The sequence below is a fragment of the Streptosporangium sp. NPDC000509 genome (genome assembly GCF_042898365.1).
Taxonomy (GTDB): domain Bacteria; phylum Actinomycetota; class Actinomycetes; order Streptosporangiales; family Streptosporangiaceae; genus Streptosporangium.
Genome location: NZ_JBIAYX010000006.1, coordinates 57,414 through 115,084, shown reverse-complemented (window position 1 = coordinate 115,084; position 57,671 = coordinate 57,414). Strand labels below are relative to the sequence as shown.

Genomic DNA, 57,671 nt, shown 5'->3' with positions numbered 1-57,671 from the left:
GCGATCGCGGTGGAGTTCCACTCGACGCCGAGGACGAACGGCGGTTCGGGGGCGCACAGGCGGAAGTCGGCCACCCGGTCGAGCGCGCGGGCCGTCGCCTCACGGATCCGGGCCTGGGCGACGGCGGGCGGCAGGAGTTCGGCGGCGAACCTGTCGACGCCCTTCTTGACCGCGACGGTCTCCACGTCGCCGAGCAGCTCCCTCGCCTCCTCGCAGACGGCCTCGTCCCCGGTCACCAGGACCACCGGCACGCCGAGCGTGCCCGCGAAGGAGGCGACGAGACGGGTCTCCCCGCAGACCTCGCCGTTGAGGTAGATGTTGTGGATCTCCCTGCCCATCCAGGTGTGGTTGAGCACCCCGTGCTGGACGCCGGCCCGCGCGTGGTAGCCGACGAAGCAGGCCGCCCGGTGGCTCGCGTCGAGCCCCTGCCCCATCCGCAGCGGCTTTCCCGGACCCCGCAGGAGGGTCGCCCGCTCGTCGAGCAGGTCGATCCTGAGGTTCTTCGTCGAACCGTGGGCGTCGTTGACGCGCACGGCGGTGGCACCGGCGTCGAACGCCCCCGCGACGACCGCGTTCGCGTCGCCGGTCATCAGCTCGCAGCCGCGTTCGTAGCCCCGGCCTCCGGCGTGCATCTCCTCGGGATCGGTCAGCCCGGTGACGCCTTCCATGTCGACCGAGACGTAGACCTTCACGGCATCCCCCACGTCTCGACGCGGCGCGCCTCGTCCTCGCTCATGAAACCGATCTCCCCGTCCACGAAGTCGTGAACCTGCTTACGCCACGGTTCGGGAATCTCCGCGACCGCGGGCGGGTAGCAACGGTCCAGCCAGGCGGTGGAGGACTCGGTCGCGCGCAGGTGCCGCGCCGCCGCGGCGAAGACCGTGTCCTCGATGCCGGGCACCCTGGCGCAGCCGTACTCGATCATCTCCTGCCCGCCGTACGGGGGCGGTTGCTGCCACTTGCGGGCGACCGGGCGGCCCGCGGTGATCGTGGTACGGAGCGGACGGCGCTCGACGGCGGCCTGGATGAGCTCCTTGTACAGGCACTTGCCGCAGGTGCCGCAGGGGCCGCCCACCCCGCGCAGGCACCAGCGGAGCTGTCCGCGCAGCTCGGAGCCGAGGGCGAGCCGCATCGTGACGGCCTCGCTCACCCCGCCCACCGGGAGTACGAGGTGCAGCCCGGCGGCGGCGAACGCCCGGCCCCAGGCGCCGTGCGGGGCCCACATCAGGTTGTCGGGCGTGTACCGGTGCACGTAGCGGGCGCCCCCCAGCCAGCGCGACCCCAGCTCGTAGCCCAGGGCGAGGCCCCCCAGGTCGAGCTCGTCGGCCATCAGCAGCGCGCCCACGGCGACCGCGTGATGCTCGGGGTAGCCGGGACGGGGCTCGGCGAGGGTGAACTCCAGGTCGGAGCGGACGACGGTGAGCTCGCGGCCGGTCTTCTCCGCCAGCGAGGCCAGCACGTCGGATCGGTAGTGGGTCCACCGGTTGGGTACGCGCGGGTGGGAGACCCGCTGGAAGTGCACGAACGGCGCGTCGGGCAGCATCGCGGCCACCGCGACCGAGTCGGCCCCGCCGCTGTAGGAGATCGCGAGCCTGCCGCCGGATCGCGTCCCGGCAGTCCCGGTGGGACCCGCCTCGACGCCCCAGCCCTCGTCGATCGCCCCGGCGAGCTCCGGCGAGATCGGCCGGTCGAAGGTGACGCGGCGCCGGGTCCACGGCGCGATCACGGTCCACGCGGCGAGGGCGAGCAGGTCGGGGTGGATGTCACGCGGCGGGTGCGGCAGTTCGGCCCTGAAGGTGTTCGTGGCCAGTTTCAGTGCCTGGCCGTCGGCGCAGTGGCCGGTGACGTCGTCCTCGGGGTCCAGCCGGAACACCAGGTGCCAGGTGCCGCCGTCGGCCGTCCAGGCCACTCTCACGCGCCGCTCCCCCTCCCGACGCTCGCCGCGCCCTTCGCGCCTCCCGCGCCTCCCGCGCCTTCAGTGCCTCCCGGTGCCCCCGCGGTCCCGGAGGTCCCGGTGGCGCGGTCCACGGCCTGCCAGAGCAGCACCTCGTTCCTGAGCACGCCGTCCAGCGCGACCGCTGTCTCCTGAGCGAGCCGGTGGGCGTCGTCCCAGCGCCCGGCCCGTACCGGGTCGAGCTTGACCCCGGCCACCTTCGTCCGCAGCTCGACGACCTCCGCGCGCAGCGCGGTGACCTCCCTGGCCAGCGTCTGCACCTCCCAGAGCGCGTCCTTCACGTCCTGCCTGTGGTCGGCCCTGGAGATGTACCGAGAGTCGAACCAGCCGAGAACCGCCCGCCGCAGCGGAGCGGGCACCAGCGCACGCTTCACCAACCGCACCATAATCCGGCACGATACCGGCAATTCTTGATCACCCAGGACCGATCCCATCAAGCCCGGCCGACCTCACCGGACAGGTCAGCGGCCGGTGAACGTCGCCGTAGATCTCTCGGAGAAGGCGCGCATGCCGATCCCGGCGTCGTCGGTGGCGAACAGGCCGGAGAACTGCAGGCGCTCGATCTCCAGACCGGTGTCGAGATCGGTCTCCAGACCGCGGTCCACGGCCTGCTTGGCGGCGCGCAACGCCAGGGCCGGGCCTCCCACGAACCGGGCGGCGTAGGCGAGCGCCTCGGTGTACACGTCGTCGTCGGGGACGACCCGGTCGACCAGGCCGATGCCCAGCGCCTCGGCCGCGGACACGTGGCGCCCGGTGAAGATGAGGTCCTTCGCCCTGGCCGGACCGACCAGCCGGGGCAGCCGCTGGGTGCCTCCGGCGCCGGGGATGATGCCGAGCAGGATCTCGGGCTGGCCCAGCTTGGCCGACTCCCCGGCGATCCTGACGTCCGCGCACAGGGCGAGCTCGCAGCCGCCGCCGAGCGCGTAGCCGGTCACGGCCGCGACGACGGGCTTGCCGATCCTCGCGACGGCGGTGAAACAGTCCTGCAGGACCCGCGAGTGGACCGCCATGTCGGCGTACGACATGGCGGCCATCTCCTTGATGTCGGCGCCGGCCGCGAAGACCTTCCCCCCGTAGACGACCACGGCGTACACGTCGTCGGCGGCGTCCACCTGCCGGGCGCACTCGGCGATCTCCAGCTGGACCTGCCGGTTGAGCGCGTTCATCTTCGGCCGGTCGAGCCTGATCGTCGCGACCCCGTCGGCCGTCTCAACCCGCACGAACTCACCCATGGACGTCCTTCCGCCTGCCGGGATCCCCTGCGGTCCCCGTACCGCGATCCACCATAGGGCGCGTCTCAGTTGACGGGCATGGCCAGGTCCCTGCTCTCCCCCGCGCTCCTGGGCGGGCTCTCCGCCGCCCGCCTCGGCGGTCCGGCGACCGTCCTGCGGTAGATCGCCTCGTACGCGCGGGCCATCGCCTCCACGCCGAAGAAGCGCTCCACCCGGACGCGGCAGGCACGCGGGTCGAGCACGTCCGCCGCCTCGATCGCGGCGGGAAGCTCGGCGGGGTCGTTCCTGATGAATCCCGTGATCCCGTCCACGACCACCTCGGGCACGGCCCCCCTGCTGAGGGCGACCACGGGGGTGCCGCAGGCCATCGCCTCGATCATGACCATGCCGAACGGCTCCTCCCAGACGATCGGGAAGAGCAGGCACCTCGCCGCCGCGAGCAGCTCGTGTTTGCGCGTGGTGCCGGCCTCGCCGACGTACTCGGCGTCGGGGCCGAGCCTGGGCCTGACGTACTCGTCGAAGTAGTCGCGTTCGACCTTCTCGGTGAGCTTGCCGGCGAGCACGATGCGCCGCCCCGCCGCGCGGGCGGCGTCGATCGCGAGGTGGGCGCCCTTGTCCGCGTTGAACCGGCCCAGCCACAGCACCCAGTCCTCCTTGCGCTCCCTGAACGGGAAGACCGTGGCGTCGACCGCGTTGTGGACCACTCCCGCCCAGTTCAGATCGGGGGCGATGCGCCGCTGGGCCTCGGAGACGGCGACCATCGACACGGTGGCGCCGAGCGCCCGGTAGTACTCGCCGTACTCGCCCTCCATCTCCCCGTGACAGGTGATCATCGTCGGGGCGCCGCGCGCCGGCGCGCTCAGCGGCCCGGCGAGGGAGTGGTCGTGGACCACGTCCACGACCAGCCCGGAGGTCATCGCGTACGCCCTCGCCGCGTGCAGGATCTCCGGCAGCGGCTCGCCGATCCGCTCGGAGGGCGCCCGCCCGTAGGTGCTCAGGAAGCGCGCACGGGTCCCGGCCCTGCCCGCGCCGATCAGCGTGATGTCGTGCCCGCGCCGGGTCAGCCCGGCGACGAGGCCGGCCACCATCGACTCGATGCCCCCGTAGCCCCGGGGCGGCACGTCGTACCAGGGCGGCGCGACCATCAGGACGCGCAGGCCCTCGGACCATCCGGGAACGATTCTCGAAGAAACCACGGTCACCTCACCTGAAGAGACATGGAAGTTGAAACCGGGAGGAGGCTGGAGAAGCGATCAGCAGACCCGCCCCGCGGTGGCGGTGAGCGGGCCGCACGGCTCGTCGATCAGGGTGACCCCCTTCGGCAGCCCCGCCATGGTGGCGCCGTCGGGGCCGACCTCGATCGTGACCCTGGTGCCCGCGAGCGGAAGTCCCTGGATTCGCAGGCCCTCCAGCCCCACGGGATCCAGCCACACCCGTCTGTAGGGGATCCACGGCTCGAAGCGCAGCAGGCTCCTGACCAGCTGGATGGGGCTCGCCGCGGCCCACGCCTGCGGGGAGCAGGAGGTGGGGAAGGGCACCGGCCAGCCGAACTCGGCCCGGTCGAATCCGCAGAACAGCTCGGGCAGCCGCCAGCCGAAGACCTCGGCCGCGTCCAGCAGGCTGAGGGCGATGCGCTGGGCCTCGACCGTGAAGCCGTAGCGCATCAGCCCCGCCGCGATCAGAGCGTTGTCGTGTGGCCAGACCGAGCCGTTGTGGTAGCTCATCGGGTTGTAGGCGCCCATGGTGGTGGCGAGGGTCCGCACCCCGTACCCGGTGAACATCTCCGGCGAGAGCAGCCTCTCGGCGACATGGGGTGCCCGGCCCTCGTCGACGATGCCGGTCCACAGGCAGTGGCCCATGTTGGAGGCGAGACTGTCGATGGCGCGCCCGGCGCCGTCGAGGCCGATGGCGTAGTAGCCCCGGTCCGGCAGCCAGAAGCGCTCGTTGAAGGCGTCCCTGATGCGTTCCGCGCGTGCCCTCCACTGTTCCTCCAGGGTGCCGTCGCCCGCCGCGTGGGCGCAGTGGGCACGGGCGACGTAGGCGGCGTAGACGTAGCCCTGGACCTCGGCCAGCGCTATGGGCGGGTGCGCCGGGGTGCCGTCGGCGAAGTTGACGCCGTCGAAGGAGTCCTTCCACCCCTGGTTGATCAGCCCGTGGTCGGTCTTGCGCCGGTAGGACAGGAACGGGTCACAGGACCTGCGGATCCAGTCCAGGGCCGCGTCGACGTTCGGGGTGAGCTCCTCGACGGCCTCCTCGTACACGCCCCACCGGCGCAGCTCGCCCATGACCATCACGAACAGCGGGGTCGAGTCCACCGAGCCGTAGTAGGCGCGGCCCGCGTGCGGCGAGGCGCCGGTCCGCGTGCCGAAACGGAGCTCGTGCAGGATCTTGCCGGGCTCCTCCTCGGTCAGCGGGTCGTCGACGGTGCCCTGCAGCCTGGCCAGGCGCCTCAGGGTGCCCAGTGCCAGGCAGGGGTCCATCGGAAGGGCCATCCACGAGGTGAGCAGCGAGTCGCGGCCGAACAGGGTCATGAACCACGGCGCGCCCGCGGCGATCGTCGGCGGCTCGTCGGGCATGCCGGCGTCGAAGAGCCGCAGCGCGCCGAGATCCGCCTTGGAGCGCTCCAGAACCTGGGCGAGGATGCGGTCGGAGGTGACGACGATCGGGCTGGCGCGCTCCCAGTCGGCGCGGCGCCTGGCGGGCTCCGCGTGCTCCAGCGGGCGGTGGGTGGAGAACCACGCGGGCGACTCCTCGCCCTCCAGGATTGGGTTGACCTGCAGGCTCGCGGTCCACTCACCCCGCGCGGGTACGACGACGCGGAAGATGAGCATGCCCGGCACGGCGAACGGCTGCGGCTCGGCCACCACCCTCGTGCCACGGGAGCGGGAGGCGGAGACGATCAGCAGTCCCGTCCTGTCGGCCGTCATCTCCACGTCGGTCACGTGCCGGATCCGGCCGGCCTTCACCTCGAACAGGTCCGCCACGTCGGAGGCGACGTGGATGTCGACCACGCATCCCGCGGGCTCGGCGGACAGGTTGCGCAGGGTGAGGTCCTCGCGCAGGCCGCCCCCGACGTAGCGGTCCCTGATCACGAGCAGGCTGCTCTCGACCCGCTCGGGGCGCGGGGCCGCCCTGCAGAGGAACGTCGCGTGGTACGGCTCGGCGGGCAGGACCCTGAGCGCCTCCACGGGCACCTCGTCCACCCTCAGCTCCCAGCGCGACAACAGCCGGGTGTCGGCGTGGTAGACCCCCTGCGCCCCGCCGGGAAGGATGTCGCCGTTACGGGCGCACACGCAGAAGGAGCCGCCCTCGACCAGCGTGACCGTGGTGTCACCCAGTGCGCCCGGCTGGCCCTTCAACGTCCATGCGTCCACTGCTCTCCCCCGAGTGCGCTAGATGTCGGCTATCTACCCATCCCCAGCACAAACAAGAAAGAACTCCACAAAAGGCGCATATAGCCGTATTTTGCACTTTAAGAGGAGTTTTGCCCGAATCATCGTAACGGTGGCACCGAGAGCCGACGGCCGGCCCTGCCGCACCTCTTCCGGCCCTCTCCGGCCCCCTCCGCGCGGCTCCCCGCCGCGGTTCCCTCCGCGTGGCCCGCGGCACCGACCTCCGCGGGCCACGCGCCGCCGGGCCGCCGTACGATCAGACGCGCTCCGGGGTCACGGCGCCGGGAACCTCTGCTGGGCGCCAGGTCGAGTGGCCAAACCATACCCACCTCACCACGCGCGGCGGCCGAACGAGAGCACTTCTCGGCCATCCGTGTCGGGTACGACCGTTCAAGCGTGATTCACCCCGGATTCATGCGCGACTCATACGCCACCGTTCACCGGACCGAAACGTTCGGCGGCTCGCGCACTCGCCGGGCCAGGCCGTTCTGCGGGCCGAACGCTCACCGGACAGAACGCTCACCGCCGGACCGTTCAGCGGCCGGAGCACTCAACGGACGGAACGCTCAACGGGCCGGAACGCGAAAGACCTCCGTGGTCCTCCCCGAGAACGGGGAGGACCACGGAGGTCCCGTCACCCGGCGTGCGCCGGGTGATCACGCGGTCAGCGCAGGGTGCCGTTGGTCATGCCGACGGGCTCCTCCGGCACCGCGACCAGGCCGAGCTCCGAGTTCGAGGCCACCAGCGGGTGGTCGGGAACGACCCGGACGGTGTAGCCGAAGGGTCCGGTGCGGTCGAGGGGGACGGTCCCGGCGAAGACGGCCCTGCCGTCGTCGCCCTCGGTCTCGACGGCGAGGTCCGCATAGCAGGGGTCCGCGAGGTCGTCGTGGTCTCCGACCCTGCCGTAGGCCGCCTGGACCCGGATGTCCCCCGGCTCCAGCTCGCCGAGCGCGATGGTGGCCTTCAACTCCAGGGAGGTACCGAGCTCCGGGGTGCCGTCGCCCAGGCCGGTGGCCTCCACGTGCTCGACCCGCACGCCCGGCCAGGCCCTGCCGACCTTGAGCTTCCACGCCGCGAAGCCCTTCGCCTGCTCGTACCCCTCGCCGGAGAGGGCGCGGGCGGACTTGGCGGCCGGGGCGTAGAGGTCGACCACGTAGTCGCGGAGCATCCGTCCCGCGAGCACCTTGGGGCCGAGCGAGGCCAGGGTGTGCCGCACCATCTCCAGCCAGCGCCGGGGCAGCCCGTCGGCCCGGTCGTAGAACCGGTCGGCGACCTCGTGCTCGATCAGGTCGTACAGCGCGGCGGCCTCGAGCTCGTCGCGGCGGTCGGGGTCGGCGACGCCGTCGGCGGTGGGGATCGCCCAGCCGTTGGTGCCGTCGTACCACTCGTCCCACCAGCCGTCGCGGATGGACAGGTTGAGCCCGCCGTTGAGCGCGGCCTTCATCCCCGAGGTGCCGCACGCCTCCAGCGGACGCAGCGGGTTGTTCATCCACACGTCGCAGCCCTGGACGAGCAGCTGGCCCAGGGCCATGTCGTAGTCGGGCAGGAAGACGATGCGGTGCCGCACGTCCTCGGAGTCGGCGAACTTCACGATCTGCTGGATGAGCTTCTTGCCGCCCTCGTCGGCCGGGTGCGCCTTGCCCGCGATCACGATCTGCACCGGCCTGGCGGGGTCGAGCAGCAGCGCGCGGAGCCGGTCGGGGTCGGACAGCATCAGGGTGAGCCGCTTGTACGAGGGCACCCGGCGGGCGAAGCCGATGGTGAGCACCTCGGGGTCGAGGGCGTCGTCGATCCAGCCGAGCTCGGCCGGCGAGGCGCCCCGGTTGATCCACGACTGGCGGAGCCGCGCGCGGGCCGCGACGACCAGCTTCTCGCGCAGCCGTCCCCTGATGCCCCAGACGTCGCCGTCGGAGACCTTGGCGATGCTCTCCCAGCCCTGGGCCCGTTCGACCAGGGTGGGCAGCTCCTTGCCGGCGAGCTCCATGATCTCCCGGCCGACCCAGGTGGGGGCGTGCACGCCGTTGGTGATGGACCCGATCGGGACCTCTTCGATGTCGAAGCCCGGCCACAGGCTCTTGAACATCTCCCGGCTCACCGCGCCGTGCAGCTCGGAGACGCCGTTGACCCGCTGGGCCAGCCGCATGCCCATCGCGGCCATGTTGAACTTGCCCGGCTCCTCCTCGGCGCCCAGCGCGAGGATGCGGTCGACGGGGACCGTGGGCCACGCGTTGTCGCCGCCGAACTGGCGTCCGATCATCTCGGCGGGGAAGCGGTCGATCCCGGCGGGCACGGGGGTGTGCGTGGTGAAGACGGTCCCGGCCCGCACCGCCTCCAGGGCCTCGTCGAAGGAGAGCCTCGCCTCGGTGAGCTCGCGGATGCGCTCCAGGCCGAGGAAGCCCGCGTGACCCTCGTTGGTGTGGAACACCTCGGGCTCGGCGTGCCCGGTGACCCTGCAGTACGCGCGGATGGCGCGGACGCCGCCGACGCCGAGCAGCAGCTCCTGCAGCAGCCGGTGGTCGCCGCCTCCGCCGTACAGGCGGTCGGTGACGTCACGGGCGGCGTTGTCGTTCTCGGCCACGTCGGAGTCGAGCAGCAGCAGCGGCACCCTGCCGACCTGCAGCACCCAGACCTGGGCGTGCAGCGTGCGCTGCTCGGGAAGGCTGATCTTGATGCGTACCGGGCTGCCGTCCTCCTCCCGCAGGAGGGTGAGCGGCAGGCCGCCGGGGTCGAGGGAGGGGTAGTGCTCCAGCTGCCAGCCCTCGGGCGAGAGCGACTGGGTGAAGTAGCCGTGGCGGTACAGCAGGCCGACGGCGAGGATGGGCACGCCGAGATCGCTGGCGGCCTTGAGGTGGTCTCCGGCGAGGATGCCGAGCCCGCCCGAATACTGCGGCAGGGCGGCGGCGATGCCGTACTCGGGAGAGAAATAGGCGATGGCCTTCGGGGCCTCGGAGATGGTCTGGTACCACCGGGGTGCGGTCATGTACTCGCGGAGATCGTCGGCGGCGTCGGCGAGCCGCCTCAGGAAGCGACGGTCGGCGGCGAGCTCACGGAGCCTGTCGGCCTCGACCGCGCCCAGCAGGGCGACGGGGTCGTACCCGACGCGTCCCCAGATGGCCGGATCGACCTCACCGAACAGATCCAATGTCTCGGGGTGCCACGACCAGCGCAGATTGAGGACGAGCTCGCCGAGGGAGGCCAGCTCCGGCGGCAGGACGGTGCGGACGGTAAACCTACGGATTGCTCTCACGCTGCCAGACCCTAGTTACTCAGCGCCACGAGGGCGACCTCAACACTCACGCGTCTCCCCCTCACCGCTATCAATCCACCCCAAACACATCAAAGAGAGGTGATCGACTGTTAGGACAACTCGCGGAAGAGTAAGAGGTCCCGCACTCTATCCATCGGCAGGCATGAAGATGGACTATTGGGGCACCGGAGATACGAGCCAGAATGTACTGCCCTCGGGAAACCGGCCGTCCCAGCAGGGCGGGGTCTTGGCCTGCCACGAGACCGACCGCCCCGTGATGCTTGCACAAACGAAGATCTTTCCTTGCTGACTTCCTCGGCGGTACCGGGCGTGCCGCCGCTACCTTGAGACGCGATGATCGGACGAATTCCAATTCAGGACATCCACCCCACGGTCGACTGCGGGCGCCGCCCCGCCAAGGCCGCCGCGGGTGAGACCTTCGAGATCTCCGCGACCGTGTTCCGGGAGGGACACGACGCGGTCGCGGCAGGGGTCGTGTTCACCGGCCCCGACGGCGTGCGCGGCCCCCTGTTGCCGATGGGCGAGCTCGCCCCCGGCACCGACCGGTGGGGCGTGGAGGTGACGCTGCCCACCGAGGGTGAGTGGCGTTTCCGGGTGGAGGCGTGGGGCGATCCCCTCGCCACCTGGTTGCACGACGCGGGCATCAAGATCCCTCGGGGTCTGGACGCCGACCTGATGTGCGAGGAGGGCGCCCGGCTCTTCGACCGCGCGGCGAGAGCGGTGCGTGCCGCCGACTGCGAACCCGTGACCGGTCCAGCGACCGGCATGGTGGCGGCCGGCGGGCCGGTGAGCGGCAGGAAACCCGCGGCGAGGACGGCGAGGCGCGCCAAGGAGGCGCAGCAGCATGTCTGCGGGCACCGGGCCGCGCTCCAGGCGGTCGCGGCCAGACTGCGCGACACCGAGATCGACCCGCGCGCCCGGTTCACCGTCGCCCAGCTTCCCGAGACCGCGGCGCTGCTGCGCGCCCACCCGCTACGCGACCTGGTGACGAGGTCGGCTCCGCGCACGGTCCTGGTGCACCGCCGCAGGGCGCTGTTCGGGTCGTGGTACGAGTTCTTCCCGCGCTCCGAGGGCGCGATCATCGAGCAGGGCGTCGCCCCCAAGTCCGGGACCTTCCAGACCGCCGCCAAGCGGCTGCCCGCCGTGGCGAAGATGGGCTTCGACGTCGTCTACCTGCCACCGATCCACCCGATCGGACACAGTTTCCGCAAGGGGCGCAACAACACCCTGACCCCCGAGCCGTACGACCCGGGCTCGCCCTGGGCGATCGGCTCCGAGGAGGGTGGTCACGACGCCATCCACCCCGACCTGGGCACGTTCGAGGACTTCGACGCCTTCGTGGCCAAGACCCGCGAGCTGGGCATGGAGATCGCGATCGACCTCGCCCTGCAGTGCGCGCCCGACCACCCGTGGGTCAAGGAGCACCCGGAGTGGTTCAACATCCGCGCCGACGGCTCGATCGCGTACGCGGAGAACCCGCCGAAGAAATATCAGGACATCTACCCGCTGAACTTCGACAAGGACCCCAAGGGGATCTACGAGGAGATCAGGCGGGTCGTACGGCTCTGGATGGACCACGGGGTGCGGATCTTCCGGGTGGACAACCCGCACACCAAGCCGGTCTCCTTCTGGGAGAAGCTGCTGGCCGACATCCACGCCACCGATCCCGACGTGTTGTTCCTCGCGGAGGCGTTCACCCGCCCCGCGATGATGCGGACGCTGGCCAAGGTCGGCTTCCACCAGTCGTACACGTACTACACGTGGAAGAACTCGCGCCCGGACGTCGAGTCGTACCTGGGCGAGCTCTCCCACGAGACGTCGCACTACATGCGGCCGAACGTGTTCGTTAACACTCCGGACATTCTCCACGAATACCTTCAGCACGGGGGAGTCCCGGCATTTCATATCAGAGCGGTGCTCGCGGCGACGGCGATGCCGACGTGGGGCGTGTACGCCGGATATGAACTTGCGGAGAATGTACCGGTTCGACCGGGTAGCGAAGAATACCTAGATAGCGAGAAATATCAGTACAAACCCCGCAATTGGGTTGAGGCTGAGCGGGAAGGCCGTAGCCTGGCCCCGTTCATCACGCAACTCAATTTGTTCCGAAGAGCACACCCGGCGCTCCAGGAACTGCGTAATCTACGTTTTCACAGCGTCAACCACCCGGATGTGATCTGCTTCTCCAAGCGGTTGCCCGGCGCCTATGACACGGCCACACGACGGCACGGCCTGGGCGACGTTGTCCTCGTCGTCGTGAACCTGGATCCGCACAACACCCACGAGGCGACGGTGTCGCTGGACATGCCCGCCCTCGGTCTCGACTGGCAAGCCGAGTTCGTCGTGGACGACGAACTGTCGGGCGAGTCGTATCGCTGGCGGCAGGACAACTACGTGCGTCTCGATCCCCACATCCACCCAGCGCACGTCTTCACTCTGCGTGCAGCGGCGGCGAACCAGCGGTGAGCCGGCGGGTGCGCGTATACCGGCAGAACAGCGGGGAGTCCACTGGTGAGTCAGCTACCTGAACCGATTCCGAACACCTTCGACGAGGAAAAACCGCGCGACCCGTACTGGTTCAAGCGTGCCGTCTTCTACGAGGTTCTCATCCGGGGTTTCGCCGATTCCAACGGCGACGGCACCGGAGACATCCGCGGTCTCATCCAGAAACTGGACTACCTCCAGTGGCTCGGTGTCGACTGCCTCTGGCTGCTTCCGCTGTACGAGTCGCCGTTGCGTGACGGCGGCTACGACATCGCCGACTTCATGAAGATCCTTCCTGACTTCGGCGACCTCGGAGACTTCGTGAAACTCGTCGACGAGGCACACAAGCGCGGCATGCGGGTCATCGCCGACCTGGTGATGAACCACACCAGCGACCAGCACCCGTGGTTCCAGGCCTCCCGCCACGACCCCGAGGGGCCGTTCGGCGACTTCTACGTCTGGAACGACCACGACGAGCTCTACAAGGACGCCCGGATCATCTTCGTCGACACCGAGACGTCCAACTGGTCCCACGACCCCGTCCGCGGCCAGTACTACTGGCACCGTTTCTTCTCGCACCAGCCGGACCTCAACTACGAGAACCCGGACGTGCAGGACGCGATGCTGGAGGTGCTGCGCTTCTGGCTGGACCTGGGCATCGACGGCTTCCGGATGGACGCGATCCCGTACCTCTTCGAGCAGGACGGCACCAACTGCGAGAACCTGCCCAGGACCCATGAGTACCTCAAGCGGGTCAGGGCGGAGGTCGACCGGCTCTACCCCGACCGGGTGCTGCTCGCCGAGGCCAACCAGTGGCCCGCCGACGTGGTCGAGTACTTCGGCGACGCCGCCACCGGCGGCGACGAGTGCCACATGGCGTTCCACTTCCCGCTGATGCCGCGCATCTTCATGGCGGTGCGGCGGGAGTCGCGCTACCCCATCTCCGAGATCATGGCCCAGACGCCGAAGATCCCCGAGAACTGCCAGTGGGGCATCTTCCTGCGCAACCACGACGAGCTCACGCTCGAGATGGTGACGGACGACGAGCGCGACTACATGTACTCGGAGTACGCCAAGGACCCCCGGATGCGGGCCAACGTCGGCATCCGGCGGCGGCTCGCCCCGCTGCTGGAGAACGATCGCAACCAGATTGAGCTTTTCACGGCGTTGCTGCTCTCCCTTCCGGGATCTCCCGTGCTGTACTACGGCGATGAGATCGGGATGGGGGACAACATCTGGCTGGGCGACCGCGACGGTGTCCGTACCCCCATGCAGTGGAGCCCCGACCGCAACGCGGGATTCTCCGACTGCGACCCCGGACGCCTGTATCTCCCGGTCATCATGGACCCGATCTACGGCTACCAGGCGCTCAACGTCGAGGCGCAGCAGCGCAGCGCGGGCTCGCTGCTGCACTGGACCAAGCGGATGATCGACATCCGCAAGCGGCACCCGGTCTTCGGCCTCGGCGAGTTCACCGAGCTGAACTCGTCCAACCCGAGCGTTCTCGCCTTCGTGCGCGAGCTCGGCGACGACCGGATGCTGTGCGTCAACAACCTGTCCCGATTCCCGCAGCCGGTGGAGCTCGACCTGCGCCGCTTCGAGGGATCGGTCCCGGTGGAGACGATGGGCGGGGTTCCTTTTCCATCGGTTGGGGAGCTTCCGTATCTTTTGACGCTTCCTGGGCATGGGTTCTACTGGTTCACCCTGCCACCCGCATCCCAGGAGGCGTAAAGCCGTGTTGACGGAGCTCCTTACCGGCTGGATCACCCATCAGCGATGGTTCGCCGGTAAGGGGCGCCCGATCGACGATCTCGTCGTCGACTCGGACGTGGAACTGGCACCGCGCCTGCGCCACCTGATCATCTCCGTCCACCAGTCAGGGGGACGGGACCGCTACCAGCTGCTGCTCGGCAGCGAGGCGCCGGAGTGGGCCCGCTTCAAACCGGCCCACATCGGCGAGGGCTACTACGACGCCGCCTACGACGCCGACCTCACCGCCGCCCTGCTCGACGGCATGGCGGAAGGCCGCGACCTCGGCGCCATCTGCTTCCGCCACCTCGACGGGGTGGAGATCGACACTTCCAAGCGCAGCCTGGTCCTCGGCGCCGAGCAGTCCAACACCTCGCTGGTGTACGGCGGCACCTACATCTGCAAGCTGTTCCGCCGCCTGACCGCCGGGGTGAACCCCGAACTGGAGATCGTCACCGCCCTCGCCCTGCGCGGCAGCACGCACATCGCCAAGCCGTACGGCTGGATCGAGACCGACCTCGACGGCGAGACCACCACGCTGGCGATGACCCAGGAGTTCCTGTCCAACGCCAACGACGGCTGGGCCCTCGCCCTGGCCAGCGTCCGCGACCTGTACGGCTCCCTCGAACCCTCGGCCTCCGACGCGGGCGGCGACTTCAGCTCCGAGTCCTACCGCCTCGGCGTGACCACCGCCACGGTCCACCGGGAGATGGCCGAGGCGTTCCCGACCGACGTGATCGAGTCGCAGGAGGTCAAGCGGATGGTCGAGGAGTTCCGCCGCCGCCTGAACGTCGCGGTGGAGGAGGTGCCCGCCCTCGGCGAGCACGCCCACGTCGCGGAGGAGGCCTACCAGCGGGTCTCGGACGTGGCCGGGGAGATGCCCGTCCAGCGGGTCCACGGCGACTACCACCTCGGCCAGGTGATGCGCACCAACAACGACTGGGTCATCCTCGACTTCGAGGGCGAGCCCGGCCAGCCCATCGCCGAGCGCCGCGCCCTGTCCTCCCCGCTGCGCGACGTGGCCGGGATGCTCCGCTCCTTCGACTACGCCGCCCGCCACCTGCTCGCCGACCACCCCGACCCCGACGCCCTCCGCCCCCGCGCGGTGGAGTGGGCCGAGCTCAACCGCTCCTCCTTCCTCGCCGGCTACTCCGCCGGAGGCGGCCACCTGCGCGCCGAGGACGCCGTCCTGCTGCGCGCCCTGGAACTCGACAAGGCCGCGTACGAGGTCGTCTACGAGTCCCGCAACCGCCCGACCTGGCTGCACATCCCGATGGCCGCCTTCGAAACCGGCCATTAGACGCCCTCCCGTGGCGCGGGGAGAGCGCCGAACGGCCGCCGGTCGGTGGACCGGCGGCCGCACGAACATCTCAAGAGGTCAGGGGAGCTTACGGACCTCCACCTTCGCCTTGCGGTAGTTGTTGCCGTTGCCGTCGGGCTTGTAGTTGCCCTCCACGTTGCCCGCGATGTCCACGGCGAACCAGTGGATGTCGGAGGTCTTGTCGAGCGTGATCTGCTGGGAGCCCTCGCGCATTCCCGCGGCGAGAAGCTTGGTGGAGTTCAGCGTCGGCCGGCTGCCGTCCAGGGTGTAGTAGACGTTGGCGGGCTCGTCGACCTCGAAGGTGAACGTGGCCGACGTTTCGGACCGGTCGGTCACCTTCACCTGGGAGGCGGGTTTCTTCTTGTCATCGGCGTACTGGCGGGCCACCTCCAGGATGCCGATCTGGCCGGACGAGAACTCCATCGCCTCCTCGTGGCCCTCGGCGAACGGCGGCTGGAAGCCGACCGCCTCGAAACGCTTGGTCTGCGGGTTGTAGACGTCCGCGCCGACCTCGAAGCTCCAGCCGATGATGCCCCGGTTGTACCAGTGCTCGTCGGCGCTGTTACCGGCCGCGGAGTACAGCACGTCCGGGATCGGACCGGTGCGGCCCGGCCAGATACCGTTGCCGCGCCAGGACTGGACGCTGGAGAGGATGTGGTTGGAGGCACTCCAGAAGAAGTTCTCCGTACCGAAGTCGGGCCGCGGCAGCGTCTCACGACCCGCGGACTTGTACGAGCCCGGAGCCCACATGAAGTAGCCACCGTAGGAGTGCGTGTTCATCGCGAACTTGATGTTCGGGTACTGCTCGGTGATCCAGACCTCGTTGCGAGCCTCCGGCTCCGACAGCTCGGCCGGGCCCGCGTAGGTGCCGCTGGTGCAGCTCGTCGAGGCACCGCTGTAGCCGTCGAAGACCGAACCGACCGAGAAGTTGCGGTTCAGGTCCACACCCCAGGCGTTGCGGTTCGCGGGGTCGGCCGCGTTGACCGGGCAGTGGTTGGTCATGGTCTTGCGCTGCATGTTGTAGTCGTACACGCTGTAGTGCCCGCCGTCGGGGTTGACCGTGGGCATGATGAAGATGTCGAGGTTGTCGACCAGCTTCTTGGTCTCCCCGTCACGGGCGTAGTTGCGCAGCAGCCGCTCGGCGGTCTCCACACAGGTCAGCGGGGTCACCCATTCGCGGGCGTGCTCCTGGCAGTAGAGGAACACGCCGACCTTCGAGCCGTCGCGCTGCTTGCCGATGCGCAGCGCCTTCGTCTGGAACGGCTCGCGCGAGACGGTCGCCGGCGCCTTGAGGTTGTCGGTCAGCTTCGTCGCCACGGCCGCGGCGACAAGACCGGAACCCGCGTTGCCCCGGTAGGTGGCGGCGGTCAGCAGCGCCGACGCCGCGGCGTTGCCGTTGAGCGCGTCCACCACCGCCTTGGCGGTGCTGTTGATCGCGGAGGACTCGTTCGTGCCGAGGTTGACCACGACGTTCTTGCCGCTCACCGACACGCTCAGCGCGGCCGAGGCGGCGTCCGGCTTCACCAGCGCCACGCTGATGTCGTTGCCGCCCTCGTGCCCGTACGCCTTCGAGGTCACGTAGAACGTGCTCGCCGCGACGGTGCCGAACTGGGCCTGCGCCGCCCGGCGGTAGCCGTTCGTCTTGTGCGGCAGATCGATGATCTGCGAGATCTTCGGGAATTCCTGGGCCAGGCCGGAGATCCGGTCGGTGATCTCGGTCGGGTCCATGTAGCGGTCGACGAAGTCCACGACGTAGTGCTTCTTCGGGGGCTTGCGCTTCTCACCCAGCCACTTGGTCACCGGAACCGTGACCGAACCACCCCGGTTGCTGGTGATCGTGGCCGTGGTGGGAACCGCGGTCAGGGCCAGCGGCGAGCTGAACCGGTGGTACATGTACTGGCCGGCATCGGTGAAGCGCGACATCGTCGCGGTGCCGCCCGAGTCGGGGGCGGTGCCCTTGCCGCTGTCCCAGGCGACGGTGAGCACCGTCGCCGCGTCGATGGCACTCGACTTCACCTCGACGGAGAGGAAGTTCTGGTCGTCGAGGCTGGTGAACCACTCGGCGCGGAGCGGGGTCAGCGTGTCGACCTCCGCCGCCGCCTGGGCCTCGGCCGCGACGGCGCTCCGCCGCTGGATCAAGTTCTCGGTGAACTCCGTCTGGTCGGAGATCTTGCCGACGATGTTGAAACCGAGATCGCGGAGGTTCTGGGCCTCCTCCGGGCTCAGTACCGCGTGCATCTCGAACCCGCCGTCGACGGGCTTCTTGTACTCCGCGAGGTCGACGCCCATGGAGTTGAGCCGGTCGATGCCGGCCTCGTCGGGGACGATGACGCGCAGCAGCGCCACACCGTTCTGTTCGGTGCTGGACTGATGGTCGGGGACAACCTCGCTGACCGGCGGGGACGGCTCGGCGAGAACGGGGAACGAACCGAAGCTCAGGGCAATGGGAAGAGTGAGCACGACCGCGATACGGCCGAGTCTCCTGCCATCGAGAGAACTCCTCATGAGAGATGCCTCCAGTTGGCGCACGTCTCCGGGTAGTGGGTCATCCCGGCAGAAAGTACGCAATCGGCAAGAATCTCTACTAGAGGACGTATCTTCGTCAAGACCCCAAAAAGCAGCATTCTGCGCATTCGATAATTTTATGGTAAAATTTATATGATATTTATACATAAAGTACACGTTTTGAGATGCAGTCCCCGTAGCTCCAATCTCAAGTCTTGCCAGATATAATCTAATTTGTCGCTTTTAAGTCGATTTGGGGTATTTCTGTCCCTCGCTGCCGGCCGCGACCATCTGGAGGTAGGCTTCCTGCCCCCGACCACGAGGTGGTCCAGCAGCTTGGTCGGCCCTTCCTCGCCGGCCGGCGGCTTCCCGGACGCGGCCGGCGGTGGCCGACCGAGGTGATCGGCCGCGATATTGGCCGGCGAACCACGCCGCTATACGCGGCTTTTACCTCGCCTGTGGAACGCTCTGGGCAAAGTAAACGGCCAAGATCGAGCGGGGATCAGGTGTCATCAGGCAGTGGAGCATCGGCACGGTGGCGTCCTGGACGGATGATCGCCTCGGCTGCGGGGGTCGTCGCGATGGCGCTGGTGGCGGGGTGCTCCTCCGCCGACACCGCCGACGAGGCGCCTCCCGTCGCACGGCAGTCCGCCACCCCACCGGCGGTGCTCGACACCGCGATCGGGAAGGCACCGCCGGTCGACCCCGCGTGGCCCCGGTGGGGGCTCACCCACACGGGGGTGAGCGCCAACAACGTCACCGAGCAGTTCGAACGGGTCGTGGCCGGAACTCTCGCCAGAACCCCGATGCTGCAGAACCAGCACATCATGGGATTCGGAGCGCTCAACCCCCAGCCCCGTCCGAAGGAGTTCTACTGGGAGGACCTCGACAGTCGGACGAACCTCATGAGGCTGTCCGGCGGCACGCAGATCATGACGCTCTGCTGCGCCCCCGACTGGATGAAGGGCGGCCCCGAGGGCCCGACCACGGACGTGGGCTGGAGCGAGCACCTGGAGGACGCCCCCTATCCCAAGCACTTCGACGACTTCGCCAAGCTGTCGGCGGCCGTCGCCACCAAGTATCGCGACGTCAAGTACTTCATGGTCTGGAACGAGTTCAAGGGCTTCTGGAAGGACCACTCCAAGCCCGCGGACTTCAAGGGCTACACCGAGCTCTACAACAAGGTCTACGACGCGGTGAAGGCGGTCAGGCCCGACGCCATGGTCGGCGGCCCCTATCTCGGCTTCGACAGCAACAGGACGGGAAAGTCCGAGCTGCGGGGGCCGTGGGGGGTCGTCAACCAGAACGCCCTGGACGCCTTCGAGTACTGGTTCGAGAACAAGAAGGGCGCCGACTTCGTCGTGGTCGACGGCGCCTCGCTGACCGACGCCCACGAGATGCTGCCCGACGCGTTCGGCGCGCTGGGCAAGTTCAGCGCGGTCACCACCTGGCTGCGCGAGAGGACCGGCGACCTGCCGGTCTGGTGGTCGGAGTGGTACTTCGTTCCCGAGGACAAGACCACCTGGCCCGAGCCGATGCGGCTCGCCGTCCAGGCCGCCTCGATGATCGAGTTCGCGAAGAGCGGTGCCGCCACGGCGCTGTACTGGAATCCACAGACCAAGGAGGGCACCTGCCAGGGGTGCATGTGGGACCCGGGGACCGGCGCCGAACTCCCGACCGGCAAACTCATCGCCGACTTCGCCACCTGGTTCCCCGCCGGAGCCGAACTGGAGCCCGTCACCTCCTCCGACCCCGGCGTCCGGGTGCTCGCGCAGCCTCGGCGGCTGCTGATGGTCAACACCGTCGACGCGAAGATCACCACGACCGTGGACGGCAGGTCGTTCACCCTGCTCCCCCACGAGATCAAGTGGAGCGACCGCTAACCCTGCATGGTTGGGGATGGTGACCACGAACGAGGAGACCCGGTCGTCGAACTGCGGAGGGCTCATTCCGGCAGCCAAAAGGGAAGACACCATCGCGCGAATTCCAGAACCGCGATTCTCACAGACGGTTCGTGTCTCCCTGGGAACGGTGACCTCTTCGAGGATTTTCATCAATGTCGCGTTCCGCGCCGAAGAGATCCCTTCGTCCGCGAGGCTGTCGAGAGTCACCGGTCCGAACAGGCCACCGGGACTACGGATCCTGGTTTCACATGCTAGCTAGCATGCTAGCTAGCATGTGAAACCAGAGAGCGGGTTTCCAGTACCACCTCGGCGGCATTTCGGGTCCGCTTGGAGATCCTGCGAAGCGGATACCTTCCACGTTTCTTAAGGATTAACGGCAAAACGACACGAGGGATCCCACTAGATGACCTGGTCTGCTGGAGCCGCGACCCACTCTGCGGCCTCGGGGCTCAACGGTTCGTTCTCCGGCCCTTCGCGCTCGGGGGCGATGTACGAGTAGAAAGCGGGCTCGGGGAAGGCGTCGTCACGATGTCGAAGTCGCGCGGGACGAGCCACCGGATGGCGAGCGCTGCCGCCAGCATGAGCAGGGCCCCAGCCAGCCCGGTCACCTCCAGCGACGCGGTGAACGCCGTTTTCGCCTGGCGGGCCAGCTCCATCCCGGCTGTTCCGGCATGACGGGCGACCTCGATCGCACCTCCCAGGGAGTCGCGCGCCGCCTCGACGGCGGAGACGGAGGAGGATAGCGCCGCACGATAGACGGCGGCCGCGACGCTGCCCAGCACGGCGACGCCGAGCAGGCCGCCCAGCTCGTAGGAGGTCTCCTCGATCGCGGCGGCGCTGCCCGCTTTCTCCAGCGGCGCGCCCGCCATGATGACCGATGAGGCGATCGCCAAAGAGCCCATGCCGGAGCCGACCAGCAACAGTGACACGGCGACCCATGGGTAGACGACGGGTGCGGCGAACAGCACGCCGAACCCCAGCCCGGAGATCGCCAGACCGCCGGCCAGCACCGTGCGGGTCCCGATCCGGACGGCCAGCCAGGGCGCCAGCGGAGACAGCAGCAGCGCGCCCAGCGCGGCCGGCAGCATCCGCACGCCGGTCTCCAGGGGGGAGTAGCCCTGGACGAGCTGCATCCACTGCGCCATCAGCAACATCACCGCCCCCATCGCGATCGAGGTGCTCAGCGCCGCCAGCGTGCCCGCGCTGAACGGCCGACTGCGAAACAGGCGGATCTCAAGCAGCGGGTCGGGCCGCCTCAGGCAGCGCTGTACGAACCAGGTGAGCGTCACCGCCGCCACGGTGAGGGCGACCCACGGCCATGGCGCGACAGGTCCCTCCTTGGCGAACTGCTTGATCGAGAAGACCAGGGCGACCATCCCGGCGATCGACAGCGCGGTCGCGACCAGGTCCCAGCGACCCGGATGCGGGTTGCGCGACTCCGGAAGCAGGATCAGGCCCGCGAGCACCGCCAGGACCATCACCGGCACGTTGACCAGGAAGGCCGAATGCCAGCTGAAGTACTCCAGCAGCAGCCCACCCAGGATCGGCCCGAGCGCGCTTCCCAAGGCGGCCATCGCCGCCCAGATGCCCAGCGCGGTCGCCCGTTCCGCCGGGTCGGCGAAAAGGGTGCGGATCATCGACAGTGTGGATGGCATGATCATGGCACCGCCGACGCCGAGCAGTGCCCGCACGGCGATCACCTCGCCCGGTGAGGAAGCCCACAGCACTGCCACCGACGCCAGCCCGAAGAGTACGAAGCCGGCGAGCAGCGTCCTCTTACGCCCCCAGCGGTCGCCCAGAGCGCTCACCGTGACCAGCAGGCCCGCCAGCACCAGTGAGTAGACGTCCACCATCCACAACAGCTCGACCGAACTGGGCCGCAGTTCGGCGGAGATGGCGGGCAGGGCGACGTTGAGGATGGTCATATCCATGATCACCAACAGCAGGCTGGCCGACAGCACCGCCAGGCCGACCCATCGCCGTGGGTGGGGCGGCGCGGTGGCGGCGCCCGGTACGGGCGCGGGGAGGAGACTCATCGCGTCCCCCCGGCGAGGCCGGCGCCGTTGAAGAACGTCTCGTGCACGAGCCACTGCAGGTCCCGGCGCGCGACGCTGCCCTGGTGCAGGCTTTCCCGCACGGCCAGCAGCAGACCGTACACCGTGTTGCCGATCCATCGGGGAGGTAGGTCGGCGCGCAGGACTCCGGCTCGTTGTGCCGCCTGATAGAGCGTGACTTCCAACTCCTCCAGCGCGTCGCTGCGTTCGCGCAGTGCGGGCATGGACAGCGTCAGGTCGGCCAGGGCGAAGCTGTACTCCTCGGCGTCGTCGATCAGCCCGGTCAGCATCTCGCGCAAGGCGGTGGTGATCACGGCCGGGTCCGCCGAGCGAGCGGCCTCCCGAATGCCCGCGCTCTGCTGGGCGGCCTCCCAGCGGTTCAGCGCGTGGTGGCCGAGTGCCAGCAGTAGTTCCTCACGACCGCTGAAGTGGCGGTGCAGCGTGGCACGGCTCACCCCGGCCGCCTCGGCGAGTTCTCCCATCGAGGCGCCCGGATCCTGGTTGAGGCGCTGGATCGCTGCAGCAATGATCTGGCCATAGCCCACAGCCATCAGTCAACTCCATATCATTTGAAACATGGTTGTCTCAAATGAGAGTACAACGTTCCACGACGTTCCGCTCGCTCGCGGCTCGCAGATCAGCCGGTGGCGTGGGCCGCGTTCACGTCAACGCGCCGCATCAGGAGGAACCAGCCATGACGCGGATCTTCCGGAAGAACGTCCGGACGTCGTCGACCAGCAGGTCGGGGGCCTCCATCGCGGCGAAGTGACCGCCCCGGTCGAACTCCGACCAGTGGATCACGTTGTGCTCGCGTTCGGCGACACGCCGGATCCCGCCGTCGCCGGGGAAGACCGCGACCCCGTGCGCGATCTCCGAACGTTCGACCGGCGTCCCCCACTGTGCCGAGCCCTCCTTGTAGAGCCGGGCGGACGAGGCGGCGGTGCGGGTCAGCCAGTAGATCGTCACGTCGGTGAGCATCTGGTCACGGTCGACCGCCTCCTCGGGCAGGTCGTGCGCGGGGTCGGTCCACTCCTTGAACTTCTCCACGATCCAGGCCAGCTGGGCGGCGGGGGAATCGTGCAGGCCGAAGGCGACGGTCTGCGGCCGGGTGGCCTGGAGGATCGCGTAGCCAGAGCGGTCGTTGTCGGCGTAGAGCATCATGCGGGCCTGCTCGGTCTCGGTGAGGCCCTCCATCTCGGCCGGGTCGAAGGTCGGGAAGCCGAGCGCGCCGTTGACGTGCACGCCGACCACCCGGTCGGGGGCGACGCGGCCGAGCTCGGGGGAGACGACCGAGCCGCTGTCGCCGCCCTGGGCGCCGTAGCGCTCGTATCCGAGGCGGCTCATCAGCTCGGCCCACGCGCGGGCGACCCGGCGCAGGTCCCAGCCGGTCTCGCGGGTGGGACCGGAGAAGGCGAAGCCCGGTATGGACGGGGCGACGACGTGGAAGGCGTCGGCGGGGTCGCCGCCGTGGGCGCGGGGGTCGGTGAGCGGGCCGATCACCTTCGTGAACTCGACGATCGAGCCGGGCCAGCCGTGGGTGAGGACCAGCGGCAGCGCGTCCGGCTCGGGGGACCGCACGTGCAGGAAGTGGATGTTCTGGCCGTCGATCTCGGTGGTGAACTGCGGGTACTCGTTGAGCGCCGCCTCGTGCTTTCGCCAGTCGTACCCGCTGCGCCAGTACTCGGCCAGTTCCCGCACGTACGAGACCGGGATGCCGTACGACCAGCCGACGCCGGGCAGTTCGTCGGGCCAGAGGGTGCGCGCCAGCCGGTCGTGCAGGTCGTCGAGCGCGGACTGCGGGATATCGATGCGGAACGGAGCGATCTCCGTGGTGAACGTCATGGTGATCACGCTAGGAAAGGGTTAGGACAGGACCGGTCCTAGGAGTACGGCAATCTGGGGGCATGTTGGAGACATCGGCCCGGTTGCTCAGACTGCTCTCGCTCCTGCAGACCCACCGGGAGTGGTCGGGCGCGGAACTGGCGGAGCGGCTCGGCGTGACCACGCGGACCGTCCGCCGTGACGTCGGGCGGCTGCGCGAGCTGGGTTATCCCGTGCACGCCACCGCGGGCGCGCCCGGCTACCGGCTCGGAGCGGGCACGGACCTGCCGCCGCTCCTGTTGGACGACGACGAGGCGGTGGCGGTCGCGGTGGGCCTGCGAACGGCGGCCGGGAGCTCGGTGTCGGGGATCGAGGAGACCTCCGTGCGGGCGCTGGCCAAGCTGGAGCAGGTGCTGCCGTCCCGGCTCCGGCATCGCGTACACGCGTTGCGGTCGATGACCGTGCCGATGGGACGGGCGGGTTCGGCGGTGGACCCGGCGTCCCTGAGCGCGATCGCCGCCGCCTGCCGCGACCACGAGACCCTGCGGTTCGACTACCGCACGCACGACGGGCAGGAGAGCGTCCGCGCCGCCGAGCCCTACCGGCTCGTCCATTCGGGGCGGCACTGGTATCTGCTGGGCTGGGACACCGGCCGGGCCGGCTGGCGCACCTATCGGATCGACCGCCTGAGCCTGCGAACGCCGAACGGACCCCGGTTCGTCCCCCGCGACCCGCCCGACCCCGACCTGGCCGCCTACATGTCCCGTTCGATCTCCGGAGCGCCCTATCGCTACCAGGGTCGTTTCACGATGTACGCTCCGGCCGAGGTCGTCGCCGAGCACATGCCGGCCACGATGGGGGCGATCGAGCCGATCGACGAGCGGTCCTGCACGGTGTCCAGCGGCTCGAACGACCTCGACGAGCTCGCCGTCTGGGTCGCGCTGATGGACATCGACTTCGAGGTGCACGAGCCGCCCGAGCTCGTCGAACGCATCCGCGCCCTCTCCACCCGCCTCGCCGCCGCCACCCCCACCTGATGGGAATCGGCTCACTGTAAGCAGCCCGTTATCGAAGTCCCCCGGCTCGGCGGAGCCCGCGATCTACCCTGGTGCACAGCCACGCAGCCCCCCACTGCCTTGGAGATCCTTAACGTGCTAGAAGGCCGTTGGACCACGGTCACGCCTTCCCAGTACCAGCACGAGCGCGAGGCCCCGGAACACGTCCGCTCGGGACTACCCGACGCGGATCCGTACCGTGCCTGGTCGAACTTCACCTTCACCGCCAACACCGGGCACGTCCGCGAGGTCGACCTGTTCGTGGCCGCCCCCACCGGGCTCTTCCTCATCAAGATCAAGAGCCTGCACGGGCGGCTCGGCGCGAGCGGCGCCACCACCGCCTGCACCTCGGCGACGACGATCTCACCACCTGGCGCCCCCGAAGACGACCCGCTCCCCGTGAGCGGTCCTGTGATCAGAAAAGTGCCTCCTTGCTGCCAACTTAATGCCAGGGTTAAGCTATGGATGGAGCTGGATGGCAGGTCGTGCTGGTTGCCGAGGTCGCCGACTGGTACGACCGGTTATGCCAGGACGACTGGGATAGCGCCGAGCAGGTCGAAAACGCCATAGACATGCCGGCGCAGACCGGACCGACACTTGGCCGACCACTGGTGGATCGCATCAAGGGAGCCGACAACCACCATCTGAAAGAGTTGCGACCCGGTTCTTCAAAAGGAAGCGAGATCCGCATTCTGTTCGCATTCGACCCGATTCGCCGGGCGGTGCTTCTAGTCGCGGGCGACAAGGCCGGCAACTGGGACCATTGGTATGACACGAACGTACCGATGGCGGAGAAACGGTACGCCGAGCACATAGCGGAGCTGGCTAGCAGGGAGTACGAATGAGCGCGGTCAACTGGGACGAGGTGAAGCAGCGGGCGCGGGAGCGGCGTCAGGCTGCGGGACTGCCCGTGCAATCGGATGACGAGAAGTCCGCCGCGATGGAGCAGCTCGCCGCTGAGGTCAGGGCGCACAAGCTCGCGGAGATCAGGCGTGAGCAGGATCTGACCCAGCGGGATGTGGCCACCACCATGGGGGTCTCCGGCCCAAGGGTCTCAGCCATCGAACACGGGGAGGTCGACCGTGTCGAGGTGGCGACCTTGCGCTCCTACGTCGAGGCTCTCGGCGGACGGCTGCGTGTCGTGGCCGACTTCGGTGACGTCGAATACACCGTGGCATAGCCCATACGGCAGCAGAAGCCCTCGGCCAGGTGGCCGAGGGCTTCTCTCGCTTCCGGAGGCGGAGTCAGAAGTCGAACTCGCCCTTCTTGGCGCCGTCGATGAACGCGTCCCACACACTCGCACTCACCACGAACGGCGCCCGCTCCGGAGCCTCTGTGTCACGCAGCCCCACCCGACCACCCGACAACGGAGCCACCTCCAGACAGTCGCCCTGGTTGGACCCGCTCTTGGTCGCCTTACGCCAGACTGCGGCCTTCAGTTCTTCGCTCAGGTCCATGATTTCTCTGCCTCTCTAATCAAGTCGATGGACAGATGCTGAGGTTGCGCCTCAGCTCGCAGGGCGTCGTATCTGCTGTGTATAGCTTCAACGTCTTCCGGGCGATCTGTCACGTGACCGTCGGTCGCAGAATCGATATATACCGTATCCGCGCTTCCCGGGAGATGTGCGATCACGAATCCGCCGAGAATACCTGTCGTCACCCCCAACCCTGTGGGTACGACCTGGATACCGATTCGCGGGGACTCTACCGCCTCTACGAGACGTTCGAGCTGGCGACGCATGACCTCCTTGCCGCCGATAGGACGATGAAGGACATTTTCATCCAATATCGCGCGAAACAACGGCGAGTTGGCGCGAGCGAAGATTTCCTGCCGCTCCATGCGAGCGACGACAGCCTTCTCTACCTGCTTGTCAGTTATACCGGGCTCTCCGCGAATAACCGCTCGCGCGTACTCCTCTGTTTGGAGGAGTCCTGGAACGACGAGCGGCTGCCAGGTGTGCAGCGTGTGCGCTTCCTGCTCGATGTCCAGCCACCCACGGAACCACCGAGGGCTCGCCGAGCGGGTGATGTGCTCCCAGAGCCGAACGAGCTCCCCGCCCGCGCCCACGGCCTTGTCGTAGTGCTCCATGAAGCTCCGACCTGCCCTGCGCTGCCCTCGCTCGGTGAAGCCGATCAGGCTCGCACTGAAAGGGATGACCTCCGCCAGACGCTCTATGGAGATGCCTGTTCTATTTCGGTGTTTGCGAAGTTCGGCCCCCAAAAGGACCAGAGGCTTTACCGAAGGGTCGGGTTCCTGGAAAGCGGACATTTCAGCTCCGTCCTGTGGGGGCGCTACTCCGGCAACACAAAAAAACACAGTCCACTACAAAGTGTCCTGGTGGTGTGCGGGGAGTTTCGATACCTAACGTAGCCGGTCGAGGGCACCCTGTGAAGAGAACTGAAGGCGCAAGAAAATCATCGGATAAGCCCGCTTACCACATCATCAAAAGACCTCGGCAAACCTGTCGCCAAAATAGTTGGCTATGTCCGGAAAAGAAGGTTAGAAATGACGCCGAGGTGCCGGAACATGCGACATCGACAGGTAGTTCACGCATCCGCCGGATACAGACCTGTCACCACTCGGCAAGTCCTGACCGGACAGCCGGAAGTCACCTGACGCAGGCACAACCCGCCGGACAGTGCCGAGCCCGCCCCGGAAAAGCCCCCACCCCAGAAACGAAAGCGGGACCCGCCACGGCATCGCACGCCGGGACGAGTCCCTCGACCGGACGCAGGAGGTCCGATCTGATGCATCACCCTAGAGGAAACCCCAGGCCCATCAGGGTCCGTTGGCACGCGGACCGGCCGCCGATGCCGCTCGGTTGCCGCTGGTGCGGTCATCCCCCGTACGCGCACGAGGCCACCAGCCTCCCGCACCGCGCCCGCCACCACTGGGAGCAGCCCACCCCCGCGCAGGTCCACGCCAGGATGACCGTCCGCCGCCGCCTCGGCCTCTCCGGCCACCCGCCGGTCGCGAGACCCATCCGCGCGATCCCCGCCCCCACACCTCCCACCGTTTCCCCGGTGCGGCTCCCGGAGGTCTCCCCCGGCCGACACCGGCGCCCTGAGCCGTTTGGGGCCACGGTCGCCACCGTGCCGTACCGGCGAGGACGGCCACCGAGCACCCGTACCCCCTCCGGCAAGCACGCCCCGTACCGGCAGGGAGCGACGACATGAACGAACGCGTCCCCCAGCCCCGGCAGAGCGGAAGGCACCGGCACGGGGCCGTCACCGAGCAGGTCGGCTCCCAGCCCTGGGACCTGGCCGAGCGCGCCGCCGCCGAGCAGCTCGACCAGATCGAGCCCGCCTGGACCGTCTGGTACGGCACCGGCACCCGCCACTTCCACGCCGTCGCCATCTGGCCCGCCCCCGAACCCCTGATCGTGCGGGCCCGCACCGCCGACGAACTACGCGCCCTGATGCGCGAGGCCGAAGACACCGCACCGCCGCCCCGAGGAGGGACCATGCCTGAGACACCTGACACGCCACACCCCCCGGACGACCCGCGCACCGTCTACTGGGACCTGCCACACGATTTGCCGATCGTCGGCAAGGCTCGCGCCATGGCGAGCGAGACCCTCGCGGCCTGGGCGCTGCACCACCTCGCCGAGGACGTCGCCCTGGTGGTCGGCGAACTGCTCGCCAACGCGATCGTCCACGGCGAGCCCGTGGTCAGGCTCTCCCTGTGGGCCGACGCCGACGAGTTCCAGATCCAGGTCACCGACCGAGGCCCTGGACAGCCGCGCCACCTCACCTTGGATCCCGAGTCCCTGCACGGCCGCGGGCTGGCCATCGTCAGGGCCCTCGCCCACGACACCGGCGTCATACCTCTCCCCGACCGCCCCGGCAAAACGGTCTGGGCCCGCTGGCGTCTCTCCGCCGGCGACCGCTGAGACCTCGGCCACGAGCCCGAACGACCTCCGCCCGCCCGCTCACTCGCTCGCGACCAGGCGATCTTCTTCCGGCCCATCGGGTCGACAGGGCCGCGCACCTCGAACCCCTCACGGAAAATAATCCTATATATCCAGATATGTCCCAATAGTGAGTATTAGTCAACAGATACACTGACCAGCGGTTGATTAAAGGGGAAACACGTAGTTCGAGAGTGACTGTCTGTTCTTGGTCGTAGCCGTGATGCTACGGTGTCTGCCTGTTCACGCTCTGCTGTTGAAACGGCATCGCATGGCCGTCCCGTCTTACCGGAGGAACAGCAGGTTCGACGTGGCCCTGTCATGCCCTGCCGCCACCCCCGAGGACGCCGATGTCAGTAGATGCACCCCACCGGGCGCGGAGAAGGTTTTCACCGAGGGAGTTGGTGGTCCTCGCCGCTCTCGGCACCATGGTCATTACGGCCTGCGCGTGGTTGTGGGCGATATACGCCGCCCCCTACGAGGCCAGAGGGCTGATGGCGCTCGTCGGCGGGGTCTCGGCCCTGCTGCTGTCCGGCGCCGTCGCCGCCGCCGTCCACTACGCCGGCACCGGTAACCGGCTGCGTGAGCAGGCCGAGTGGGCCGGCGCGCGGTTCACCTGGCTGGAGCGGGAAACGCTGCGAATGGCCGAGGAGTCACTGCCCTCGCTGGGGCGTCAGGTGCGCGAAGGCGCCTCGGTCGCCGACGCGCTCTCCCAGGTGCCGCAGCCTCCGGAGGGCCCGCTGCGGCACCTGCTCGGCTCGGCCGCGCACGAGCTCGAACTGCTCGAACGCGAGCGCGCCGTCGTCCAGGTGTCCCGTGAGACGGTCGAGGACGAGCTCTCCCGGCTGATCGACGACACGCTGCCGGAACTGGTCAGGCGGATCCAGACGAACCGGATGTCGGTGAACGCCGCGCTGGCCGAGATACACCAGCCGGAGCACGAGCCGCTGCGCGACCTGCTGCGCGAGACGGCGCGGCAGCTCTCCGAGAGCGAGCGCCGGGGCACCGCCGTGATGGCGGCGTGCGCCGGGGCCGCGGCCCGGGTGCAGGCACAGGCCACCAGCCTGCTCGCCCGGCTGCGCGAGCTGGAGGAGCAATACGGCGAGCACGAGGAGGTGTTCGCCGAGCTGCTGGACCTGGACCACCGCATCTCCCAGGTGAGCCGGTTGGCGGACAACGTCGCGCTGCTGAGCGGCGGCCGTTCCGGGCGGCGATGGACCCGGCCGATCGTCATGGAGAGCGTCCTGCGCGGCGCGATGGGCCGCATCGGCGGCTACCGGCGCATCCGGCTGCACTCCACCAGCACCGCCGCCGTCGCGGGATACGCGGCCGAGGGCGTGATGCACGCGCTGGCCGAGTTGATGGACAACGCCGCCACGTTCTCGGCGCACGGCACCGAGGTCCACGTGTACGTGGACGAGGAGGACGCCGGCGTAGTGATCACGATCGAGGACAGTGGCCTGGGGATGCGCCCGCGCGAGCGGCAGCACGCCACCAGGATCGTGTCCGAGCCGCTCGACATGCGGACGCTGTCCGGTACCCGGCTGGGCCTGGCGGTCGTGGGACGCCTGGTCGACAAGTACGGGATGACGGTCAGCTTCCGGTCGTCCGCCCGCGGTGGCATGGGGGTCGTGATGCTGATCCCGCGCCTGCTGATCACGCAGCCCCTGTCGATCACCGTGTCGCCCGACGCCGAGGCTTTGGTCCGCCGCCCCGTACGGACCCCCGTACAGGGCGGCGCGCAAACCGCCGTGCGGACTGCTGTGCCGGCACCGGCCATACCCGCGCAGGAGGGGCCGGCCGACGAGTCCGAAGACCTGCTGCCCAGACGACGCCGAGGGCAGACGCTGGCCGAGGCGACCAGGGCTCGGCAGGCGTCGCCGGCCAAGCCCGCGCGCGAGGGGCGTGACTCGGCCGCGAGGTTCGCCGCGTTCCGCCAGGCCGGCGGCCGTGGACCTACGTCCCCTCCGGCCCCTTCCCCGGACCCGGGCGACTCTTGACACGTGTCCGCCGACCACCGGACATCTTTGGATTCACAGATGAGGAGGCAGGGGCCGTCCCTCCCGGGCCCGCGCCGCAGGGGCACCCCGTCGTTTCTATGAGCACAACCGACGCTTCGAACACCACCGATCGTGACTTCGACTGGCTACTGGAGAACCTCAAGGAGAAGACCCCGGGGATCAGGCATGTGCTGGTGCTGACCAGGGACGGCCTGAAGATGAGCTTCACCGCCGGCCTCGGCCGGGACGGTGCCGACCAGCTCTCCGCCCTGGCCGCCGGGATCCAGAGTCTCTCGCTGAGCGCCTCCGCCGAGTTCGGGGACGGCATCGGAGCGGGGCAGGCGATGGTGGAGTTCGCCGGTGGACTGCTGCTCATCGTGCCGGCCGGGGACGGCGCCCACCTGGCCGTGGTGGCCGACGAGGACGGCGAGGTGGGACTCATCGCGCACAACATGAACGAACTGGTGGAGCAGATCGGGGTCTACCTCACCGCGGCACCGCGGCAAACAAAGAACGGCGACGACCACGGATGACACGGCGAGCCATCGACCGAGAAGACCCCGACCGGCTCTACACGGTCACCGGGGGACGTACCAGCGCCGATGAGAAGACATTCGACTCCGTCTCCCTCATCGTCAGCGAGTGCGCCCCCACCCCCGGTATGCAGTCCGAGCACATCAAGATCCTGCGGATGGCCCAGCGGCCGACGGCGGTGGTGGAGATCTCGGCGGAACTGCGACTGCCGGTCAGCGTGGTGAAGATCCTGCTGCGCGACCTGCTGGACACCGGTCGCATCACCGTCCGTCATCCGTCGATCGCCGCACAGGCCGGACGACCGGATCCCGAAATCCTGAGGCAGGTGCTCGTTGCACTCCACAACCTCTGACCAGATGGCGGCCGCCGCGCGAACGCCACTCCGCACGACCGCCGCGGACGCCCTGAAAATCGTGATCGTCGGCGGGTTCGGGGCGGGAAAGACGACCTTGGTCGGCTCGGTGAGCGAGATCCGCCCGCTGAGCACCGAGGAGGTCATGACCCAGGCGAGCGTGGGCATCGACGACGCCAGCCAGGTACGGAACAAGTCGACCACCACGGTGGCCTTCGACTTCGGCCGGATCACGCTGAACGAGAGCAAGGTGCTCTATCTGTTCGGCGCGCCCGGTCAGCAGCGGTTCTGGTTCGTGTGGGACCAGTTGTTCGCCGGCAGTCTGGGCGCGGTCGTCCTGGTGGACGCCCGCCGCCTGGAGGATTCCTGGTACTCCATCGACCGGCTGGAGCACCACCGGACCCCGTTCGTCGTCGCGGTCAACCGCTTCAGCGACGGGCCCACCCTGGATTCGGTACGCGAGGCGCTGGCGCTGTCGCCCGAGGTCCCGCTCATCGACTGCGACGCGAGAGAGCGGTCCTCGTCCAAGCACGTGCTGATCACGCTCATCGAGCACCTCACCCGCACCTACGACCAGTCGCCCGCCCGAGAGAGCATGCCGTGACGAACTCCCCTCCCCTGCCCGACTCCACAGACCCGTCCGCCGCCTCGCCCACCTCGCGGGATCCCGAGGGGGGACGGGAGCCGCTGGAGGGATACGCCGACCACGCCGACGCCGTACGGCTGCACGCGTCGCTGATCGGCGACGACCCGACCGCGCTGTTCCAGGAGATGCGTCGCGAGCACGGAGCCGTCGTCCCCGTTCTCCTCGACGGCATGCCCGTCTGGTACGTGATCGGCTATCGCGAACTGCACCATGTCGCCAGCCAGCCGCAGTTGTTCGGCCGCGACCCCAGGCGCTGGAACCTGCAGGACCACCTCCCCCCTGACTGGCCGTCGCGCCCGTACGTGACGTGGCAACCGTCCGTGATGTACTCCGAGGGAGCCGATCACCAGCGGCGGATCGGCGCCATCAGCGACGCGCTGGACAGCGTCGACCGCACCGAGCTGGCCATGATCTGCGAGCGGATCGCCGACCTCGCGATCGACGAGTTCTCCGGGAACGGCCAGACCGATCTGATCTCCCAGTACGCCTACCGGATTCCGGCTCAGGTCGTCACCCGGCTGTTCGGGCTGGCGGAGACCGACCTGCCGGTACTGGTCGAGGACGTCAACAACGTGCTGAGCGGGAGCGAGGATGCCCTCTCGGCGATTTCCCGGATTCTGGACAAGCTGAGCCGGCTCGTCGCCGACAAGCGCACCCTGCCGGGCCACGACGTCACCTCGTACATGGTGGCGCACCCCGCGCGGCTCACCGACGAGGAGATCGTCCAGGACCTGATCATGGTGATCATCGCCTCCCAGGACAGCAGCGCCAACTGGATCGGCAGCGCCCTGCGGCTGATGCTGGTGGACGACCACTTCTCGATGAGCCTGCAGGGCGGTCGCAGCAGCGTCGGCGAGGCGCTGAACGAGGTGCTGTGGAAGGACCCGCCCTCGCCGAACCTGCCCTCACGCTGGGCCGTGCAGGACTGCGAGCTGGGCGGGCGGCGCATCCGCCGGGGCGACATGCTGGTGCTCGGCGTCGCCGCGGCCAACGCCGATCCGCAGGTGCAACCGGCCGCCCATGCCGGCTCCGGCGCCAACCGGGCGCACATGTCCTTCGGCCACGGCGAGCACGGTTGCCCCTTCCCCGCGCCCGAGCTCGGCGAGATCATCGCCAAGACGGCCGTGGAGATCCTCCTCGACCGGTTGCCCGACGTCTATCTCACCGTGAAACCCGACGAGCTGCGGTGGCGCCCTTCGCTGTGGATTCGCAGCCTGGAGGCCCTGCCCGTACGGTTCAGCCCGATCGTGCCGACCGGCCGCCCGTGGAGCACCTGAAGCGCCCCGGGTGTTGATAACTTCTCGAAAATGGGAGAAGCCAACACATTCCGCATCGGAGGCACGATCGACGTACGGCGGCTCGGGTTCGGGGCGATGCATTTGCCGACCGAGCCCGGCGAGGCCCGTAAGAGTGCCGTCGAAGTGGTCCGGCGCGCCGTCGAGTTGGGTGTCACGCTGATCGACACCGCGTATCTGTACGGGTGGGGCGCGAACGAGGAACTCCTCGTCGAGGCGCTGTATCCCTATCGGGATGGGACGCTCATCACGACGAAGGTGGGCGTCGTGCCACCGGACCCGCCGCGCGACGCGGCCCTGTGCGGGCGGCCGGAGGTCCTGCGGGATCAGGTCGAACGGGCCCTGCGCCGACTCCGGGTCGACCGGCTCGATCTCCTCCAGTTGCACCGCATCGACCCGGAGGTGCCACTCGCCGACCAGGTCGGAACGCTGGGCGACCTGCGGGCCGACGGCAAGATCGGCCATATCGGGCTGTCCGAGGTCACCGTCGCCGAGCTCGACCAGGCACGGCGGATCGTCGACATCGCCGGTGTGCAGAACCGCTACAACATCCTCGACCGCGAGCATGAGGCCGTGCTCGACGCCTGCACCGCGGCCGGGATCGCCTTTTTGCCCTGGCGACCCGTCCACCCCGCGGCCTCGGAGCCGACGGGCGAGATCGCCGCTGTGGCGACCGAGCTCGGCGCCACGGCGGCCCAGGTCGCGCTGGCGTGGCTGCTCGACCGTTCACCGGTCATGCTGCCGATCCCCGGCACCGCCTCGATCGAGCACCTGGAGCAGAACGTCGCCGCGGCGAGCCTGCGGCTGAGCGACGACCAGCGGAGCCGTCTCGACGCCATCCGCCCGTCCCCCTGACCGCTCACGTCTGTTTACATCTGTTTACGCCTATGCATTCCGGTCGGAAAAAGGTGACCGATCACTGGAATACATCGGATATAGCGCGAATCATCATCTGACACTCGCGATATGGGCCTACAAAGGATCGTGATGCGGGCGTAACCTGATCGCCAGACGATCGGCCGGACACCGACACGAGTAGGTGGCGCGTTGAGTGACGAGGCGACTCGCGTGGCAGGGAAACTCGCAATGTGGCTGTCAGGGCTATTTGTGATCGTCGCACTGCCGGTCGGAGTCATAAACCTGTTTCTCCCCCGGCCGATACCCGTACCACTCGATCTCGTGGCCGGATATCTCCTGGGCACTTTGGCGACCTTCATCGGATATGTCTACGGGCGCCTCGAAAACATCCGCGACAGACAGGAGAGGCTGCTCAGGCAACCGGCGAGGGGAATCGAGGTCTTCACCACCAGCGAGGAGTTTCTTGAGAAGCTGGTCGGCATCACCGTCGGGGCCACCACCGTCAGCACCCTGAACCTGTCGCCGCCCAAGGGAGAACATCCCGGTCTGGACAAGTATTTCACGGAGGTCCACAACAGCATAAAAAGTCGCCGGAGCCCGCTCAAGAGTTTCCGCAGCATAGCCAGTGTGGACACCCTGCAGAAGTCGTTGTGGCTCGCCGAGCGGAGTTGCGAGCTACTCGCCACCGGGCGGGTCTCCTTCGCGGTGTTCGACCAGGACTACATCGGCCCTCTCCCACATCCGCTCAGCCTGCACATCACCTACAAGGAAGGCAGGGTGAACGTTTTCATATTCCCGCCGGTCGACCTGACGGGATCGATGGATTCGGTGCTGATCTCCGATCCGGTGCTGGCGAAGATCATGCTCGACTACTTCAACATGCTGTGGCATTTCTCGCCGAAGATAAACGAGGGCAAACAGGTCCGGGCAGCCGGTCTGGAGCGATTGGTCAAACTCAATCCCGATATTGAGAACAGCGTTCACTACCAGACACTCAAGAAGGCACTCAACTCGTGAACAACCTCAGAAGCAGACTGGACTCACAAGACGTCCTGCTGGGCACTTTGATCACTCTGGATTCCCCGGAGGTGGCACTGCTGCTCCAGAAAGCCGGGTTTTCCTGGTTCTTCCTTGACCTCGAACATTCAGCCATACTCGATCTGAAGAGTACGCAGAGAATCATCGAGGTGCTGCAGCCCGCGTCATATGCCGTGATCCGGGTTCCCGACGACTCGGAGACATGGATCAAACACGCGCTGGACACGGGTTGCGACGGAATCATCGTTCCCCATGTGTCAACCGCCCAGCAGGCCAGAACCACCGTGGAGCGAGCGAAATATCCCCCTGCGGGCAAGAGAAGCGTCGGTATAGCGAGGGCTCACGGTTACGGAACGAGTTTCGCGAGATATCTGGAGACCTCGGGTGAGAGCGTGGCCGTGATCGCTCAGATAGAAGACACGGAAGGCGTCGAGAACATTCACGACATCCTGAACGTACGAGGCATCGACGCGGTCTTCGTCGGACCGTACGACCTCTCGGGCAGCATGGGGATCCTCGGTGACCTCGCCAACCCCCTGCTCATCGAGATGATCGGCCGCGTCCGCACCGCGTGCGAGGAGAGCGGGGTCCCCCTGGGCATCTTCTGCCCGAGCACCGCCGCCGCGAGAAAGGAGGTCGATCACGGCGCGACGCTGATCGCCGTCGGGTCGGACACCGGCTACGTCTTCGCCGGAGGTTCCGCCGCGTTGACGGAGCTACAACAGAAGGGGTGACCACTTGTTGATCAGATCGCACTCACTGGAGCGATCCCTGGAGGACCTCCTGAGCGATCCGGCCGTGCTGGCCCTGCAAGTGCCTTCCTACGTATCGGACCGGATATGCGAACACGCCCGGTTGAATGCGATCCCATCGGTCCTGGAGAGTTCGCTCCAGAGAATATACAGAAGCCAGGTCAAAGCCTTCTCCGAGACCGTGAGCGGTGAGACAGACGGCTCGGAGGAATACCTGAGGCGGTCCCGGTCGGTCCTGCGCTCGCTCAGGGAGGCGTTTCTTCCCTTCGCGAATCCGGCGGACGTGTTCAGGGCGGAGATCGACGAGATCTGGCCGGGCGGCGCGGGCCTCCTGAAATATCATGACCGGCCTCTCGTCTTCGGAATGATGAGAAGCTGGGAGGCGGGAATGTCCGCGTTGCCGCACTTCGACATCATCGGCGAGGCCGGCCCGACCCTCCACGGCAGGTTCCGGTTCACGGAGCAGTTCGGGGTGAACCTGTATCTGGAGGCCCCGGAGAACGGCGGAGAACTACATGTCTGGGACCTGACCTACGAGGGGGTCAAATCTCGAAATATCCCCTCCATGTCAGGGACGTATGGCTTCGATGTAGAAAGCCTGCCTTTACCTGACATCACCATAAAGCCAGGCGTCGGCGACCTGGTCATCATCAGATCAACACGACTCCATGCGGTGAAAGAGACGACACAGGGGCGGCGTGTCAGCATTTCAGGATTCTTGGGGAGGGAGCAGACGTCGGATATCCTGCGCCTCTGGAGCTGACCTCATGAAGCCACGGCACCAATCGATGGGCAACTCATGTATAACAGTCATCACGGCCTTTCCGCAACGATGTCGGCGCACGATCAGAATAATTCATGGAGCCTGGACGATCTGGCTCCAGCCAGCCTGTTCGACATGAGCGACAAAGTCGCCCTGATCACGGGAGCCGGTGGCGGGGTCGGAGGATGGTTGACCGCGGGGCTCGCCGCGGCGGGGGCACGTGTCATCGTCAGCGATGTCAGTGTGGAGCGCTGCGCGGATCTCATATCCCTGTTGGAGGCGGGGAAGGTGGAATTCGCGGTGGCGGCGGCCGATCTGCGGGACCCGCGTGCCCCCAAGAAACTCGTGGACGCGGCGCGGAAAGAATTCGGCACCCTCGACGTGCTGGTGAACGCCGCCGCCATCAACACCAGAGAGCCCATAGCGAACGTCACCCCCGAACTGTGGACCGAGATTTCCGATGTGAATCTGAAGGCGGCGTATTTCCTCGCCCGCGAGGCGATGCTCGTCATGCGGACGACAGGGGGCGGCTCCATTATCAATGTCACGTCGATCAACACGGAGATCGGGCTCGAAGGCGTCTCCGTCTACGGCGCGAACAAGGCCGCCCTGGCGCAGGTGACCAAGACGATGTGCATCGAATGGGCCCGATACAACATCAGGGCGAACTGCATATCCCCCGGGTTCCTGATGACCTCGCTGTCCCGGCCCCTCTGGGAGGACGCCGACCGCGCCTCCTGGATCCTGGAGCGCTGCCCGCTGCGCAGGCCGGGGATGCCCTCGGAACTGGTCGGGGCGTGCCTGCTGCTCGCCTCGGACGCGGGGTCCTTCATCTCCGGGACGAGCATCCGCGTCGACGGCGGGCTCGTCGCCGGAAGCCCGTGGAAATCCGTACCCGGCTGAGCGCCACCCCGTTGGGCCCGAGTCCTCCGCACGCCACCCGGAACGTATCCGGCGAGCCAGGGAGATGGAAACTTTCATCGAAGGGGGCGGGGGCATCCGTACTGCTTTCGCCACCAAAGGTGTTTCTCACCTGCGAGAAACCGCTGCGGAAAGGAGGGCGTACGCCGGACGCGAACCCGCACCCCCAGCCTGTGATTGAAAATTTCGGCTAACAAATTTAACTTTCGGCGACAAGCGTGAGACGTCGAACGCCGGGGCCGCGAAGGTCAGGGGGCTCCGGCGATCGGCCACGGCCGAAAGGAGATCGACGATGTCCGACAGCGATGTTCCACGCCGGACCGACCGGGGACCGGGGAGGAGTCGGCTGAGGACGGCCCTGCGAATGGCGTGCGCGGTCCTTCCTCTCCTGCTCGGCTTCGCGCTCACGACCTCGCCCGCGTCCTCCGCCTCCCTGGTGGAGGTCACCGGCTTCGGGACGAACCCGAGCAACCTGCGGATGCACCTCTACGTCCCGGACCGGGTGGCGCCCCGTCCCGCCATCCTGCTCGCGGTGCACTACTGCACCGGCTCCGGTCCCGCCTTCTACTCCGGCACGCAGTTCGCCTCGCTCGCCGACCAGTACGGGTTCATCGTGATCTACCCGTCGGCCACCCGGAGCGGGAACTGCTTCGACGTCTCCTCCTCCGAGGCGCTCAGGCGCGGCGGCGGGAGCGACCCGGTCGGGCTGATGTCGATGGTGAACTACGTCCAGCAGCGTCACAACGGCGACCCCTCCCGGGTCTACGTGACCGGCGCCTCCTCGGGCGCGATGATGACGGAGGTCATGCTGGGCCTGTACCCGGACGTGTTCAAGGCCGGGGCGGCCTTCATGGGAGTGCCCTTCGGCTGCTTCGCCAGCTCCTCCGGATGGAACAGCGAGTGCGCCAACGGCACGATCGTGAGGACCCCCGAGCAGTGGGGCAACCTCGTACGAGCCGCCTATCCCGGATACACCGGCGCCCGGCCCCGCGTCCAGCTGTGGCACGGCACCGAGGACTCCACCCTGCGCTATCCGAACCTGGGCGAGGCGGTCAAGCAGTGGACCAACGTCCACGGTCTGAGCCAGACGCCGACCTCCACCGACACCCCCCGGCAGGGCTGGAACCGCAGCCGCTACGCCGACTCCACCGGCACCGTCAAGGTCGAGGCCTACAGCCTGCCGGGTGTCGGGCACAACCTGCCGCAGGGCGGGATGGCCGAGTCGGCGATCCAGTTCTTCGGCCTGAACACCTCAGGCCCGACCCCGACCCCGACGCCCACGCCTACTCCGACCCCGACGCCCACCCCCACTCCGACGCCGACGCCGACGCCGACGCCGACGCCCGGCGGTGCCTCCTGCCAGGTGACCTACAGCGCCAACAGCTGGAACACCGGCTTCACCGCCAACCTGACCGTCACCAACACCGGCACCTCGACGATCAACGGCTGGGAGCTGAGGTTCACCTTCCCCGGCAACCAGCAGGTCACCCAGGGCTGGAGCGCCACCTGGTCGCAGTCCGGACAGGTCGTGACCGGCCGCAACGCCTCCTACAACGGCACCCTGAGCCCCGGGCAGTCCGCCGGAATCGGCTTCAACGGCGCCTACAGCGGCACCAACGCCGCCCCCGGCTCCTTCACCCTGAACGGCTCGACCTGTAGCTGACCTCGGGAACACGACATCGGCTGTCTCCGGACCCCGGAGACAGCCGATGTCGTACCGGTCACCGGTTGAGTAGGGGATTACTCACCACACGAACCCCCACGAGCCCTACCTTTGCCGCAAGAACGGACGATGGGGGGACACCATGCATCTCGTTCCGCTGGCGCCGGACGCGCTGGACAGGCTGGAGGCACGCTTCCACGAACTGAGGACCGCCGGGATCCTGCCCGAGCACCTCACGTTCGAGGACTACTACGCGGTGTGGCGCTCCGAGCGTCGCGGGCCGCGCGCGGCGGGCCTGGACGACGGCAGCGCCACCCCGCAGGCTCCCGACGCGAGCCTGATCAGCCGGCCGCCCAGGAAGCTCAGGGGCGTCGTCAGAACCCTGGTGCTGCTCGTCGACTTCGACGACCGGCCGCACGACCCCGCCCACGACGCGGCGCACTTCGAACGGCTGCTATTCGGCACCCAGCCGGGCAGCATGCGCGACTTCTACCGGAAGGTGAGCGGCTTCGACGGCGACCCCGAAGGGCGGGGCATCGACGTCCAGGGCGAGGTGTTCGGCTGGTTCCGGCTGCCGCGGACGCTCGCCTTCTACGCCAACGACAAGTCGGGGATGGACGAGCGCAACTTCCCGCGCAACGCCCAGGGCATGGCGCGCGACGCCGTGCTCGCCGCCCTGGAGGCGGGCGTCGTCTTCGACCCCTCCTACGACGCGCTCGGCGAGAACCGGGTCACCGCGCTCTTCGTCGTGCACGCCGGTCCCGGCGCCGAAACCTTCTCCGACGCCGCCGGGCTGCGGTTCATCTGGAGCCTGAAGTGGACCGTCGGCGATCAGCCGATCACGGTCGGGCCCGGCCTCCAGGTGAGCACCTTCCTCACCGTTCCCGAGGACTGCAACGTCGGCGTCTGCGCCCACGAGTGGGGGCACCTGGCCGCGCGCTGGGCCGACTACTACGACACCGACCGGGCGCAGACCGGCGTCAAGTCGCACGGGCTGGGCAACTTCTGCCTGATGGCGGCGGGGTCGTGGGGCAACGGGGGCGTCACGCCCGTCTTCCCGACCGGCATGCTGCGCATGTTCCACGACTGGGTCACCCCGCGCCTGGTCACCGAGACCACCCGCGGCATCACGCTGCGGCCGGCGGCCGAGGGCGGCGACTTCGTCGTCGTCCACAACGACCGGACGATGACGAGCACGCAGTACGTCGTCGTGGAGTACCGCCGCAGGCGAGGCCAGGACGAGTTCCTGCCCGACCAGGGCGTCGCCGTCTACGTGGTGGACGAGGCCGTTCCCAACGTCGACGACGAGCGGCGCCTCGCGATCGAGCTGATGCAGGCCGACGGTCTGCGCCAGCTCGCCAGGCCGGGCAGCCTGGGCAACCGGGGCGACGCGAACGACCTGTACCCCTCGCTGGGCAACGCGAGAATCGGCGGGGACACCTCACCGGCGCTGAACCTGCCCGAGGGCGGGTGGACGGGCGTGACCATCGAGGTCTCCGGCACACCGGGCGACGACGAGATGACGATCGACGTCATCGTCGCCTCATGGCCGAGTGACTCCGTGACCGACTCCGTGACCACGTGGCCCGTCGCGGCCCTGAACACGGACGAAAGCTCCCAAAAACCAACAACGTAAACCAAAAGTGCAATACGCCTTTGGACCCGCCGGGACACTCACCGATCGCTACTCTTCGCAAGGAAAAGTCAACGGTGAGTAAAGAAGGTGCTCATGGGGCGAAGACTGATGGTGATGGCGGTCGCGGGAGCGGGGGTGGCCGTCGTCGCCGGGGCGGCGCTGTTCGTCTCCGGCGAGCAGGGGTCGCAGGCCGCGGGGGCCGCCCTGCGAGTGCCCGCGCGGGAGGACCCGCTCACCGGCCAGGAGGTCGCCAAGGCCACCACGATCGCGTCGGCGGGATCCAGGTCGCACATGGCCGCCGGCCGGATCAAGCTGCTCTACGTGGAGCGCGACGACGACAAGGACGCCTCCGACCGGCGCCGCGCCGACGCGTACCTCTACGACTACGGCAGCGACAGGCTCATCGTGCGGACCGTCGACCTCGGCCGGGGCGAGGTCGTACGGGAGACCGTGGCGCGGGGGGTGCAGCCACCGCCGTCGAAGGAGGAGGAGACGACGGCCGCCGCCCTCCTGCTCGCCCATCCGAGGTACGGCAAGACCGTGCGCGAGGCGTACACCAAGGCGGGGGGCGGACCGCTGAGGTCGGCGGCGGAGCTGGGGCTGCGCGGGCTGATCTTCACCCCGTACGGCGAGCGCGGGTCCGCCAAGGAGTGCGACGTCCACCGGTGCCTGCGGCTGTTCGTCCGGTTGCCCGACGGCACCTGGCTGGACACCAGCCGGATGGTCGTCGACCTGTCCGCCAAGAAGATCCACACCCTGGAGTGGTAATCCGTGTTCCTCCGCCTCACCCTTTCCTGCGCCCTGCTCGCCGGAGGGCTCGCCGCGCCGCCCTCCGCGCCGAGAGCACCCATACCGCCGCTGCCACCACAGCTCACCTCCTCCGGCGCGGCGCCGTCCCCCGGCCCGCAGACGGCGCCGGCGGCGACGGGAACCGGCGCGCAACCTCCCGCGGCCCCCTGCAACGCGCCGTACCGCGTCGACAAGACCCTGCCCAACGGGGCGCGCTGGCAGCTCTGCTGGGAGATGCGCAACGTCGAGGGCCTCACCCTGACCGGGATCGTCTACACCCCGAGAGGCCATCGGCCGATCACCGTGCTGCGCAGCACCTCGCTCGCCCAGATCCACGTGCCGTACGACAGGGGCAGGCCCCGCTACCACGACATCGGCTCGCTGGGATATGCCGCCATTCCGCTGCGGGCCGCGGACTGCCCGCTCGGCGAGCGCCGCGAGCAGTTCGTCTGCGTGACGACGAGGGCGCGCGGCCACGCGTACCTCAAGGCGGTCCCCGATCAGCTGAACATGACGGCTCAGGGGCGTGACCTGGTGGTCTTCGCCGCCTTCCAGGTCGGCTGGTACACCTACCTCGCCGAGTGGGCCTTCTCCGACGACGGCGCGATCACCCCGCGTGTGGGGGCCACGGGGTCGCTCGCCGGGTTCACCACCACGCCCGAGCACGGCTGGCCCATCGGGGTGGGCGCCACCGGGTTCGAGGCGAACCACACCCACAACATCTTCTGGCGCCTGGACTTCGACGTGGCGGGCCGGGCGGACGACGTCGTGGAGCAGTACGACTTCAGCGGCTCCGGCACCGGGACCCGCAAGATCCAGCGGACGGTGTTCGGGACGGAGGCCAAGGCCGTCAGCAGGCCGATGCGCTGGTGGCGGGTGGTCGACAGGAAGGTGCGCAACGCCGACGGGCACCGCGTCTCCTGGGAGATCAACAACTCCGACACCGCCCAGTACCGAGGACCCGCCGACGAGGCCTTCACCCGGGCCGATCTCTACGTCACCGACTACCGCTCCTGCGAGCGCCTCGCGACGGTCAACCCGTCTCCCGGGTGCGCCCTGTCCGTCGACCGCTACACCAACGGGGAGCGGCTCACCGATCCGGTCCTGTGGGTCAACGTCGGCTACCACCACGTCCCCCGCGACGAGGACGCCGACCCCATGCCGAGCCACTGGCAGGGGTTCCGGATCACCCCCCGCGACGTCACCGCCAAAAACCCGCACTGACCTGCTGTTTTCTGCTGCTTTATGCAGCTTTTGACCGCACAGGGCGGCACCGGGCGGTGTTGGGTGATGTGATCATCGGAATCGGCCGGGTTCAACCGGGACGCCGCCGCCGATGATCGGATACGGTCGGCGCACAGCGTTGTGATGGCCCCGCATGACCGACAATCGTGACTTTCCCCTCCTTTGGCTCCGCGCGTTTCCCAATACGCATGGTGATAGCGGACATGGGCATGGGTTCGGTCACCCGAGTAGGGCAAGGTAGGGGCTATCGATCTACGGGAGTAAAGCCATGAGCGCGCACTTGGACCTGGACCGGCTCGCGGGCGGAGCACATCATGATCCGCACTCGATCCTCGGGTCGCACCTGGGTCCCGAGGGCGTGACGATCCGGACGCTGCGCCCCATGGCGCAACAGGTCCAGGCGCTCGTGGACGGCAAGGCCCACGACATGAAGCACGTCGCCCACGGCGTGTTCGCGGTCACCCTGCCCGGAGTCGACAAGATCCCCGACTACCGCCTCCGGATCGCCTACGCCGGCGCCGAGCCGTACGAGACCACCGATCCCTACCGGCACTGGCCCACCCTGGGCGAGATGGACCTGCACCTCATCGGCGAGGGACGCCACGAGCGGCTCTGGGAGGTCCTCGGCGCGCGGGTGATGCGGCACGAGGACGTGGACGGCACGGCCTTCGCCGTCTGGGCGCCCAACGCCCGCGGGGTGCGGGTCATCGGCGACTTCAACCACTGGGACGGCGCCGCGTACCCCATGCGCTCGCTCGGCGGGTCGGGCGTGTGGGAGCTGTTCGTCCCCGGCCTCGGCCCCGGCGACCGCTACAAGTTCAGCATCCTCGGTGTGGACGGGGTCTGGCGGGCCAAGGCCGACCCGATGGCCCGGCGCACCGAGCTGCCCCCCGCGACCGCGTCGGTGATCGAGAAGTCGGACTACGCCTGGCGGGACGACGAGTGGATGCGGCGCCGCGCGGAGGGCAACGCCCTGCGGGAGGCGATGAGCGTCTACGAGGTGCACCTCGGCTCCTGGCGCCCCGGCCTGTCCTACCGCGAGCTCGCCGTCGAGCTGGTCGACTACGTGGTGGACATGGGGTTCACGCACGTGGAGCTGATGCCGGTCGCCGAGCATCCGTTCGGCGGCTCCTGGGGTTACCAGGTCACCTCCTACTACGCCCCGACCTCCCGTTTCGGCACCCCCGACGACTTCCGCCACCTCGTCGACGCCCTGCACGAGGCGGGCATCGGGGTGCTGGTCGACTGGGTGCCCGCGCACTTCCCGATGGACGACTGGGCGCTGGCCAGGTTCGACGGCACCCCGCTGTACGAGCACGCCGACCCCGCGCGGGGCGAGCACCCCGAGTGGGGCACCTACATCTTCGACTTCGGCCGCCGGGAGGTGCGCAACTTCCTCGTCGCCAACGCCGTGTACTGGCTGCGCGAGTTCCACATCGACGGGCTGCGCGTCGACGCGGTCGCCTCGATGCTCTACCTCGACTACTCGCGGCGCGAGGGCGAGTGGACGCCCAACGAGTACGGCGGCAGGGAGAACCTCGACGCGGTCGCGTTCCTCAAGGAGATGAACGCGGTCGCCTACCGGGAGGCGCCGGGCATCGTCACCGTCGCCGAGGAGTCGACCGCGTGGCCGGGCGTCTCCCGCCCCGTGCACCTGGGCGGGCTCGGCTTCGGGTTCAAGTGGAACATGGGCTGGATGCACGACACGCTCGCGTACCTCAGGCACGAGCCGGTCTTCCGCCAGTACCACCACCACCAGATGACGTTCTCGCTGATGTACGCGTACTCGGAGAACTTCGTGCTGCCGCTCTCGCACGACGAGGTGGTGCACGGCAAGGGGTCGCTGCTCGGCAAGATGCCCGGCGACGAGTGGCAGCGGTTCGCGAACCTGCGGGCGATGTTCGCCTTCATGTGGGCCCATCCGGGCAAGCAGCTGCTGTTCATGGGCGGCGAGTTCGGCCAGGGGTCCGAATGGTCGGAGGAGCGCGGGCTCGACTGGTGGGTGCTCGACTTCGACGGGCACAAGGGGGTGCAGCGGCTGGTGCGCGACCTGAACCGGGTCTACAAGGAGTCTCCGGCCCTGTGGAGCGTGGACGCCTCCCCCGACGGCTTCCGCTGGATCGACGCCGACGACGCGCTGGGCAACGTCTTCTCCTTCCTGCGCTACGCCGAGGACGGCTCGGTGGTGGCGTGCGTGGCCAACTTCTCCGGCGCACCGCACGACGACTACCGCCTCGGGCTGCCCTTCCCCGGCGCGTGGGAGGAGGTGCTCAACACCGACGCCTACGACTACGCGGGCAGCGGCGTGGGCAACCTCGGCGCCGTCCAGGCCACCGAGGAGCCGCGCCACGGTCTCCCGTACTCGGCCACGATGCGCGTCCCGCCGCTGGGCGCCCTCTGGCTGCGCCACCCCGGCGCGCTCGAACCCGCCGCGGACCAGCGCGCGGAGGAGATCGTCCAGGCCGCCGAGCAGGAGATCACGCGGGAGCGGCTTGAGGCCGTACGGGAGGCGGCCGAGGCCACCGAGCCCGAGGGACCCGAGGAGCGCCGGGAGGCCGAACCGGCCTGACCGAACCACTCCCCGGGCTCACCCGGAGGACCCACCCGGAGCTCCCAGACTCCCCGGGTTTCCCGGCGCACTCATCAGGAGTTCCCGGAACCCTCCGCGGTCTCCCCTGCGGACTCGTGCGGGAGCTTCCGGGGCTCTCCCCCATGGAACGGAGCCGCCAGGCTCCCCCGGTACAGAGCCGTCGGACCCCCCTCCGCAGAGCCCAACAGACCAGGTGAGAACGGGCCGGTCGCGCGATTCGCGCGACCGGCCCGTTTTCGCGCTCTATGCTTCCGGCACCCTCGCCACGGCCCGTTCGGCCGAAAACCTTAAATCGGCCTTATATCAACGAACAAGGCATTGACCGTCGGCGTACGAGAACCTACGCTCTGGTAATTAATAGGAAACTTTCCTATGAATACGGGGACTCGGCACTCTCTGACCTGGAGCGACCCTTGCGACGAATTACCATCGGCTCCTTCATCGCGGCGGCGGCGCTGCTGGTTCCCCTGGGGATCGGCACCGCGACGGCCGCCACACCCGCCACCGCCACCTACACGACGACCTCGAACTGGGGATCAGGCTTCGAGGGCAAGGTCGTCGTGCAAGCCGGGACGAGCGCGCTGACCAGCTGGAAGGTCGAGTTCGACCTCCCCGCCGGGACCTCAATCACCACGTCCTGGGACGCCGACCTGACGAAGAGCGGCAACCACTACACCTTCGTCAACAAGTCGTGGAACGGCGCACTCGCCGCGGGCGCCTCGACGAGCTTCGGTTTCAACGGCGCGCCCGGCGGGATCACCGGCGTGCTGAACTGCAAGCTCAACGGCGCCGCCTGCAACGGCACCGGCCCCTCGCCGACCCCGACGCCGACGGTCACTCCCACTCCCAAGCCGACCCCGACCCCCACCCCGACGGTCACCCCCACCCCGCCTCCCCCCGGCGGCAAGAAGGTCGTCGGATACTTCACCCAGTGGGGCGTCTACGCCCGCAACTTCCACGTGAAGAACCTGGTCACGAACGGCTCCGCGTCGAAGCTCACCCACATCCTGTACGCCTTCGGCAACACCACCGGTGGCCGGTGCACCATCGGTGACTCCTACGCCGACTACGAGAAGGCCTACACCGCGGCCGACAGCGTCGACGGCGTCGCCGACACCTGGGACCAGCCGCTGCGCGGCAGCTTCAACCAGCTCCGCAAGCTGAAGAAGGCTTACCCGAACATCAAGGTCATCTGGTCCTTCGGCGGCTGGACCTGGTCCGGCGGCTTCACCCAGGCCGCGCAGAACCCGGCCGCGTTCGCCGACTCCTGCTACAACCTGGTCGAGGACCCGCGCTGGGCCGACGTGTTCGACGGCATCGACATCGACTGGGAGTACCCCAACGCCTGCGGCCTCACCTGTGACAACAGCGGCCCGAACGCCTTCAAGAACATCATCTCCGCGCTGCGCACCAAGTTCGGCGCCAACGCCCTCGTCACCGCGGCGACCACGGCCGACGGCTCCAACGGCGGCAAGATCGACGCCGCCGACTACGCCGGCGCGATCAACAACCTGAACTGGCTCATGCCGATGACGTACGACTACTTCGGCGCGTTCAACCCGCAGGGTCCGACGGCTCCGCACTCGCCGCTCACCTCCTACACCGGCATCCCGCAGGCCGGGTTCAACTCCGACGCGGCGATCCAGAAGTTCAAGGCCAAGGGCATCCCGGCGAGCAAGCTGCTGCTGGGCATCGGCTTCTACGGCCGCGGCTGGACCGGCGTGACCCAGGCGGCTCCCGGCGGTTCCGCCACCGGCGCGGCCCAGGGCACCTACGAGCCCGGGATCGAGGACTACAAGGTCCTCAAGACCAAGTGCCCGCCCACCGGCACCGTCGGCGGCACCGCCTACGCCTACTGCAACGGCAACTGGTGGAGCTACGACACCCCCTCCACCATCACCGGGAAGATGACCTACGCCAAGAACCAGGGTCTGGGCGGGGCGTTCTTCTGGGAGACCAGCGGCGACACCACCAACGGTGAGCTGATCACCGCGATCTCCAACGGCCTCAAGTAATATTTCGACCACTCGGCCCTCCGAGCGCGTTACGCCGCGGGGGGCCGAGCTTTTCTCCGCTCGGCCCTCCGCGCGTCACGCCGCGAGGGCCGATCGGCTTTCCGTGCGCGTCACGCTGCGAGGGCCGAGCTTTTCTCCGAAGATCCTCCAAATCTGGGGCAAAGTATTCACTTGGCGCATATGGCTGCTTAGACTCCGAAACGCCCTTTTGATCCCCCCGGAGGACGCGTGCGACTTCGAGCTGTCGTGGCCATGGCGTTGGTTTTCACCCTCTCGCCCGCCATACCCGCCCTCGCCGAAGAAGTACCGGCGCCCCCAACGGCCTCCGCGAGCGAGAGCCCACCCGTGGCCCCGGGCGACGGATCCGGAGCCGGAGCCGAGGCCGGAGCAGGGGAGACGGGCGACGGAGCCGAGGGGACGGACGGCCAGGAGACCTCCGCAGACACACCGATCTCACCCCCCGCCGACGCGACGCCCCCGCAGCCGAAACTGGAGGAGGGACTCGCCTCCGACACCGACGGCGCCCGGGTCATCGTCGAGCTGGCGGCCCCCGCCGAGGCGGCCCCGGTCGCCGGGGAGGCACGGCAGCTGCCCGACGCCGAGGTCGTCCTCGAACCCGCGGACACCTCGTTCATCGTGGTCGAGGGCACCGGCGACTCGCTCGCGAAGCTCGCCGAGGACCCGCGCGTCCTCTCCATCCGCCGCGACCGCGTCTACGCCCCCACCGCGCTGGGCTCGCTGAGTTCCGGCTCGCTCGCCACGAGCCTGCAGGTGATCGGCGCGGACAAGGCGCACGCCACCGGGACCAAGGGCGCCGGCCAGACGATCGCGATCATCGACACCGGGATCGACGCCGGCCACCCCGACTTCGGGGGCAAGGTCGTGGAGCAGGCCTGCTTCTCCGCGACGGACGAGGGCGCGCAGTCCCTGTGCCCCAACGGGCAGACGAACGACCCCGGATCCGCCGACGCGAACACCCCCGCCTGCGTCCACGAAAGCGTCAACCTGTGCGACCACGGCACCCACGTGGCGGGGATCGCCCACGCCGTCGCGCCCGAGGCGGACATCGTGGCGATCCAGGTCTTCAGCAGGTTCAACGACTGCGACGACGAGGGCGGGGTCTGCCTGAGCGCGTTCGAGTCCACGCTCCTGCTCGCCCTGGAGCACGTCGCGAAGCTCAAGGACGGCGGCAGGAACATCGCCGCGGTGAACCTCAGCCTCGGCGGCGGCCTGTACGAGGGAACCTGTGACGCCGAACCGGACCTGGCGGCGATGAAGAGCCGCATCGACGACCTGCGCGCCAAGGGCGTGGCCGTCGTGGCCGCCGCCGGCAACGAGGGCGTGCCCGGCGCCGGGGCTCCCGGCTGCTTCTCCGCCCCGGTGACGGTCGGCGCGACGGGCGACGACGACACCGTCCCCTACTGGTCCAACTACGGCTCCGTACTCGACCTCTTCGCCCCCGGCCTGGAGATCGAGTCCGCGGTGCCGGGCGGCGGCCACCAGGTCTACAGCGGCACTTCGATGTCCACCCCGTTCGTCACCGGCGCCATGGCGCTGATGGCCCAGAAGGCCCCCGGCGCCCCGGACGCGCTGGAGACCGCTCTCAAGACCGCGGGCCGCCAGATCACCTACGACGGCGTGACCACTCCCCGCCTCGACCTGAACGCCGCGATCGCCGGAGGCACCCCGGGTGCCCCCGTCACTCCCCCCGGCCCCGAGGTCCCCGGCGACGACCCCGGCCCGGAGACCGGCACCGACCCCAGCCCGGAGCCCAGCCCCGAACCCAGTCCTGGGCCCAGCTCCGCTCCCCCTCCGTCGGCCCCGCCGAACGACCCGGTGCCGACGCCGGTCCCGCTGCCCACGGTGACGGTCACCGTCACCGTGACCGTCCCCCCGCCGGCGACGGCCACGGTGTGCACGCGCGGCAAGTCCACCAAGACGCTGAGCGCCGCGCAGTGGGCGGTTGAGGTCACCCGGGGCAAGGGCAAGATCAAGGACGCGACGGTGAGCTGCTACCTCGGCCTGGTGGCCAAGGCGAGCAAGGTCTTCTCCGAGGTCACGCCCGCCTCCACCCTGGGCGGCGCGTACAAGGTGCTCAAGCCCGCCAAGAAGACGGCGCGGGCCAAGCTGGAGAGCGAGCTGCTCGCCGCCTGGCTGAACTGGGCGAACGGCGGCGTGAACTTCACCGCGAAGATCAAGGAGACGGCCACGCTGAAGACGGTCCTCACCTCGGTCGAGAAGGCACGCCTGAAGGGCTCCTCCCCCGCCGCGTCCACCACGATGCTCAAGAAGCAGGTGAACGCCCGCCGAGCCGCGTAGCCCCGGCGGACCGTACAGGCCCGCCAGGCCCGCAGACCTGGACACCGCGTAAGCCCTGCGCCGTAAACCGCGTAGGCCCGCAGGTCTCGTAGGCCGCGTAGTCCGCGGAGAGCCGAAAAGCCCGCGGCCCGCGTAGGCCCACGGGTCCTGCGGGCCTGTCTTGTGCCGGAAAACGGGTGAGAACCCGCCGAGCCGCATAAGCCCGGTATGTGTCGCTTAGGGTGAGGAGCATGGACGCGACCAAGGTGATCATCGATAGTGTCGAACGCTTCAAGCAGCGGCGTACCGCTCCCCTGATCCTTGAGCTCGACCTCACCGAGGGCCTGACAGACGGCAGTCCTCCGGCCGACCCGCTGAGCGCCATCATGGCGATGCGCAAGACGAGCCTCACCGACGTGCTCGCCGGGCTCAAGCGCGCCAGGAAGGACGACCGGGTCAGGGCACTGATCGTCAAGATCGGCACCCAGCCGCTGGGCCTCGCGATCGTCCAGGAGCTCCGCCAGGCTGTGATCCACTTCCGGGCCTCGGGCAAGCTGACCGTCGCGTTCGCCGAGACCTTCGGCGAGATCGGCGGGGGCACCGTCCCCTACTACCTGGGCAGCGCCTTCGAGCGGGTCTACCTCCAGCCCTCCGGCGACGTCGGTCTGACCGGTGTCGCGATGGAGCAGCGCTTCCTGCGGGGCGCCCTGGGCAAGATCGGCGTGGAGTACCAGATCGGCCAGCGGCACGAGTACAAGACGGCCGCCAACACCTTCACCCAGGACCACATGACCGAGGCCCACCGTGAGTCGATGAGCCGCATCACCGAGTCGGTCACCGAACAGGTCGTGGCGGGCATCACCGAGGGGCGCGGCCTGGAGCCGGCCAAGGTGCGCGAGCTGATCGACCAGGGCCCGTTCATCGGCGCCGAGGCCGTCGAGGCCAAGCTCGTCGACCGGCTCGCCTACCGCGACGAGGTCTACGACGAGGTCAAGGAGTCCGTCGGCGACGGCGCGCTCCTGCTGTACGTCGGCCGCTACGCCAAGTCGCTGTCCGCGAAGAAGCTCCCGCACCCCGGCGAGCAGGTCGTCGCGCTCGTCCGCGGCAACGGCCCGATCCGGCTCGGCCGCAGCGGTCGCAGCCCGCTGGGCGGCGGTGGCGCGATGGGCTCCGACACCATCTGCGCCGCCCTGCGCGCGGCCCGCAACGACGACCATGTCAAGGCCGTCGTCTTCAGGGTCGACAGCCCCGGTGGCTCGTACACCGCCTCCGACGCCATCTGGCGCGAGGTCGTGCTCACCCGCAAGGCGGGCAAGCCCATCATCATCTCGATGGGCGACCTGGCCGCCTCCGGCGGCTACATGGTCTCGATGGCCGCCGACGTCATCGTGGCCCAGCCGGGCACGCTCACCGGCTCCATCGGCGTGTTCGGCGGCAAGGCGGTCATCGGCGGGCTGCTGGAGAAGATCGGCGTCACCTCCGAGACCGTCGGCGAGGGCGCCAACTCCGGGATGTTCTCCCCCACCAACGCCTTCTCCGAGGCGCAGTGGGCACGGATCAACGCCTGGCTCGACCGGGTCTACGACGACTTCGTGAACAAGGTCGCCGAAGGTCGCGGCCTGTCGCGCGAGCGCGCCCACGAGCTGGCCAAGGGCCGGGTCTGGACCGGCGCCGACGCCCTGGAGGGCGGCCTCGTCGACGAGCTCGGCGGCCTGGAGGACGCCCTCGCCCTCGCCCGCAAGAAGGCGGGCCTGGCCGTCGACGCCCCGGTACGCGTCTACCCCAAGCTCAACCCCCTGGAGCGGCTGCGCCCCGCGGAGTCCAGCGAGGACAAGGCCGCCGCCCTGGCCAGGGTCCGCCTGGAGTCGTGGGGCCCCCTCGCCCACCTCGCCGGCGAACTGGGCCTGCCCTCGTACGGCCCGCTCATCCTGCCGGGCACCTGGACGATCCGCTGACCTTCGTCGTACATCGCCGTGAGAGCCGCCCCGGTCGACCGGGGCGGCTCTCACGCCGTCCGGCGCCGAACGGAATGCGCCGCCCAGCGCGGCGACTCTCGCGCCCGTACGAAAAGGGCAGGCCGCACCCGATGAGCGTCGAACTGGACGCGCCTCCCGTGGCGGCGACTCTCACGCCCGTACGAAACCCGTGAGATCATGCGGAACCCGTGAGAAAGGCCCACCCGCGAGAAAAGAGTGAGCGGGATCAGCGGTAGCGGCTCCGATAGCGCGCCAGCGGCAACACGGACGCGTCGACGTACTCGACCCCGAGGACCTTCGCAATGAACAGCGTGTGATCCCCGGCCGGGACCACCTTGACCGTCTCGGCCTCCAACGCGGTGACACCACCGTCCACCACGAGGGCCTCGCTCAGCGGGCCCCGGTGGTGCGGCGTACCCGCGAGCAGCAACCTCGCACCCGGGCGGCCCGCCGTGGCGAACCGGCTCGCGATCGCCTTCTGCCCGGTCGACAGCACACTCGCGGCCCAGCGGTCCTGCCTGAGCAGTAGCTCGTTGAGATATCCGGTGTTGTCCAGGCTCACCATCACCAGCCGAGGATCCAGCGACAACGAGGTGAAGGTGGAGACCGTCACCCCCACGTCGTCGCGATCGTCCTTCACGGTGACGATCGTCACCCCGGTCACCACCTGGGCCATCGCCTCGACGAACTCGTTCATCCGGCCATCATCCCGGACCCGATCGCCTGCTTGGCCCGGCCCCATGTCCTCCGAGCCATATCACCCCACGACCTCCCCGCCGCCGCCTCCCATTCGCGAGGCGGCGGGTGACCCCGAGATGAGCCCTCTCCGAACCACCCGGCATGAGCCCGCCGGACCGGCGCCCGATCGCTGCGGTCCGGCACCTGATCACCGCCGAGTCGGCCGGACGGCCACCCCCTGGCATCATGGTCATCAACCGACGCGACGGGAGCGGCCCACATGCATGTCGAGACATACGGTCCTGCCGACGCCCCGCCTGTGCTCCTGCTGCACGGTGGCGGTGTCGCCGGTTGGATGTGGGAGCCGGTGCGTGAGCGTCTCGCGCGCGACCACCGGCTGATCATCCCTGACCTGCCCGGCCACGACCGCAGCGCGGACGAGACGTACCACTCCCATGCCCAAACCGCCGAAGCCTTGACGAAGCTCCTCCACAACGCGGGCGGTCGTGTCTCCGTCGTCGGGTTCTCCCTGGGCGCGCAGCTGACGGTCCTGCTCGCCGCGCACCGGCCCGAGCTCGTGGAACGCGTGGTCGTGGTCAGCGCCCAGGCCAAACCCATCGCGGCCACCGGGTTCACCCTCGGCCTGCTCGGTGCCACCGCCGGTCTCGCCCGGCAGCGGTGGTTCGCCAAACTTCAGGCCAAGCAGCTGTTCATCCCCGATCCGCTGCTCGACGACTACGTCCGCACGTCCGCGAGCATCTCGAAGCAGACTCTGCTCGCCGCGGTCGGCGAGAACCTGCGCTTCACACCGCCGCCCGAGTGGTCGCGTTTCCCCCGCGAGGCGCTGATCCTCGCCGGTGGGCGTGAACGGGCCCTGATGCGGGAGTCGGCCCGCGTGCTGCACGAGGCTCTGCCAGGTAGCGAGCTGGAAATCGCGGCGGACTGCGGGCACGGCATCCCGCTACAACGACCCGACTGGTTCGCGGACCGCGTACGCGACTGGCTCCGCGCCTGACCCCTGCCGCACCCGGCCCGATGTGCTCCGAATCACATCGCCCCACGACCTTCCCGTCGCCGCTTTCCACCCGCGAGAAATCACCTCCAGCCACTCCAGCACCACCGCCACCACCTTCGGCCCGCCCCAAAACCACGAGTTCAAGCTCTCTCCTCCCCTCGTGACCATCGTGAGGACCGCGATATTCCGCCACTCGTGAACCGCGTTTTCTCAAAACTCAAAGACGAAGCACCCCAAGCGAACCGTGAGCCACCGCCCCCTCCCCCTACGTGATCGTTTCGGCCTGTCCCCCTCCACGACCGAACGTCACCGTGAGAGCGCGATCCCGACATGCCGTACTTTCAAACCCGAAATACGTGTCCTATTTAGCCCCTCTTGCACATATTGCGGACATAAAGGTTCTATGGGTAATTTCTGATCGTTTGCTGTTAGCACGCTCCGAACCGTCGACCTCGGCCCTACTTCGGGACTGATGGCGGGCTGGGGTAACGCGGGAGCGATTGGCTCTCGCGCTGACTTGTTCGGAGGGTGACGGCGTATGCGCCGGAGTTTGTCATGGTCGTTTTCGGTAGTCGTGAGAACCTGGACGGCGGTGGCCGTGCTGGTGACGGCGCTACCGGGCCTGCTGCTGTTCCAGGCGTTTCCGGTGTCCGCCGCGACGATGCAACCATCCGCGCTCTTTCACGGCCCCCCCGACACACCTGACCAGTTGACCGGTTCGGCGGCTGGCCTGCCGTCCCTGGTTTCCGCTGACGCGACACGAACCGATCTTCAGATGGCCAAACGCGCCCCGAAGCCTCCCAAGGACGCGGTTCCTTTGGAGAAGCGCCACAAGTTCACGAACGAGCCCGCCAAAGGGGGGCTGAAATCGCCTCCGCCTCTCCCCAAGCGTTCCGGTGCGGAAGGTGCGGCTGCGAAAGACGCGCGAGACTCCTCATCCCCAGAGAAGTCATCGCAGGTAGCAGCGTTGGCTGCGGGACCATCTGTGTCGGACCTGTCGGTGTCGCCGTCCGTGTCGATGCAAGGCGGGGCGGTGACGTCGTCACTTACACCGAGACTGTCCGCCCGTGTGACGGACTCCAGTGGTCGGACTGTGGGCATCAACGTGGAGATCCGGCACGACCCGAACCTGCCGACACAAGGCACAGGGATGATCTGGTCAGACGGAACGGGCGCGGGTAACGCCTCAGGATCACAGGTCAGAATAGACGTCCCGTCCGGGAAACTTTCGGATGGCTGGACCGTGCAGTGGCGTATCCAGGGCTGGGCCGCATCGGCGAACGGGGAGGCTGGACCGTGGTCGGCCTGGCAGACCCTACAGGTGAATATCGCCAAGCCGTCGGTGTCGAACCTGTCGGTGACCCCATCCATATCGGTGCCGGGCGGTGCGGTGACATCGTCATTGACGCCGAGCCTGTCGGCGAAGGTCACCGACCCTGAGGGCCGGACCGTGGGTATCAACGTGGAGATCCGCCACGACCCGAACCTGCCGGAACAGGGCACCGGGGCGATCTGGTCAGCGGGAACGGGCGCCGGTAACGCCTCAGGATCACAGGTCAGGATAGACGTGCCGTCAGGAAAGCTGTCGGACGGCTGGACGGTGCAGTGGCGAATCCGAGGCTGGGCCGCAGCGACCGGCTCACCGGCCGGCGCCTGGTCGGCCTGGCAGACCCTACAGGTCAGCATCTCCAGACCGTCGGTATCAAACCTGTCGGTGACACCGTCCACGACATCGTCGGAGTGGACGACGACGTCATCGCTGACACCGAGCCTGTCTGCCAAAGTCACCGACCCCGATGGCCGGACTGTGGGCGTGAACGTGGAAATCCGCCATGATCCGGCCCTGCCGGAACAGGGGAACGGGCTGATCTGGTCAGGGGGAACCAACGCCTCCGCCGCCTCAGGATCGCAGGTCAGGATAGACGTGCCCTCCGAGAAGTTGTCGGACGGCTGGACCGTACAGTGGCGCATCCGGGGCTGGGCCGCGGCGACCGGCTCACCGACCGGCCCCTGGTCCGCCTGGCAGACCCTGAAGACGGAAGTGCTGCTATGGCAGTGGGCCTCACCGGAGGACAACACCCAGGTCGGTTCCCTGAAGCCGACGTTGTCGGCCTACGCCAAGCCGGGCGATCCCACCTGGGCGGTGTCGTACTGGTTCCAGCTCTGTAAGGGCACTCCAGAAAACTGGGACTGGTGCGAGGCGTCGGGGGGCTGGGATCAGTCGTGGAGCTGGCAGGTGCCGGCGGGGAAGCTGAAGTGGGGGGAGACCTACTCCTGGTACGTGCAGGCCTCTAGTGGTTCCATGAGCGTCACCTCGCCCTGGCGGACCTTCACCACCTCACCAGGGCAGGGCACCATCAACTCGCTGCTGGCCTCCGGCACCAACGGACGCGACTTCGACCATGTGAGCGGCAACTACACCCAGTCGGTCACCGATGCCACCGTCGCCTCGGCCGGACTGCCTCTGTCGGTGAGCCGTACCTACAACAGTCTTGACCCGCGAACGGATGGGGCGTTCGGTGCGGGCTGGAGCACCCGCTGGGATATGCGGGTGCTCCCGGAGCCCCAGACCGCCACGCTGCTGGTCACCTATCCCGATGGCCGCCAGGTGCGTTTCGCGGCCAAGAGCGACGGAACGTACGCTCCACCACCTGGCGTGTACGCCACCATGGCCGATGTCACCGGTGGCGGCTGGCGGCTGATGGACAAATCCTCCACCTCCTACTGGTTCGACACCGCCGGTCGGCTGACCAAGGTCAGTGACCGCCGAGACCGCATCCAGAATCTGATCTATGGAATAGACGGGAAGCTGTCCAAGGTCACCGCGCCCGGCGGACGGTCGCTGACCTTCACCTGGACCGGTAATCATGTGTCGGCTGTATCCACAGACCCGCTTAACGGAGCCCCGCTGACCTGGACCTACTCCTATAACGGTGACGCTCTGACAAAGGTGTGCGCGCCAGGTGCGGGCACCGCCTGCACTGTCTACGCCTACACGACCGCTTCCCGCTATCGCAGTGTGATCGCTAACGCGGCTCCCACCGGGTACTGGCGCCTGGGCGACGCGGTCACCAAACTCGGGGACAAGGTCGTCAGTTCGGCCGACTGGAACATCGATGACGAGGACGCCATCCTCGCCGGCGCTTCCTACAACGTCACCAAGACCAGTCCCGGCGCGCTGGCCGGGAGCGGTAATGGCGCGATGCGCTTTGCCGGGACCGCTAACTCCACCTACGTGCAGTTGCCTTCCGGCGCGATCAACGGGCGCGGTGAGCTGCTGTCGGTCGAGGCCTGGTTCAAGACCACGGGCTCGGGCACCATCATCGGCTACCAGAACTCCATACAGAGCAACTTCACTCCAGCTGTCTACGTCGGCACCGACGGCAAGCTGCGTGGTCAGTTCCGTACCGCCACTACTACCCCGATCACCTCGACCGCCACGGTGAACAACGGCGTTTGGCACCACGTGGTGCTCACCGGAGCGGAGAACACCCAGACCCTGTTCCTTGACGGGCAGATCGTCGGCACGCTCAACGGCGACATCACCCACCTGGACCAGGGCGAGGCACGCGTCGGGTACGGCCACGCCTCCCCGGCCTGGCCCTCCACTGTCACCACCGCGCGCGCCTTCCCCTTCACAGGGGAAATCGACGAGGTCGCCGTCTACGGCAAGCCTCTCGGACTGGCGGAGGTGCAAACCCATTACGCCGCCCGGCTGGCACAACCTCAGATGACGACGGCGACCCTGCCTTCCGGCCGAACCTGGGCGACCAACACCTTCGACACCGACAGCGGACGGCTGCTCACCCACACCGACAACCACGGCGGGACCTGGAAGCTCGATGCCCTGACGTATGCGAGAGACTACGAAACCGACGGCGGAAACGCTTCCGCAGTGGTCACCGACCCCCAGAACGGCACCCTGACCTACGTCAACGACACCCAGCGTAACCACCG

45 protein-coding genes and 1 pseudogene (2 of these 46 cut by a window edge) are annotated in these 57,671 nt (G+C 68.4%); 30 read left to right on the top strand and 16 right to left on the bottom strand.

Going from position 1 to position 57,671, the window contains the following annotated elements; translation table 11 throughout:
• From ACFY3D_RS13155 to glgP, 7 genes are all read right to left on the bottom strand, one after another.
• Window positions 1–704 carry the 5' portion of a M55 family metallopeptidase gene (locus ACFY3D_RS13155; protein ID WP_389978712.1) on the bottom strand. The gene continues 151 nt to the left of window position 1, outside the view, so the window shows 704 of its 855 coding nt (coding positions 1–704); its start codon is at window positions 702–704; its stop codon lies beyond the left edge, outside the window.
• The gene (locus tag ACFY3D_RS13150) at window positions 689–1,915 is read right to left on the bottom strand and encodes a DUF6395 domain-containing protein (RefSeq protein WP_389978709.1); all 1,227 of its coding nucleotides are present in this window, start codon (window positions 1,913–1,915) and stop codon (window positions 689–691) included. The genes ACFY3D_RS13155 and ACFY3D_RS13150 overlap by 16 nt, the downstream gene beginning before the upstream one ends.
• Window positions 1,912–2,328, bottom strand: coding sequence for a hypothetical protein (locus ACFY3D_RS13145; protein ID WP_389978706.1), 417 nt, complete (start codon window positions 2,326–2,328; stop codon window positions 1,912–1,914). The genes ACFY3D_RS13150 and ACFY3D_RS13145 overlap by 4 nt, the downstream gene beginning before the upstream one ends.
• Window positions 2,329–2,415: 87 nt before the next feature.
• On the bottom strand, window positions 2,416–3,186 hold the full coding sequence (locus ACFY3D_RS13140) for an enoyl-CoA hydratase/isomerase family protein (RefSeq protein WP_389978703.1): 771 nt from the start codon (window positions 3,184–3,186) through the stop codon (window positions 2,416–2,418).
• Between the two features lie 65 nt (window positions 3,187–3,251).
• Window positions 3,252–4,382, bottom strand: coding sequence for a glycosyltransferase family 4 protein (locus ACFY3D_RS13135; RefSeq protein ID WP_389978700.1), 1,131 nt, complete (start codon window positions 4,380–4,382; stop codon window positions 3,252–3,254).
• Between the two features lie 57 nt (window positions 4,383–4,439).
• The gene (locus ACFY3D_RS13130; protein WP_389978697.1) at window positions 4,440–6,560 is read right to left on the bottom strand and encodes a glycogen debranching N-terminal domain-containing protein; all 2,121 of its coding nucleotides are present in this window, start codon (window positions 6,558–6,560) and stop codon (window positions 4,440–4,442) included.
• A 682-nt stretch (window positions 6,561–7,242) separates the two neighbouring features.
• Window positions 7,243–9,825: an alpha-glucan family phosphorylase gene (glgP, locus tag ACFY3D_RS13125; RefSeq protein ID WP_362899346.1), complete on the bottom strand. Its 2,583-nt coding sequence runs from the start codon at window positions 9,823–9,825 to the stop codon at window positions 7,243–7,245.
• A 354-nt stretch (window positions 9,826–10,179) separates the two neighbouring features.
• Between glgP and ACFY3D_RS13120 the strand changes: the two genes are divergently transcribed.
• From ACFY3D_RS13120 to ACFY3D_RS13110, 3 genes are read left to right on the top strand one after another with little or no spacing between them, the layout of a single operon-like run.
• Complete coding sequence (locus tag ACFY3D_RS13120; RefSeq protein ID WP_389978693.1) at window positions 10,180–12,312, top strand: alpha-1,4-glucan--maltose-1-phosphate maltosyltransferase; 2,133 nt, start codon at window positions 10,180–10,182, stop codon at window positions 12,310–12,312.
• A 45-nt stretch (window positions 12,313–12,357) separates the two neighbouring features.
• Window positions 12,358–14,061 carry a maltose alpha-D-glucosyltransferase gene (treS, locus tag ACFY3D_RS13115; RefSeq protein WP_362899344.1) on the top strand — a complete coding sequence of 568 codons (1,704 nt, stop codon included), beginning with the start codon at window positions 12,358–12,360 and terminating at the stop codon, window positions 14,059–14,061.
• Window positions 14,062–14,065: 4 nt separating this feature from the next.
• The gene (locus ACFY3D_RS13110) at window positions 14,066–15,379 is read left to right on the top strand and encodes a phosphotransferase (protein WP_389978688.1); all 1,314 of its coding nucleotides are present in this window, start codon (window positions 14,066–14,068) and stop codon (window positions 15,377–15,379) included.
• Between the two features lie 78 nt (window positions 15,380–15,457).
• Here ACFY3D_RS13110 and ACFY3D_RS13105 read toward each other — a convergent pair whose 3' ends face one another.
• Window positions 15,458–17,905, bottom strand: coding sequence for a M14 family metallopeptidase (locus tag ACFY3D_RS13105; protein ID WP_389978685.1), 2,448 nt, complete (start codon window positions 17,903–17,905; stop codon window positions 15,458–15,460).
• A gap of 551 nt (window positions 17,906–18,456) precedes the next feature.
• Here ACFY3D_RS13105 and ACFY3D_RS13100 point away from each other — a divergent pair.
• A complete protein-coding gene (locus ACFY3D_RS13100; protein ID WP_389978682.1) occupies window positions 18,457–19,788 on the top strand; it encodes a xylan 1,4-beta-xylosidase in 1,332 nt (443 codons plus the stop codon).
• 27 nt (window positions 19,789–19,815) lie between these two features.
• Here ACFY3D_RS13100 and ACFY3D_RS13095 read toward each other — a convergent pair.
• The 5 genes and pseudogenes from ACFY3D_RS13095 to ACFY3D_RS13075 all read right to left on the bottom strand — a co-directional run.
• A pseudogene (locus ACFY3D_RS13095) lies at window positions 19,816–20,046 on the bottom strand (ATP-binding protein); the annotation flags it as partial.
• 162 nt (window positions 20,047–20,208) lie between these two features.
• Window positions 20,209–20,298, bottom strand: a complete 90-nt coding sequence (locus ACFY3D_RS13090; protein ID WP_389979185.1) for a hypothetical protein — start codon at window positions 20,296–20,298, stop codon at window positions 20,209–20,211.
• Entirely contained in the window at window positions 20,259–21,845 is a 1,587-nt protein-coding gene (locus ACFY3D_RS13085) for an MFS transporter (RefSeq protein ID WP_389978679.1), read from the bottom strand. Before ACFY3D_RS13085 ends, ACFY3D_RS13090 begins: the two co-directional genes overlap by 40 nt.
• Window positions 21,842–22,414 carry a TetR family transcriptional regulator gene (locus ACFY3D_RS13080; protein ID WP_350947559.1) on the bottom strand — a complete coding sequence of 191 codons (573 nt, stop codon included), beginning with the start codon at window positions 22,412–22,414 and terminating at the stop codon, window positions 21,842–21,844. The genes ACFY3D_RS13085 and ACFY3D_RS13080 overlap by 4 nt, the downstream gene beginning before the upstream one ends.
• A 127-nt stretch (window positions 22,415–22,541) precedes the next feature.
• Complete coding sequence (locus ACFY3D_RS13075) at window positions 22,542–23,705, bottom strand: epoxide hydrolase family protein (protein ID WP_389978675.1); 1,164 nt, start codon at window positions 23,703–23,705, stop codon at window positions 22,542–22,544.
• 62 nt (window positions 23,706–23,767) lie between these two features.
• Between ACFY3D_RS13075 and ACFY3D_RS13070 the strand changes: the two genes are divergently transcribed.
• From ACFY3D_RS13070 to ACFY3D_RS13055, 4 genes are all read left to right on the top strand, one after another.
• Window positions 23,768–24,721: a helix-turn-helix transcriptional regulator gene (locus ACFY3D_RS13070; RefSeq protein ID WP_389978672.1), complete on the top strand. Its 954-nt coding sequence runs from the start codon at window positions 23,768–23,770 to the stop codon at window positions 24,719–24,721.
• A 114-nt stretch (window positions 24,722–24,835) separates the two neighbouring features.
• A complete protein-coding gene (locus ACFY3D_RS13065; RefSeq protein WP_389978669.1) occupies window positions 24,836–25,309 on the top strand; it encodes an NERD domain-containing protein in 474 nt (157 codons plus the stop codon).
• Window positions 25,225–25,584 carry a type II toxin-antitoxin system RelE/ParE family toxin gene (locus tag ACFY3D_RS13060; protein ID WP_389978666.1) on the top strand — a complete coding sequence of 120 codons (360 nt, stop codon included), beginning with the start codon at window positions 25,225–25,227 and terminating at the stop codon, window positions 25,582–25,584. Before ACFY3D_RS13065 ends, ACFY3D_RS13060 begins: the two co-directional genes overlap by 85 nt.
• Complete coding sequence (locus tag ACFY3D_RS13055; protein ID WP_389978663.1) at window positions 25,581–25,919, top strand: XRE family transcriptional regulator; 339 nt, start codon at window positions 25,581–25,583, stop codon at window positions 25,917–25,919. The genes ACFY3D_RS13060 and ACFY3D_RS13055 overlap by 4 nt, the downstream gene beginning before the upstream one ends.
• Before the next feature lie 64 nt (window positions 25,920–25,983).
• On the opposite strand, the gene ACFY3D_RS13050 is transcribed toward ACFY3D_RS13055, so the two are convergent.
• Window positions 25,984–26,196 carry a DUF397 domain-containing protein gene (locus ACFY3D_RS13050; protein WP_389978660.1) on the bottom strand — a complete coding sequence of 71 codons (213 nt, stop codon included), beginning with the start codon at window positions 26,194–26,196 and terminating at the stop codon, window positions 25,984–25,986.
• On the bottom strand, window positions 26,187–27,008 hold the full coding sequence (locus ACFY3D_RS13045) for a helix-turn-helix domain-containing protein (RefSeq protein ID WP_389978657.1): 822 nt from the start codon (window positions 27,006–27,008) through the stop codon (window positions 26,187–26,189). Before ACFY3D_RS13045 ends, ACFY3D_RS13050 begins: the two co-directional genes overlap by 10 nt.
• Window positions 27,009–27,487: 479 nt before the next feature.
• Here ACFY3D_RS13045 and ACFY3D_RS13040 point away from each other — a divergent pair, with 479 nt between their 5' ends.
• The 20 genes from ACFY3D_RS13040 to sppA all read left to right on the top strand — a co-directional run bounded on the left by ACFY3D_RS13040 (window position 27,488) and on the right by sppA (window position 52,000).
• Window positions 27,488–27,916: a hypothetical protein gene (locus ACFY3D_RS13040; RefSeq protein ID WP_389978654.1), complete on the top strand. Its 429-nt coding sequence runs from the start codon at window positions 27,488–27,490 to the stop codon at window positions 27,914–27,916.
• Window positions 27,913–28,632, top strand: coding sequence for an ATP-binding protein (locus ACFY3D_RS13035; RefSeq protein WP_389978651.1), 720 nt, complete (start codon window positions 27,913–27,915; stop codon window positions 28,630–28,632). Before ACFY3D_RS13040 ends, ACFY3D_RS13035 begins: the two co-directional genes overlap by 4 nt.
• Window positions 28,633–29,054: 422 nt before the next feature.
• Window positions 29,055–30,650 (top strand): sensor histidine kinase, encoded by a 1,596-nt coding sequence (locus ACFY3D_RS13030; protein ID WP_389978648.1) that lies wholly within the window; start codon window positions 29,055–29,057, stop codon window positions 30,648–30,650.
• A gap of 98 nt (window positions 30,651–30,748) precedes the next feature.
• Entirely contained in the window at window positions 30,749–31,183 is a 435-nt protein-coding gene (locus ACFY3D_RS13025; RefSeq protein WP_389978645.1) for a roadblock/LC7 domain-containing protein, read from the top strand.
• The gene (locus tag ACFY3D_RS13020; protein WP_389978642.1) at window positions 31,180–31,536 is read left to right on the top strand and encodes a DUF742 domain-containing protein; all 357 of its coding nucleotides are present in this window, start codon (window positions 31,180–31,182) and stop codon (window positions 31,534–31,536) included. Before ACFY3D_RS13025 ends, ACFY3D_RS13020 begins: the two co-directional genes overlap by 4 nt.
• Before the next feature lie 4 nt (window positions 31,537–31,540).
• Complete coding sequence (locus ACFY3D_RS13015; RefSeq protein ID WP_389978639.1) at window positions 31,541–32,140, top strand: ATP/GTP-binding protein; 600 nt, start codon at window positions 31,541–31,543, stop codon at window positions 32,138–32,140.
• Window positions 32,137–33,459 carry a cytochrome P450 gene (locus ACFY3D_RS13010; protein WP_389978636.1) on the top strand — a complete coding sequence of 441 codons (1,323 nt, stop codon included), beginning with the start codon at window positions 32,137–32,139 and terminating at the stop codon, window positions 33,457–33,459. The genes ACFY3D_RS13015 and ACFY3D_RS13010 overlap by 4 nt, the downstream gene beginning before the upstream one ends.
• A 30-nt stretch (window positions 33,460–33,489) precedes the next feature.
• Window positions 33,490–34,332: an aldo/keto reductase gene (locus tag ACFY3D_RS13005; protein ID WP_389978633.1), complete on the top strand. Its 843-nt coding sequence runs from the start codon at window positions 33,490–33,492 to the stop codon at window positions 34,330–34,332.
• A 192-nt stretch (window positions 34,333–34,524) separates the two neighbouring features.
• Window positions 34,525–35,352: a hypothetical protein gene (locus tag ACFY3D_RS13000; RefSeq protein ID WP_389978630.1), complete on the top strand. Its 828-nt coding sequence runs from the start codon at window positions 34,525–34,527 to the stop codon at window positions 35,350–35,352.
• Window positions 35,349–36,107 (top strand): aldolase/citrate lyase family protein, encoded by a 759-nt coding sequence (locus ACFY3D_RS12995; protein ID WP_362899307.1) that lies wholly within the window; start codon window positions 35,349–35,351, stop codon window positions 36,105–36,107. Before ACFY3D_RS13000 ends, ACFY3D_RS12995 begins: the two co-directional genes overlap by 4 nt.
• A gap of 4 nt (window positions 36,108–36,111) precedes the next feature.
• The gene (locus ACFY3D_RS12990) at window positions 36,112–36,888 is read left to right on the top strand and encodes a 2OG-Fe(II) oxygenase (protein WP_389978627.1); all 777 of its coding nucleotides are present in this window, start codon (window positions 36,112–36,114) and stop codon (window positions 36,886–36,888) included.
• 135 nt (window positions 36,889–37,023) lie between these two features.
• Complete coding sequence (locus ACFY3D_RS12985; RefSeq protein WP_389978624.1) at window positions 37,024–37,791, top strand: SDR family NAD(P)-dependent oxidoreductase; 768 nt, start codon at window positions 37,024–37,026, stop codon at window positions 37,789–37,791.
• A 310-nt stretch (window positions 37,792–38,101) separates the two neighbouring features.
• Complete coding sequence (locus tag ACFY3D_RS12980; protein WP_389978621.1) at window positions 38,102–39,472, top strand: PHB depolymerase family esterase; 1,371 nt, start codon at window positions 38,102–38,104, stop codon at window positions 39,470–39,472.
• A gap of 142 nt (window positions 39,473–39,614) precedes the next feature.
• Window positions 39,615–41,108, top strand: coding sequence for a M6 family metalloprotease domain-containing protein (locus ACFY3D_RS12975; protein ID WP_389978618.1), 1,494 nt, complete (start codon window positions 39,615–39,617; stop codon window positions 41,106–41,108).
• 93 nt (window positions 41,109–41,201) lie between these two features.
• A complete protein-coding gene (locus ACFY3D_RS12970) occupies window positions 41,202–41,876 on the top strand; it encodes a hypothetical protein (RefSeq protein ID WP_389978615.1) in 675 nt (224 codons plus the stop codon).
• A gap of 3 nt (window positions 41,877–41,879) precedes the next feature.
• Entirely contained in the window at window positions 41,880–43,121 is a 1,242-nt protein-coding gene (locus tag ACFY3D_RS12965) for a copper amine oxidase (protein WP_389978612.1), read from the top strand.
• Window positions 43,122–43,410: 289 nt separating this feature from the next.
• The gene (gene glgB, locus ACFY3D_RS12960; RefSeq protein WP_389978609.1) at window positions 43,411–45,711 is read left to right on the top strand and encodes a 1,4-alpha-glucan branching protein GlgB; all 2,301 of its coding nucleotides are present in this window, start codon (window positions 43,411–43,413) and stop codon (window positions 45,709–45,711) included.
• A 434-nt stretch (window positions 45,712–46,145) separates the two neighbouring features.
• A complete protein-coding gene (locus ACFY3D_RS12955; protein WP_389978606.1) occupies window positions 46,146–47,747 on the top strand; it encodes a glycosyl hydrolase family 18 protein in 1,602 nt (533 codons plus the stop codon).
• 228 nt (window positions 47,748–47,975) lie between these two features.
• The gene (locus ACFY3D_RS12950) at window positions 47,976–50,066 is read left to right on the top strand and encodes a S8 family serine peptidase (RefSeq protein ID WP_389978603.1); all 2,091 of its coding nucleotides are present in this window, start codon (window positions 47,976–47,978) and stop codon (window positions 50,064–50,066) included.
• A 230-nt stretch (window positions 50,067–50,296) separates the two neighbouring features.
• Complete coding sequence (sppA, locus tag ACFY3D_RS12945; RefSeq protein ID WP_389978600.1) at window positions 50,297–52,000, top strand: signal peptide peptidase SppA; 1,704 nt, start codon at window positions 50,297–50,299, stop codon at window positions 51,998–52,000.
• Window positions 52,001–52,247: 247 nt separating this feature from the next.
• Here sppA and ACFY3D_RS12940 read toward each other — a convergent pair whose 3' ends face one another.
• Window positions 52,248–52,718, bottom strand: coding sequence for a flavin reductase family protein (locus ACFY3D_RS12940; protein ID WP_389978597.1), 471 nt, complete (start codon window positions 52,716–52,718; stop codon window positions 52,248–52,250).
• 261 nt (window positions 52,719–52,979) lie between these two features.
• Between ACFY3D_RS12940 and ACFY3D_RS12935 the strand changes: the two genes are divergently transcribed.
• Window positions 52,980–53,714, top strand: coding sequence for an alpha/beta fold hydrolase (locus ACFY3D_RS12935; protein WP_389978594.1), 735 nt, complete (start codon window positions 52,980–52,982; stop codon window positions 53,712–53,714).
• 592 nt (window positions 53,715–54,306) lie between these two features.
• On the top strand, window positions 54,307–57,671 hold the 5' portion of the coding sequence (locus tag ACFY3D_RS12930; RefSeq protein WP_389978591.1) for a polymorphic toxin-type HINT domain-containing protein. The gene runs 5,608 nt beyond the window's last position; 3,365 of the gene's 8,973 nt are visible here — the first part of the coding sequence; it begins with the start codon at window positions 54,307–54,309; its stop codon lies off the right edge, out of view.

Coding starts and splice junctions, on each gene's coding strand:
- ACFY3D_RS13140 (WP_389978703.1), bottom strand. CDS start 3,186: ATGGGTGAGTTCGTGCGGGTTGAGACGGCCGACGGGGTCGCGACGATC.
- ACFY3D_RS13120 (WP_389978693.1), top strand. CDS start 10,180: ATGATCGGACGAATTCCAATTCAGGACATCCACCCCACGGTCGACTGC.
- ACFY3D_RS13105 (WP_389978685.1), bottom strand. CDS start 17,905: ATGAGGAGTTCTCTCGATGGCAGGAGACTCGGCCGTATCGCGGTCGTG.
- ACFY3D_RS13100 (WP_389978682.1), top strand. CDS start 18,457: ATGATCGCCTCGGCTGCGGGGGTCGTCGCGATGGCGCTGGTGGCGGGG.
- ACFY3D_RS13085 (WP_389978679.1), bottom strand. CDS start 21,845: ATGAGTCTCCTCCCCGCGCCCGTACCGGGCGCCGCCACCGCGCCGCCC.
- ACFY3D_RS13080 (WP_350947559.1), bottom strand. CDS start 22,414: ATGGCTGTGGGCTATGGCCAGATCATTGCTGCAGCGATCCAGCGCCTC.
- ACFY3D_RS13075 (WP_389978675.1), bottom strand. CDS start 23,705: ATGACGTTCACCACGGAGATCGCTCCGTTCCGCATCGATATCCCGCAG.
- ACFY3D_RS13070 (WP_389978672.1), top strand. CDS start 23,768: ATGTTGGAGACATCGGCCCGGTTGCTCAGACTGCTCTCGCTCCTGCAG.
- ACFY3D_RS13055 (WP_389978663.1), top strand. CDS start 25,581: ATGAGCGCGGTCAACTGGGACGAGGTGAAGCAGCGGGCGCGGGAGCGG.
- ACFY3D_RS13050 (WP_389978660.1), bottom strand. CDS start 26,196: ATGGACCTGAGCGAAGAACTGAAGGCCGCAGTCTGGCGTAAGGCGACC.
- ACFY3D_RS13045 (WP_389978657.1), bottom strand. CDS start 27,008: ATGTCCGCTTTCCAGGAACCCGACCCTTCGGTAAAGCCTCTGGTCCTT.
- ACFY3D_RS13040 (WP_389978654.1), top strand. CDS start 27,488: ATGCATCACCCTAGAGGAAACCCCAGGCCCATCAGGGTCCGTTGGCAC.
- ACFY3D_RS13035 (WP_389978651.1), top strand. CDS start 27,913: ATGAACGAACGCGTCCCCCAGCCCCGGCAGAGCGGAAGGCACCGGCAC.
- ACFY3D_RS13025 (WP_389978645.1), top strand. CDS start 30,749: ATGAGCACAACCGACGCTTCGAACACCACCGATCGTGACTTCGACTGG.
- ACFY3D_RS13020 (WP_389978642.1), top strand. CDS start 31,180: ATGACACGGCGAGCCATCGACCGAGAAGACCCCGACCGGCTCTACACG.
- ACFY3D_RS13015 (WP_389978639.1), top strand. CDS start 31,541: ATGGCGGCCGCCGCGCGAACGCCACTCCGCACGACCGCCGCGGACGCC.
- ACFY3D_RS13005 (WP_389978633.1), top strand. CDS start 33,490: ATGGGAGAAGCCAACACATTCCGCATCGGAGGCACGATCGACGTACGG.
- ACFY3D_RS12985 (WP_389978624.1), top strand. CDS start 37,024: ATGAGCGACAAAGTCGCCCTGATCACGGGAGCCGGTGGCGGGGTCGGA.
- ACFY3D_RS12980 (WP_389978621.1), top strand. CDS start 38,102: ATGTCCGACAGCGATGTTCCACGCCGGACCGACCGGGGACCGGGGAGG.
- ACFY3D_RS12975 (WP_389978618.1), top strand. CDS start 39,615: ATGCATCTCGTTCCGCTGGCGCCGGACGCGCTGGACAGGCTGGAGGCA.
- ACFY3D_RS12970 (WP_389978615.1), top strand. CDS start 41,202: ATGGGGCGAAGACTGATGGTGATGGCGGTCGCGGGAGCGGGGGTGGCC.
- glgB (WP_389978609.1), top strand. CDS start 43,411: ATGAGCGCGCACTTGGACCTGGACCGGCTCGCGGGCGGAGCACATCAT.
- sppA (WP_389978600.1), top strand. CDS start 50,297: ATGGACGCGACCAAGGTGATCATCGATAGTGTCGAACGCTTCAAGCAG.
- ACFY3D_RS12940 (WP_389978597.1), bottom strand. CDS start 52,718: ATGAACGAGTTCGTCGAGGCGATGGCCCAGGTGGTGACCGGGGTGACG.
- ACFY3D_RS12935 (WP_389978594.1), top strand. CDS start 52,980: ATGCATGTCGAGACATACGGTCCTGCCGACGCCCCGCCTGTGCTCCTG.